Source organism: Streptomyces sp. AM 4-1-1, from assembly GCF_029167625.1.
GTDB lineage: Bacteria > Actinomycetota > Actinomycetes > Streptomycetales > Streptomycetaceae > Streptomyces.
The window spans coordinates 6778932-6836602 of the sequence record NZ_CP119145.1 but is presented as its reverse complement, the minus strand read 5'-3'; the positions used below and the strand labels follow the sequence as shown (position 1 = coordinate 6836602).

Annotated in this window: 46 protein-coding genes (2 of these 46 cut by a window edge); 25 read left to right on the top strand and 21 right to left on the bottom strand. The window is 71.7% G+C overall.

Going from position 1 to position 57671, the window contains the following annotated elements:
- Both PZB75_RS29040 and PZB75_RS29035 read right to left on the bottom strand, forming a co-directional pair.
- Window positions 1-618, bottom strand: the 5' portion of a protein-coding gene (locus tag PZB75_RS29040; RefSeq protein ID WP_275538265.1) for an SDR family NAD(P)-dependent oxidoreductase. Its footprint begins 123 nt before the window's first position; 618 of the gene's 741 nt are visible here — the first part of the coding sequence; the start codon lies at window positions 616-618; the stop codon falls past the left edge of the window.
- Window positions 615-1616 carry a methyltransferase gene (locus PZB75_RS29035; RefSeq protein ID WP_275538264.1) on the bottom strand — a complete coding sequence of 334 codons (1002 nt, stop codon included), beginning with the start codon at window positions 1614-1616 and terminating at the stop codon, window positions 615-617. Before PZB75_RS29035 ends, PZB75_RS29040 begins: the two co-directional genes overlap by 4 nt.
- 35 nt (window positions 1617-1651) lie before the next feature.
- Here PZB75_RS29035 and PZB75_RS29030 point away from each other — a divergent pair, with 35 nt between their 5' ends.
- Window positions 1652-2704: an aldo/keto reductase gene (locus PZB75_RS29030; RefSeq protein ID WP_275538263.1), complete on the top strand. Its 1053-nt coding sequence runs from the start codon at window positions 1652-1654 to the stop codon at window positions 2702-2704.
- 106 nt (window positions 2705-2810) lie between these two features.
- On the opposite strand, the gene PZB75_RS29025 is transcribed toward PZB75_RS29030, so the two are convergent.
- Window positions 2811-4247 (bottom strand): amidohydrolase family protein, encoded by a 1437-nt coding sequence (locus tag PZB75_RS29025; RefSeq protein ID WP_343286266.1) that lies wholly within the window; start codon window positions 4245-4247, stop codon window positions 2811-2813.
- Between the two features lie 98 nt (window positions 4248-4345).
- On the opposite strand from PZB75_RS29025, the gene PZB75_RS29020 reads away from it, so the two are divergent.
- From PZB75_RS29020 to PZB75_RS28960, 13 genes are all read left to right on the top strand, one after another.
- A complete protein-coding gene (locus tag PZB75_RS29020; protein ID WP_275538262.1) occupies window positions 4346-4552 on the top strand; it encodes a hypothetical protein in 207 nt (68 codons plus the stop codon).
- Complete coding sequence (locus PZB75_RS29015; protein WP_275538261.1) at window positions 4549-5307, top strand: ABC transporter ATP-binding protein; 759 nt, start codon at window positions 4549-4551, stop codon at window positions 5305-5307. Before PZB75_RS29020 ends, PZB75_RS29015 begins: the two co-directional genes overlap by 4 nt.
- Before the next feature lie 2 nt (window positions 5308-5309).
- A complete protein-coding gene (locus PZB75_RS29010) occupies window positions 5310-7064 on the top strand; it encodes an ATP-binding cassette domain-containing protein (RefSeq protein ID WP_275538260.1) in 1755 nt (584 codons plus the stop codon).
- 245 nt (window positions 7065-7309) lie between these two features.
- A complete protein-coding gene (locus PZB75_RS29005) occupies window positions 7310-8476 on the top strand; it encodes an ABC transporter substrate-binding protein (RefSeq protein WP_275538259.1) in 1167 nt (388 codons plus the stop codon).
- Between the two features lie 66 nt (window positions 8477-8542).
- Window positions 8543-9415, top strand: coding sequence for a branched-chain amino acid ABC transporter permease (locus tag PZB75_RS29000; RefSeq protein WP_275538258.1), 873 nt, complete (start codon window positions 8543-8545; stop codon window positions 9413-9415).
- A 17-nt stretch (window positions 9416-9432) separates the two neighbouring features.
- Window positions 9433-10542, top strand: coding sequence for a zinc-binding dehydrogenase (locus PZB75_RS28995; protein ID WP_275538257.1), 1110 nt, complete (start codon window positions 9433-9435; stop codon window positions 10540-10542).
- A gap of 130 nt (window positions 10543-10672) precedes the next feature.
- Window positions 10673-11638: an aldo/keto reductase gene (locus PZB75_RS28990; protein ID WP_275538256.1), complete on the top strand. Its 966-nt coding sequence runs from the start codon at window positions 10673-10675 to the stop codon at window positions 11636-11638.
- Between the two features lie 89 nt (window positions 11639-11727).
- Window positions 11728-12534, top strand: a complete 807-nt coding sequence (locus PZB75_RS28985; protein ID WP_275538255.1) for an acetoacetate decarboxylase family protein — start codon at window positions 11728-11730, stop codon at window positions 12532-12534.
- Between the two features lie 32 nt (window positions 12535-12566).
- Window positions 12567-14039 (top strand): aldehyde dehydrogenase, encoded by a 1473-nt coding sequence (locus tag PZB75_RS28980; protein WP_275538254.1) that lies wholly within the window; start codon window positions 12567-12569, stop codon window positions 14037-14039.
- Window positions 14032-14985, top strand: a complete 954-nt coding sequence (locus PZB75_RS28975; protein ID WP_275538253.1) for a 3,4-dihydroxyphenylacetate 2,3-dioxygenase — start codon at window positions 14032-14034, stop codon at window positions 14983-14985. The genes PZB75_RS28980 and PZB75_RS28975 overlap by 8 nt, the downstream gene beginning before the upstream one ends.
- Before the next feature lies 1 nt (window position 14986).
- Complete coding sequence (locus PZB75_RS28970; RefSeq protein WP_275538252.1) at window positions 14987-15832, top strand: fumarylacetoacetate hydrolase family protein; 846 nt, start codon at window positions 14987-14989, stop codon at window positions 15830-15832.
- A 104-nt stretch (window positions 15833-15936) separates the two neighbouring features.
- On the top strand, window positions 15937-17427 hold the full coding sequence (locus PZB75_RS28965; RefSeq protein WP_275538251.1) for an aldehyde dehydrogenase: 1491 nt from the start codon (window positions 15937-15939) through the stop codon (window positions 17425-17427).
- Window positions 17424-18158, top strand: coding sequence for a gamma-glutamyl-gamma-aminobutyrate hydrolase family protein (locus PZB75_RS28960; protein WP_275538250.1), 735 nt, complete (start codon window positions 17424-17426; stop codon window positions 18156-18158). The genes PZB75_RS28965 and PZB75_RS28960 overlap by 4 nt, the downstream gene beginning before the upstream one ends.
- Before the next feature lie 203 nt (window positions 18159-18361).
- Here the strand turns inward: PZB75_RS28960 and PZB75_RS28955 are convergent, their stop codons facing one another.
- Window positions 18362-21562, bottom strand: a complete 3201-nt coding sequence (locus PZB75_RS28955) for a M20/M25/M40 family metallo-hydrolase (RefSeq protein ID WP_275538249.1) — start codon at window positions 21560-21562, stop codon at window positions 18362-18364.
- 230 nt (window positions 21563-21792) lie between these two features.
- Window positions 21793-23202 (bottom strand): helix-turn-helix transcriptional regulator, encoded by a 1410-nt coding sequence (locus tag PZB75_RS28950; RefSeq protein ID WP_275538248.1) that lies wholly within the window; start codon window positions 23200-23202, stop codon window positions 21793-21795.
- 404 nt (window positions 23203-23606) lie between these two features.
- Here PZB75_RS28950 and PZB75_RS28945 point away from each other — a divergent pair, with 404 nt between their 5' ends.
- Window positions 23607-24440 carry a pentapeptide repeat-containing protein gene (locus tag PZB75_RS28945; RefSeq protein ID WP_275538247.1) on the top strand — a complete coding sequence of 278 codons (834 nt, stop codon included), beginning with the start codon at window positions 23607-23609 and terminating at the stop codon, window positions 24438-24440.
- Window positions 24441-24685: 245 nt separating this feature from the next.
- Here the strand turns inward: PZB75_RS28945 and PZB75_RS28940 are convergent, their stop codons facing one another.
- Entirely contained in the window at window positions 24686-25096 is a 411-nt protein-coding gene (locus PZB75_RS28940; RefSeq protein WP_275538246.1) for a hypothetical protein, read from the bottom strand.
- Between the two features lie 485 nt (window positions 25097-25581).
- Here PZB75_RS28940 and PZB75_RS28935 point away from each other — a divergent pair, with 485 nt between their 5' ends.
- On the top strand, window positions 25582-27243 hold the full coding sequence (locus PZB75_RS28935; RefSeq protein ID WP_275538245.1) for an amidase: 1662 nt from the start codon (window positions 25582-25584) through the stop codon (window positions 27241-27243).
- A 130-nt stretch (window positions 27244-27373) separates the two neighbouring features.
- Here the strand turns inward: PZB75_RS28935 and PZB75_RS28930 are convergent, their stop codons facing one another.
- The 4 genes from PZB75_RS28930 to PZB75_RS28915 all read right to left on the bottom strand — a co-directional run bounded on the left by PZB75_RS28930 (window position 27374) and on the right by PZB75_RS28915 (window position 31951).
- Window positions 27374-28591 carry an MFS transporter gene (locus PZB75_RS28930; protein WP_275538244.1) on the bottom strand — a complete coding sequence of 406 codons (1218 nt, stop codon included), beginning with the start codon at window positions 28589-28591 and terminating at the stop codon, window positions 27374-27376.
- 76 nt (window positions 28592-28667) lie between these two features.
- Entirely contained in the window at window positions 28668-29561 is an 894-nt protein-coding gene (locus tag PZB75_RS28925; protein WP_275538243.1) for an alpha/beta hydrolase, read from the bottom strand.
- 10 nt (window positions 29562-29571) lie between these two features.
- Window positions 29572-30408 carry an alpha/beta hydrolase gene (locus tag PZB75_RS28920; RefSeq protein ID WP_275538242.1) on the bottom strand — a complete coding sequence of 279 codons (837 nt, stop codon included), beginning with the start codon at window positions 30406-30408 and terminating at the stop codon, window positions 29572-29574.
- Window positions 30409-30766: 358 nt separating this feature from the next.
- Window positions 30767-31951: an NAD(P)/FAD-dependent oxidoreductase gene (locus PZB75_RS28915; RefSeq protein WP_275538241.1), complete on the bottom strand. Its 1185-nt coding sequence runs from the start codon at window positions 31949-31951 to the stop codon at window positions 30767-30769.
- Window positions 31952-33228: 1277 nt separating this feature from the next.
- On the opposite strand from PZB75_RS28915, the gene PZB75_RS28910 reads away from it, so the two are divergent.
- Entirely contained in the window at window positions 33229-33567 is a 339-nt protein-coding gene (locus PZB75_RS28910; protein WP_275538240.1) for a MerR family transcriptional regulator, read from the top strand.
- 333 nt (window positions 33568-33900) lie between these two features.
- Here PZB75_RS28910 and PZB75_RS28905 read toward each other — a convergent pair whose 3' ends face one another.
- From PZB75_RS28905 to PZB75_RS28885, 5 genes are all read right to left on the bottom strand, one after another.
- On the bottom strand, window positions 33901-35061 hold the full coding sequence (locus PZB75_RS28905; RefSeq protein ID WP_275538239.1) for an oxygenase MpaB family protein: 1161 nt from the start codon (window positions 35059-35061) through the stop codon (window positions 33901-33903).
- 84 nt (window positions 35062-35145) lie between these two features.
- Entirely contained in the window at window positions 35146-36198 is a 1053-nt protein-coding gene (locus PZB75_RS28900; protein WP_275538238.1) for a polyprenyl synthetase family protein, read from the bottom strand.
- Window positions 36191-36469, bottom strand: a complete 279-nt coding sequence (locus tag PZB75_RS28895; protein ID WP_275538237.1) for a polyprenyl synthetase — start codon at window positions 36467-36469, stop codon at window positions 36191-36193. The genes PZB75_RS28900 and PZB75_RS28895 overlap by 8 nt, the downstream gene beginning before the upstream one ends.
- A gap of 407 nt (window positions 36470-36876) precedes the next feature.
- A complete protein-coding gene (locus PZB75_RS28890) occupies window positions 36877-37257 on the bottom strand; it encodes a peptidase inhibitor family I36 protein (RefSeq protein ID WP_275538236.1) in 381 nt (126 codons plus the stop codon).
- A 902-nt stretch (window positions 37258-38159) separates the two neighbouring features.
- Window positions 38160-38351, bottom strand: a complete 192-nt coding sequence (locus PZB75_RS28885; RefSeq protein WP_275538235.1) for a thiomuracin/GE37468 family thiazolyl RiPP peptide — start codon at window positions 38349-38351, stop codon at window positions 38160-38162.
- Window positions 38352-38568: 217 nt separating this feature from the next.
- Between PZB75_RS28885 and PZB75_RS28880 the strand changes: the two genes are divergently transcribed.
- From PZB75_RS28880 to PZB75_RS28845, 8 genes are read left to right on the top strand one after another with little or no spacing between them, the layout of a single operon-like run.
- Window positions 38569-39588, top strand: a complete 1020-nt coding sequence (locus tag PZB75_RS28880; protein WP_275538234.1) for a hypothetical protein — start codon at window positions 38569-38571, stop codon at window positions 39586-39588.
- A complete protein-coding gene (locus tag PZB75_RS28875) occupies window positions 39585-40925 on the top strand; it encodes a nitroreductase family protein (protein ID WP_275538233.1) in 1341 nt (446 codons plus the stop codon). Before PZB75_RS28880 ends, PZB75_RS28875 begins: the two co-directional genes overlap by 4 nt.
- Window positions 40925-43639: a lantibiotic dehydratase gene (locus PZB75_RS28870; RefSeq protein ID WP_275538232.1), complete on the top strand. Its 2715-nt coding sequence runs from the start codon at window positions 40925-40927 to the stop codon at window positions 43637-43639. Before PZB75_RS28875 ends, PZB75_RS28870 begins: the two co-directional genes overlap by 1 nt.
- Window positions 43633-44580: a lantibiotic dehydratase C-terminal domain-containing protein gene (locus PZB75_RS28865; protein ID WP_275538231.1), complete on the top strand. Its 948-nt coding sequence runs from the start codon at window positions 43633-43635 to the stop codon at window positions 44578-44580. Before PZB75_RS28870 ends, PZB75_RS28865 begins: the two co-directional genes overlap by 7 nt.
- Window positions 44581-44636: 56 nt before the next feature.
- Window positions 44637-45842: a thiopeptide maturation pyridine synthase gene (locus tag PZB75_RS28860; protein WP_275538230.1), complete on the top strand. Its 1206-nt coding sequence runs from the start codon at window positions 44637-44639 to the stop codon at window positions 45840-45842.
- Complete coding sequence (locus PZB75_RS28855) at window positions 45839-47152, top strand: hypothetical protein (protein ID WP_275538229.1); 1314 nt, start codon at window positions 45839-45841, stop codon at window positions 47150-47152. The genes PZB75_RS28860 and PZB75_RS28855 overlap by 4 nt, the downstream gene beginning before the upstream one ends.
- A gap of 49 nt (window positions 47153-47201) precedes the next feature.
- Complete coding sequence (locus PZB75_RS28850; RefSeq protein WP_275538228.1) at window positions 47202-48623, top strand: hypothetical protein; 1422 nt, start codon at window positions 47202-47204, stop codon at window positions 48621-48623.
- A complete protein-coding gene (locus tag PZB75_RS28845; RefSeq protein ID WP_275538227.1) occupies window positions 48616-50595 on the top strand; it encodes a TOMM precursor leader peptide-binding protein in 1980 nt (659 codons plus the stop codon). Before PZB75_RS28850 ends, PZB75_RS28845 begins: the two co-directional genes overlap by 8 nt.
- A 157-nt stretch (window positions 50596-50752) precedes the next feature.
- Here PZB75_RS28845 and PZB75_RS28840 read toward each other — a convergent pair whose 3' ends face one another.
- From PZB75_RS28840 to PZB75_RS28815, 6 genes are all read right to left on the bottom strand, one after another.
- A complete protein-coding gene (locus tag PZB75_RS28840; RefSeq protein WP_275538226.1) occupies window positions 50753-51751 on the bottom strand; it encodes a zinc-dependent alcohol dehydrogenase family protein in 999 nt (332 codons plus the stop codon).
- 9 nt (window positions 51752-51760) lie between these two features.
- Window positions 51761-52561: a HisA/HisF-related TIM barrel protein gene (locus tag PZB75_RS28835; protein WP_275538225.1), complete on the bottom strand. Its 801-nt coding sequence runs from the start codon at window positions 52559-52561 to the stop codon at window positions 51761-51763.
- Between the two features lie 12 nt (window positions 52562-52573).
- Window positions 52574-53833, bottom strand: a complete 1260-nt coding sequence (locus PZB75_RS28830) for an FAD-dependent oxidoreductase (RefSeq protein ID WP_275538224.1) — start codon at window positions 53831-53833, stop codon at window positions 52574-52576.
- A 266-nt stretch (window positions 53834-54099) separates the two neighbouring features.
- Entirely contained in the window at window positions 54100-55017 is a 918-nt protein-coding gene (locus PZB75_RS28825) for a class I SAM-dependent methyltransferase (protein WP_275538223.1), read from the bottom strand.
- A gap of 70 nt (window positions 55018-55087) precedes the next feature.
- A complete protein-coding gene (locus PZB75_RS28820) occupies window positions 55088-55756 on the bottom strand; it encodes a hypothetical protein (RefSeq protein ID WP_275538222.1) in 669 nt (222 codons plus the stop codon).
- A gap of 58 nt (window positions 55757-55814) precedes the next feature.
- A protein-coding gene (locus tag PZB75_RS28815) for an amino acid adenylation domain-containing protein (protein WP_275538221.1) crosses the window boundary here: on the bottom strand, window positions 55815-57671 show its 3' portion. 1257 nt of this gene lie beyond the right edge of the window; 1857 of the gene's 3114 nt are visible here — the last part of the coding sequence; the start codon falls outside the window, past its right edge; its stop codon occupies window positions 55815-55817.

The following is a 57671-nucleotide window of genomic DNA, read 5'->3' as shown; positions in this document are numbered from 1 at the left end:
GATGCGGGCCTCCCACGCCCCGCGCGCGTCCGGATCGTCCATCAGCCCGGCCGTCATCGGTGTGTGCACCGGCCCGGGGGCCACCCCGTTGACCCTGATCCCGTGCCCGGCCAGCTCCAGGGCGGCGGTGCGGGTGAGGGCGTCCACGGCGGCCTTGGTGGCCTCGTAGTGCCCGAGACCCGGGGTGGGCTGCCGGGCGCCGATCGAGCTGATGTTGACGATGCAGCCCTTGCGCCCGGCTTCGATCATCCCGGCCGCGACGGTACGGGTGACGGTGAACGTGCCGCGCAGGTTCACCGCGACGACCTTGTCGAAGATGTCCAGGTCCAGGTCGACCAGGAGTCCTCCGCCGGCGACGATGCCCGCGTTGTTCACCAGGACATCGATCGGGCCGAGGAGTTCGGCCACCCGCTCGACCCCGGCGGTGACCGACGCCGGATCGGTGACGTCCACGGTGACGGCCGTGGCACCGATCTCCTTCGCGGTCCGGGCCGCCGCCTCCGCGTCGACGTCCGCGACGGCCACGCGGTCGCCGCCCTCGGCGAACGCCTGGGCCACGGCCCGGCCGATGCCGCTCGCGCCGCCGGTGACCAGGACGGTGCGGGCCGGGGCGGTCATCGGGCCTCCGCGATGATGATGCGCGGGCTGCCCGGCAGCGCACGGGTCTCGACGGGCTCCCAGCCGCCGGCCCGGAGCCAGCCGCGGACCTCGTCCTCGGGGTAGACGGTGGTGCCGTCGATCACCAGGTACTCACCGGCGTGAAGGGCGTCGATGGCACGCTGCTCCTCGTCCGAGTCGAGGAAGAAGTCGAGCAGCAGCAGCGTGGCGCCGGGCTCGGCCGCGGCACGGGCCCGCTCGATGATGCGCTGGTTCTGCTCGGCGTCGAAGCGGTGCGCGACGTGTTCGAGCAGGACCAGGTCGAAGCCGGAGGGGATGTCGCCGGTGAGGATGTCGCCCTCGACGATCTCCACCCGGTCCCCGGCGCCCGCGTCGGCCAGGGTTCCGCGCGCGGGCTCGACCAGTTCGCCCGCGGAGAAGAAGGTGCCGCGCAGCTCGGGTGCCGAGCGCAGCGCCTCGCCGAGGAAGGAGCCGGAGAGTCCGCCGAAGTCCAGCACCCGCCGGTGGCCGGCGAAGTCGTAGTTCTCCGCGAGCATCCTGGCGTGCAGGGCGTTGTACGTCATGACGCCGGCCATGAAGGTGCCGATCCGGTCGCCGCCGAGATCCAGCTCGGCCGGCTTCGCCGTCCGGGTGGTCTCGCCGAAGCCGAGCCAGTGGCCGTAGCTGATGGAGTCGAGGAAGCCGAGGAACGGCCGCAGGTCGACGTCGTCCCCCGCCCCGGCGAGGTAGCGCAGGGTGCTGGGGGTGTTGGCGTAACTGCCCTCCGTACGGGTGAGCAGTCCGAGGCCCGCCATGGAGTCGGCGAGGATACGGGCGGTGCGCTCGGGTATGCCGACGCGGGCGGCGAGGTCCGCGGCGGTCGCGGGGCCTTCCGAGAGGGCCGCGAACAGCCCGGCCTCACTGGCGGCGAAGAGCTGTTTGGCGGCCATGTAACCGACGGCCACGTTCACGATGTCGGCGGGACCCGAGGGGTCGGCGCTGTCCGGACGAAGCGGCATGGATGCACTCCTAGGGGACTCGAAGAATATGCTGGATGCTATACGATAAGTATTCCGGCGGCCAGAGGTCGCACACCGTCATCGGGAGGTTCGCGATGGAGTTCTCAGGGCAGGTGCCCCGGCGCCGACTCGGCGCGGAAGGTCCTGAGGTCCCGGTTCTGGGCCTCGGCTCGTGGAACACCTGGGACCGCATGGACAAGGAAGCGTCCGTCGAGCTGGTGCGCGAGGCGGTCGGCCGGGGGGTCAACCTCTTCGACGTGGCCCACTACAACTTCGGTCCGCACGCGGAGAACGCCGTGACCGACGTGCTGTTCGGAGAGACGGTACGCGCGGCGGGGGTCGCGCGCGAAGACTATCTGCTGTGCGGAAAGCTCTGGCTGTGGGAGTACCCGGCGGCCTCCTTCGCCGGCCAGCTGGACGTCTCCCTGGACCGGGTCGGCACGGACCGGGCGGACTTCGTGGTCGCCGGGGACTTCCTCGGTGACCTGGACATCCCCCGGGTGGTCACCGACATCGCCGAGCTGGTCCGGGCCGGCCGGTTCGACTCCTGGGGGGTCAACAACTGGTCCGCGGACGATGTGTGGGCCGCTCGCCGGTTCGCCCTCGCCGAAGGCATGGTGCCGCCCGCCTTCGCCCAGCTCAAGTACAGTCTGGCCCGCCGCTCGGTGGCGGACGGCGAGCCCTACGGACGGCTGTTCACCGAGGCCGGGATGGGGCTCCAGGCGTCGGACGTGTTCGAGGGCGGCATCCTCGTCGGCAAGCTGCGGCCGCAGCGCAAGATCGGCGCCGATCCGGGTGACATCCGGGACCGCATCCGGGAGTCCTTCCCGCGGGTCCAGGAGGTGGCCGAGCGGTTCGGAGCGACGCCCGCACAGCTCGCCGTCGCCTTCTGCCTGGCCCACCCCGCCGCCGGTTCGGTGCTGTTCGGGGCCAGCAGCCTGCGCCAGTTCCAGGACAACCTCGGCGCCCTCGACCTGCTGGAACGCCACGGTGACGAGTTGCGCGGGGCGGTCGACGGGCTCTGGGCCGACCGCGACGTGGTGGACCCCGGGGCGTCCTGGGGGACGGACGTGCCCGAGCGCGGGTGATGCGTCGTGGTCCACGGGGGTCCTGGCCCCCGTGGACCACGCACACCGAAGAAGGGGACGGCACCGTGCGGGTGTCCGTCCCCTTCTTCCTCGGCCCACGGGCCGTTCAGCCCTCGTGGACCACGCGCCCGTCCAGCACGGTCAGGGACACCGGGACCGAGGGGAGCGCCGCCGCCTCGGTCTCCAGCGGATCGGCGTCCAGTACGCACAGGTCCGCGACCTTGCCCGGCTCGACGGTGCCCTTCCAGTCCTCGGCACCGTCCTGCCGGGCGGGCGTGACGGTGTAGGCCCGGAGCGCCTGCGAGACCGCCAGCCGCTGATCCGGACCGCGCCCGGCGGGGTCCAGACCCCGGTGCGCCACCGCCGCCGCGAGGCCGGCGCGCCAGTCCGGGGTGAGCACGGGCGCGTCGGAGCTGAGGCAGAGCGGGACGCCCGCCGCCAGGGCGTCACGGACGGGCCAGGCGTACGGCAGGACGTCCTCGCCCATCGCCGCGGTGAGCATGGCCCCCGTGGCGACCGCGATCCCCGCCTGGGTGTTGAGCCCGATCCCGGCCGAGGCCATCACGGCCAGCGTGGCCGGGTGGAGGAGGTCGCCGTGGATGACGTAGTGCCGGGCGTCGCGGCCGTCGCGCGCGATGGCCGCGGCGAAGGCGTCGGCGACCACCCGGGTGGTGCGGCTGCCGGTGGCGTGGACCCCGATCTGGTGCCCCGCGGCGTGCGCCGCGTCGATCATCGAGCGCAGTGCGCGCTCGCGCTCGGCCTCGGACCCGCCTTCGACCAGCAGTTCTCCATGGCTGCCGTCGGTGTACGGCTCGTCCGTCCAGGCGTTGCGCATGGGCGGGATGCCGTCCGCGAAGATCTTCACCCCGGCGACCTTGAACCAGCCGGGCACGTCGCCGGGTGCGCGGAACTCCATCAGCCCCCGCCGCAGTCCGGCGGCCGTGCTCGCGCCGTCGAGCTCCCCGAAGAGCGTGAGGGCGGTGACCCGGGCGCTCAGCCGCCCCTCCGCCGCCAGGTCCGCGTAGTCGCGCAGGGCCGCCGATCCGAAGCAGCCCGTGGGCCCGTCGTCCTCCCCGGGACCGAGTCCCGGCTCGGTGTAGCTGGTGATGCCCAGGGAGGACAGCAGCTCCCCGGTGCGCAGGATCGCCCGCCGCCGGTCGGCGCTGTCCTCAAGCCGGACGGCGGGGCCGCCCCCGTGGTGCCCGTCCGCCCCGCCGCCCTCCCCGGCCGTGGGCTCCGGAGCCGTCATCTGGTCCATCAGCAGGGCGGGCCACATCGCGCCGAGCCAGACGCCGTGCAGATGGCTGTCGTTGATGCCCGGCAGGACCGCGCGTCCGCGCAGCGCCACGACCCGCGTGCCCGGTCCGATGAGCGGCGCGACCTCGTCCGCGGCACCGACCCTGGTGATCCGGCCGCCGGACACCGCCACCGCCTCGGCCACCCGGCCGACCGCATCCATGGTGTGCACCCGTCCCCCGGTGAGCACCAGGTCGGCCGTCCCGGTCTCGTTGCAGTAATCGTTGTGCATCTTCTTGCTCCCCACTATGGACACCGTCGATAGGGCTGTTTACCGTACACGGAATCAGATACGATTTGCGAGTGCCCAACCTTTGGTGGCACCCGGGCAAGCGGAGGTTGACAATGCCCCTGCATTCCGAGGCGCAGCGGATCTTTGACCGCAGCAGCGCTGACATACCGGACGAGGCCATGCCTCTCGATGCCCAGGCCATGCGTGACGAGTTCCGCCGGACCTGGCAGACAACCGACCGCCTTCGGGCCGTCGGCAGCACGACCCGCGCCGCCGTCGTACGGACGCCGGCCGGGACATGCGGTGGAGGCCGGGAATGACGGCCCCCGCGCTCGCCCTGCGCAACGTCAGCATCAACCGGGCCGAGGTCCCCGTCGTGCACGACGTCTCCCTCGTGGCCGCCCAGGCCGAGGCCACCGTGCTGCTGGGCGCCAACGGCGCCGGCAAGACGACCCTGATGGACGGCATAGCCGGCCTGGCCAAGGTGACCGCCGGCACGATCGAACTCGACGGACGGCCGATCGGGAAGCTGGCCACGTACCGGCGGGCACAGGCGGGACTGGCCTATGTGGAACAGGCGCGCACGGTGTTCCGGACGCTCACCGTCGAACAGAACCTGCTGGTCTCCCAGGCCGGCGCCGGTGATCCCGCCACGGTCTACCGGCTCTTCCCCGAGCTGGAGAAGCGCCGCAAGCTCCAGGCCGGGCACCTCTCCGGCGGCGAGCAGCAGATGCTCGTGCTCGGCCGGGCGCTGATATCCGATCCGAGGACGATCGTCATCGACGAGATGTCCTCGGGCCTGGCGCCCGTGGTCGTCCAGCGCCTCATGCGGGCGGTGACCGACCTGGTCGGCCTCGGCATCGCGGTCCTGCTGATCGAGCAGTTCGCCAACCTCGCCCTGGAGATCGGCAGCCACGCCTTCGTCCTGCGCAAGGGCCGCGTCGTCTTCGACGGCCCCTGCGCGGAACTGCGGGGGGACGCCGACCGACTGCACGAGTGCTACTTCGGCCGGGTCTCCGAGCACGACGGCTCCCCGCTTGCCACCGCCGGTCCCGGCGCGGCAGAGAGCGAGTGAACATGATGTCCTTCGACAAACGACCGCTGGGCCTGGGGCTCGCCGCCGCGGTGCTGGCCGTCGTGCTGGTGCCGATGGTGCTGCCGCCGTACTGGGTGTACCTCGCCATCACGGCGGTGGTCAGCGCGGTGATCATGCAGAGCTACGGCGTCATCGTCGGCCGGGTCGGTGTGATGTCGCTCTGCCAGATGTCCTTCGCCTCCATCGGCGCCTGGGTGGTGCTGCGGCTGAACATGGCCGACGCGCCCGGCGGCTTCGTCCTCTGGCTGCTGATCGGCGGCCTGGCGGCCGTACCGGTCGGCGTGGCCATCGGGCTGCCCGCGCTGCGCATCCGCGGGGTCAACCTCGCGGTCGTCACCTTCGGCTTCGCGGTGTCCGCGGACATCGTCCTCAACGCCAACCAGTTCCCCGGCACCTCCGAGCTCAAGACGCTGGAACGGCCGGAGCTCTTCTACGACGACGGGCAGTACTTCGGGCTCGCGGTCATCGTCTTCACCGTGCTGGCCGTCGGGCTGGCCCTGCTGAACCGGACCCGGCTCGGCATGTCCTGGATGGAGCTGCGCCACTCGGAGCGCGCCGCCGCCGCGCACGGCATCTCGGTCGCCCGCAGCAAGCTCGCCGGGTTCGCGATCAGCGCGTTCATCGCGGGCGTCGGCGGCGGGCTGATGGCCGGGCAGCTCGGGCTCGTGGTGCCCAACAACTTCGCCATGATGCAGTCCCTGACCCTCTTCGCGGTGGCGATCCTGATCGGTCCGCACAACCCCGAGGGCGCGGTCATCGGCGGTGTGTTCGGTGCCGTGATGTCGACGATCCTGGAGAAGCTGCGGCTGCCCCAGGACCTCGGCGGGATACTGTTCGGCTTCGGCGCGGTGCTCGCCCTGCGCAGTGGGGTGAACCAGACGGACTTCACCCGTGGCCGCAAACGGGAGCGCGCGGCCCGCAAGCTGCTCGAAGAGCTGGAGTCCGCCCCGGGCGGGTCCGGACCCTCACCGGAGGAAGCCGGTGCTCCGGCTCCGGTCGCACCGGCCGTGGTCACGAGCGGCGGGCCGTGTCTGGCGGTGACTGGCCTGACGGTGCGCTACGGAGAGGTGGTCGCGCTCGACTCGGTGGACCTCGTCGTCCCCGCCGGCAAGGTCGTCGGGCTCATCGGGCCCAACGGCGCGGGCAAGTCGACCTTCATCTCCGCCGTCACCGGCTTCGTCGGTGGCTACGAGGGCGGCGTCGAACTGGAGGGCAAGTCCCTCGACCGGCTCAGCCCCAGCTCCCGGGCCCGGCAGGGAATGCGCCGCACCTTCCAGACCACGGCCATCGCCCCCGAACTCACCCAGTACGAGTACCTGGCGATCGGCGCGGGCCGCGCGCTGCCCCGGGAGGAGGCCGACGAACTCCTGAAGTTCTTCGGGTGCCCTCCGGGCCAGGTGCCCGTCTCGATCGTCGACGTCGGCAGCCGGCGCCTGCTGGACGTGGCCGCCGCCATCGCCGCCCGTCCCAAGGTGGCGCTGCTCGACGAGCCGGCGGCCGGGCAGTCGGCCGCCGAGTCCCTGGTGCTCGGCAGGCGTCTCGCCGAGGTGCCGGCCCGCTTCGGGGTGTCGGTCCTGCTGGTCGAGCACGACATGGACCTCGTCCGGGCGGCCTGCGAGCAGGTGACGGTGCTCGACTTCGGCCATGTGCTCGCCTCCGGCCCGACCCGGGAGGTCCTGGAGGACCCGGTGGTGATGGCGGCCTACCTCGGCACCGCCGAGGTACCGGCCGGCTGACCGGCGGCGCCGGCACCACCCGTACCCCTTCTGCCGCCCGCATCACCTGATCCCAAGCCCCGAGCCCCCACGCGTCTTGCGGCACCCGACCGTCTCCCGCCCCTCCGGCAGGCGGCCCCGGCACCTCGCCGGACAGAGCACCGGACGTGTCCGACCGGCGAACCACCGGAACGGACGGTCCCCCAGTCGGCTTCGAAGAGTCCTGGCAGGTACTGCCGGACCGACAAGAAAGCGCAGCAGCGACGATGAAGCGTACGAGTATGACGGCGGCCCTGGCCACCACTGCCCTGGTCCTGGTGAGCTCGGCCTGTTCCTCGGGATCGAGCGGTGAATCGTCCGACGGACCGATCAAGGTCGGCGCGATCAACGGCGTCACCGGTCTGTTCCAGACGCCCGAGGTCCCCCAGGCGGTCAAGGCCGTCTTCGACGAGGTCAACGCGGCCGGCGGGGTCAACGGCCGCAAGCTCGAACTGATCAGCATCGACGACACGATGAACCCGCAGCGGTCCACCGAGGCGGCCATCGACCTGATCCGGTCCAAGGGGGTCGTGGCCCTCGTGGGCTCCTCCAGCGCGGTGGACTGCGGGCTCAACCGGGCGACGTACCAGAAGAACAACGTCGTCTCCATCCCGGCCGTCGGCGTCGACGCCGCCTGCTTCACCAGCCCGAACATCGCCCCGGTCAACCCGGGTCCGTTCACGCTGCTGACGGCGATGCTCTACTACGCGTCGGAGACCCTGGGCCACGACAAGGTCTGCATGGACTACACCGTGCTGCCCGGCAGTGGCGACGGCGTCGACAAGGCGGTCAAGGAATGGTCCGAACTCACCGGCAAGAAGCTGGCCCACAAGGAGTTCGCGGTCGGCGAGGGTGACCCCACCAAGTACCTGGTCGCCGACAAGGCCGCCGGGTGCCAGGCGGTCCTCTACAACGGCCCGGTCGGCCCGTACATGTCGCAGGCCAAGACCCAGGGCATGGGGGGCGTGGACTTCATCTTCGGCGCCAACAGCTACACCGACGCCAACGCCAAGGCCATCCCCGCCGGGATGTCCGTCTACGCGGGCACCGAGTGGCAGCCGTACACGGACGAGACCCTGCCCGGCAACAAGCGGTGGGCGGACATCGTCAGCAAGAACAAGATCCAGAAGACCGCCTTCAGCCAGGGCGCGGTGATGTCGGCGGACGTCTTCGTCCAGGTGCTCAAGGGCATGAAGGACCCGGTCAACCGCTCCTCGGTGACCAAGGCGCTCAAGAACATGCAGCCCATCACCTACCCGATGGTGGGAACACCGTGGGTCTTCGGCCCCGGCGACGTGCACAACCCGGTCAAGGGCAGCCGCTTCGTCAAGGCCGAGAACGGCAAGTGGAAGGTGCTCCCGGAGGGCTTCGTCGTCCCCGGCCAGAAGAGCTGACGGCAGCTTCAGACCACGCACGCACGCGCACGGCGTGCGTGCCCGGAACCCATCAGGAGGTGTCCGATGGTGAATTCTGTGATCGCCGGCCTGACCAGCGGCGGGGTGTACGCCCTGCTCGGGCTGTGTGTTGTACTGACCTACCGGCTCGCCGCCGTGGTCAACTTCGCGATGGCCGCCGTGGGCGCGATGGGCGCCTTCGTGATGGTGTCGCTGACGGACGCCGGGCTGAACGTGTGGCTCGCGCTCCCGGCGGGCGTTCTCGCGGGCGCCGTCCTGTCCGGCCTGCTCGGATCGGTGCTGGTGCGCTGGTTCGGCGGGCACAGCCAGAACACGAAGGCGGCCGTGACCGTCGCCCTGTACGTCGCCGTCATGGCGGTCGGAGTACGGTTCTTCGGCTCCACGACCACCGGGGCGCACCGCTTCCCGCAGCCCTTCGACGCCCCCGTCTTCACCATGGGCAGTGTCGTGGTGCCGCAGTCGGTGCTGGTCTCGCTGGCCTTCGCGGTGGTGATCACCGCCGGAGTCGGACTGCTGCTGAGCAGGACGCGGGTCGGTCTCCAGCTCCAGGCGCTGTCCGAGCAGCCGTCCACCGCCCAGGTGGTGGGCATTCCGGCGCCCCGGCTCGCCCTGGGTGTCTGGGTCGCCATCGGCGCCATCACCACCCTGGTCGTCCTGCTCGTGGCGCCACGTCTGGGCGGTGACTTCTCGACCCTCGGCAAACTCATCAACACCGCGCTGGCGGTCGCGATGCTGGGCGCCTTCCGGAGCCTGCCGCTGACCCTGGTCGGCGGACTGGTCCTGGGCTGCCTCGAAGGGCTCTCCGCGTCCGTGGAGTCGGTCCAGAGCTACCAGGGTGTCGTTCCCTTCCTGGTGATCCTGGTGGCGCTGTGGTGGCGCAGCCGGCACGAGGTCTGGGACACGGCGCACAGCCGATAGTGAACGGAGAACATCGAATGTCGATTCCGACGTCCACCCGGGCCGCCGTCCTGCGGGCCCATGGAGAACCGTTGGTCCTGGAGGAGCTGCCGCTCCCGGGAGAGTGCGAACCCGGCGCGGCGCTGGTGCGCGTGAACTGCGCGACCCTGTGCGCCACGGACGTCCACCTGTGGAGCGGCGCCATGGCCATGCCGGACATGCTGCCCATGGTCCTCGGACACGAGATGACCGGCACCGTGGTGGCCGTGGGTCCCGGGACCGTCGACGCGCTCGGCCGTCCGGTGCGCGAGGGGGACCGGATCGGCTGGTCCGAGTCCACCTGCGGTCACTGTCACGGCTGTACGGTGCTGCGCTCCCCCGTGGCCTGCTCGGACCGGGGATACGGGTTCCGTCAGCGCTCGGACCGCCACCCGTACGCCACGGCGGGACTGGCCGAGTACAACTACGTCACCCCGGGCGCCCAGAAGGTCATCCTGGCCGACGACGTCAAGGACACCTGGGCGGCGGGCGCGGGCTGCGCCGTCAAGACCGTGCTGCACGCCTTCGACCGGGCCGGCGGGGTGCGCCCGGGGTCGTCCGTGGTCGTCCAGGGCGCGGGAGCCCTCGGGATCTTCGCGACCGCGGTGGCCCGGGTGTCCGGCGCGGGCACGATCGTCACGGTGGGCGCGCCGGACGCGCGGCTGGAGCTGGCGAAGTCCTTCGGCGCCGACGTCACCGTCGGTCTGGACGGTGACCCGGCGAGCCGTGTCGCCGCCGTCATGGAGGCCACGGGCGGCCGGGGGGCCGAGCTGGTGCTCGATCTCGCCGGCGCCCCTGGGGTGGCCGCCGAGGCGGTGGACATGGCGGCGCAGGGCGGCCGGTTCGTCGTCGTCGGAAGCACCGGTCCCCGGCCCGACCCGGTACCGCTGGGCACGGTCATGGGCAAGGAGCTGAACATCCTGGGCTCCCTCAACGGGGACGTGGCCGACTACTACCGCGCGGTCGAGTTCCTGCGGACCTTCCAGTCCCGGTTCGCCTGGGACGACCTGTTCAGCGAGCCCGTCGGGCTCGGCGGGGCCTCGGCGGCCGTCGAGGCGATGTCCCGGCTCGAACAGGTCAAGGCCGTCGTCCACCCCTGGCAGGCGTGACGGCGGTGGCGGCCCGGTGTCCGGTACGGGCCCGTACCGGACACCGGGCCGCCACCACACACCCCCGAAGAAGCCGAAGAAGTCCGATCAGCCGAGTGGTCCGAGCAGTCGAAGAAGTCGAAGGAGTCAGATGTCCATGCCGACGAAGTCCGTACCGCACCGCCGTCTCGGGACCGCGGGTCCCGAGGTCTCCGTCCTGTCCCTGGGGTCGTGGCACATCTACGACCGGATGGACTTCCACGACGCGGTGGCCATGGTCCGCCGCGCCGTCGACCTCGGGATCAATCTGTTCGATGTCGGTGTCTACGGCATCCCCGGCGAGCCGCCCGTCTTCACCGACGTGCTGTTCTCGGCGATCGTGCGCGCAGCGGGGATCGAACGTGACGAGTACCTGCTCTCGACGAAGCTGTGGCTGGAGCCGTACCCCGAGCAGTCCCTGCGCGAGCAGCTGGAGCGGGCCATGTTCCGGGCCGGCACCGACCACGCGGACGTCGCGGTGCTCGGCGACATCCGCCGCGACGACCTGGACCTGCGCGCTCTCGCCGGGGACCTGGCAGAGCTGGAGCGGGACGGGCTCATCGGGTGCTGGGGGGTGAACAACTGGTCGGCCACCGCGGTGCGTACCGTCCGTGAGCACGCCGTCGAGGCGGGCTCCCCCGGTCCCCAGCTCGCGCAGCTCAAGTACAGCCCCTGCCGGCGGTCCATCCCGGACGGCGAGCCGTTCGCCCGGGTCTTCGCCGAGGGCGTCTCCATGCAGGCCTCCGACGTGATGGAGGGCGGCATCCTCGCGCGCGGCAAGGTCTCCCGGCAGATCGGCCGCGACCCGGGCGGGGTGCGTGACCGCATCGTGCAGGCGGCGCCGGTGCTCGCGGGCATCGCCGAGGAGCTGGAGGCGACGCCCGCCCAGCTCTGCATCGCGTACACCCTGACGCACCCGTCGGTCGCCACCGTGCTGTTCGGGGCCAGCAGCCTGCGGCAGCTGGAGGACAACGTCGCCGCCCTGGAGGTGCTGGAGAAGACCGGCGCCGAGCGGCTGAGGTCGCTGATCGAACCGCTCTGGGCGGACCGCGACGCGGTGGACCCGGAAGGGCCCTGAACCGCGAGACCCGTACGACCTCCGAGGGCACCCGCCCGGCAGATCAGGCAGACCACCCTCACCGTCCGACCCGCAAGGAGCGTAACGACATGGCCGGCATCCGCGGCTACTTCCACCCCAAGACAGGGACCGGTGCCTCCTCGCTGATCCCTTCGCCCCCCTGGCTGTACTCGGGCGACCTGCTCACCGTCGAGTACCGCACCGATCCCGCCCGGGTGCGCGAGCTGCTGCCGGAGCCGCTGGAGCTCGCCGAGGAGGACCCGGGGGCCGTCGCCCTGATCTGGGCCGACTGGCAGTCCTGCTCGTCCGGCGGGCCGGAACTGCTGGACCCGGTGCTCTCCCAGTACAAGGAGGCGTTCGCGGTCGTCCGGTGCTCGTACCAGGGGCGGACGTACTCGCGCTGCGTGTACATCTGGGTCGACAAGGACTTCGCGATCGCCCGGGGCCTGCACCAGGGCTACCCGAAGAAGCTGGGCTCCATCCACCAGACCCGTCCCCACCCCTACGGTCCCGCGCCGCGGATCGAGGCCGGTGCCCGGTTCGGCGCCACGCTCGCCGCGGCCGACCGCAGGCTCGCCCAGGCGGTGGTGACCCTCCGCGAGCCGTCGGAGACGGGCGGGTTCGTCAACGGCCATCCGATGGCCCATCACCGCTGGCTGCCCTCCGTGGAGAAGGGCAAGGGGCTCGCGCTCGACGAACTGGTCGAGTCCGGCGCCGCCTCCGTCGAGGCCGGTCCGGCCTGGGCCGGTGACGCGGAGCTGGAGCTGTTCGAGGCCCCCACCGAGGAACTGGCCCGTCTGGAGATCCACGAACCGATCGGCGCGTACTACCGCCAGGTCGGGGTCGTCTGGGACGGCGGACGCCTGCTGGAGTCCGGCACCTCCCACGCCCAGTGACCGATGACGAACGACACCCCCGGAGACCGGACATGACCTCTCTCATCACCACCGTGGCCGGTGTGGCCGTCGACACCCGGCACTGGATCGGCGGCGAACGCGTGGCGTCCGCCGAGACGTTCCCCGACCACTCGCCGATCGACGGCCGCGCCCTCGGCGAGATCGCCCGTGGCGGGGCGGCGGAGGCCGATGCGGCCGTCGCCGCCGCCAAGGACGCCTTCCCCGCCTGGGCGGCCACCCCGCGCGCCGAACGCGCCCGGCTCCTGCACGCGATCGCCGACGGTGTGGAGAAGCGCCTGGAGGACCTTTCGATCGTCGAGACCAACGACAACGGCGCGCTGCTGCGCTCCCACCGCCGCGGCGTGATGCCACGCGTCGCCCACAACTTCCGCTTCTTCGCGGACTGGCTGCTGGAGCTGGGGCACGAGGACTTCGACACCCGCGGCCACACCAACCACGTCTCCTGGGACCCGGCGGGCCCCTGTGTGCTCGTCACGCCGTGGAACGCGCCGCTGATGCTCGCCACCTGGAAGGTCGCCCCGGCGCTCGCCGCCGGCAACAGCGTCGTCCTCAAGCCCGCCGAGTGGTCACCGCTCACCGCGTCGCTGCTCGCGGACATCGCGGCCGAGGCCGGGCTGCCGGCCGGGGTGCTGAACGTCGTGCAGGGTTACGGGGCCGAGGTGGGCGCCGCGCTCGTCTCGCACCCGGACGTCCGCCGCATCAGCTTCACCGGCTCGGTGCCCACCGCGAAGACCATCGCGGCGGCCGCCGCCGCCAACCTGGTGCCGGCGAGCTTCGAGCTGGGCGGCAAGTCGCCCCTGCTCGTCTTCGCCGACGCCGACCTCGATCTCGCCGTCGACCTGGCGGTGGAGCAGTACGACAACTCCGGGCAGGTCTGCCTCGCGGCCACCCGTCTCCTCGTCGAGGAGACGGTCGCGGAGGAGTTCACCCGGCGCTTCGTGGAGAAGGCGGGCCGGCTCACCCAGGGCGACCCGCGTGACGCGGCCACCGACCTCGGCCCCAACATCCACCCCCGTCAGCTGGAGAAGATCGACGGCTTCGTCCGGCGGGCCCTGGACGCCGGGGCCCGCGCCGTCGTCGGAGGCGCGGCCAACACCGAACTCGGCGGGCTGTACTACCGTCCGACGCTGCTGACCGACGTCGCGCAGGACAGCGAGGTCGTCCAGGAGGAGGTCTTCGGGCCCGTTCTGACACTCCAGACGTTCGCCGACGAGGAGGAGGCGGTACGGCTGGCCAACGGCACCCGGTTCGGCCTGGCGGCCACCGTCGCCACCGGCAGCCGTGAGCGGTCCGAGCGTGTCACCGCGCGACTGGTCGCGGGCACCGTCTGGGTCAACTGCTTCTTCGTCCGCGATCTCCAGGCACCGTTCGGGGGCTCGCGCCACTCCGGTGTCGGGCGCGAGGGCGGCACGTGGAGCTTCGACTTCTACTGCGACGTCAAGAACACCGTCACCGCTCCCGAAGGACGGCCGGACCATGGGTGAGATCGTCGGGGCGGGCCTGCTGGCCCACGTGCCCACCATCGTGCTGCCGCGGAAGACCCGGCTGGAACTCAACGACGGCAAGGAGGTCACCCTCGTCACCGGGCTGAACCAGCTCCGCGAGGACGTCTTCGAGACCGCGGACTACGACACCGTCGTGGTCCTCGACTCCCACTGGGCCACCACCGTCGAGTTCGTCGTCACCGCGCAGTCCCGGCGCGCGGGGCTCTTCACCTCGGAGGAGCTGCCGCGCGGCATGTGCCGGATGCCGTACGACTTCCCCGGTGATCCCGAACTCGCCCACAACATCGCCTCGTTCGCCGACAAACACGGCACCTGGATCACCGCGATCGACGACACGTATCTGCCGATCTACTACGCCACCCTCAATCTGTGGCAGTTCCTCGGCAAGGGGCTGCCGGACAAGCGGTGGGTGTCGATCGGCGTGTGCCAGACCGGCGACACGGAGGACCATCTGCGGCTGGGGCGCGCGCTCGCCGACGGCATCGCGGCCACTCCCGGCCGCAAGGTGCTGCTCATCGCCTCGGGCGCGCTGTCGCACACCTTCTGGCCGCTGCGCCAGTTGCGCGACCGTGAGTCCAGCGACCCGGCCAACATCTTCACCCCCGAGGCGCGCGCGGCCGACGCCGAGCGCATCGCCTGGTTCAAGGAGGGCCGCCACGACAAGGTCCTGCGCACCATGGACGAGTTCTCGGTGTACCGGCCCGAGGCGAAGTTCTTCCACTATCTGATGGCCGCGGGCGCCCTGGGCGGTGAGGCGTGCGTCGCGAAGGGCCGCCAGTACGGCGAGTACGAGAACTCGATCGGCACCGGTCAGGTCCACCTCTGGTTCGACCGGCCCGCCGGAGGATGGGCCGGAACCCCCGGGCCCCGTCCCGGCGATGATCCGCACCAGCACGCCGCCCCGCACGCAGAGCAGGAGTCCTGACATGCCCGAGTACCGTCGCATCCTCCTCGACGGGGCCGCCGTCGAGACCGTCCGTGACGGCGACGAGCTGGTCGCGGGCGACGGCCGCCGCGTCAAGGCGGACGACGCCCGGCACCTGCCCCCGGTCGTACCCTCGAAGATCATCGCGGTCCACCTCAACCACCGCAGCCGGGTGGAGGAGTTCCAAACCCGGCTGACCCCGGCGCCGACGTACTTCCACAAGCCCACCTCTTCCCTCAACTCCCACGGCGGCGCGATCGTCCGCCCGGAGGGCTGCACCTGGCTCAACTACGAGGGAGAGGTGGCCATCGTCATCGGCAGGACCTGCCGCAACATCTCCCCGGACGAGGCGGGGGCGTACATCGCCGGGTACACCGTCGCCAACGACTACGGTCTGCACGACTTCCGGGACACCGACGCCGGTTCCATGCTGCGCGTCAAGGGTTCCGACACCCTCTGCCCGCTCGGCCCCGGCCTGGTCACCGACTGGGACTTCCACGGCAAGTACCTGCGCACCTACGTCAACGGCGAGGTGGTGCAGGACGGTTCGACCGACGAGATGGAGTGGGACATGCACTATCTCGTCGCGGACATCGCCCGCACCATCACCCTGTACCCGGGCGACGTGCTGCTGTCCGGCACACCGGCCAACTCGCGCCCCGTGCGGCCCGGCGACCTCGTCGAGGTGGAGGTCGAGGGTCTGGGCCGGCTGACCAACCGGATCGTCACCGGACCCACCGCGATCCGTACGGACGTCGGGGCGCAGCCCACCGAGTCCGAGGAGGTCCTGTCCACCGCGCTGGGCGGCGACTGGGAGTTCCGCGGTGTCAGAGCGCCCAGGCGCTGACGTGTCCCGGGGCCGCCGGTCCGGTCGGGCCGAGACCGGCGCGGCGGCCCCGGGCGCGCGCGGGGCCTGCCGGCACACCGCGCTCACAGAAACGGAGGAGGCGCATGCTGGACGCCACCCACGAGGAACTGCTGTCCCGGGCGAAGTCGCTGGACCTGCCCTCGTACCACCACATCGACGGGAAGGACGAGGCGGGCGGCGGCGCCGCCTTCCCGGTCGTCTCACCCCGTGACGGGCGGGTCCTGACCCGGGTCGCCGACGCGCGGGAGGCGGAGGTCGGCCTTGCCGTCGCCGCGGCCCGTGCCGCGTTCGACTCGGGCCCCTGGCCGCGCATGGCCCCCGTGGAGCGCGGGCGGGTCCTGCTGCGCGTCGCGGATTCGCTGGAGCGGCACCGCGAGCGGCTGGCGCTGACCGTCAGTCTGGAGATGGGCAAGCCCGTCACCGACGCGTACGACATCGAACTGCGCGCCGCCGTCAACACGTTCCGCTGGTACGGGCAGTTGGCGGACAAGCTCACCGACGAGGCCCCGCACACCGCGCCGGACGCGCTCGCGCTCGTCACCCGGGAGCCGGCGGGTGTCGTCGGCGCCGTCGTGCCCTGGAACTTCCCCCTGACGCTGGCCTCCTGGAAGGTCGCCCCGGCGCTCGCCGCGGGATGCACCGTCGTCCTGAAGCCCTCGGAGTCCTCACCGCTGTCCGCGCTGCTGCTCGGACGGCTGGCGACCGAGGCGGGGCTGCCGCCGGGGGTGCTCAACGTCGTCACCGGCGACGGTCCGACGGCGGGACGCGCCATCGGACTGCACCCGGGCGTCGACGTCCTGGCGTTCACCGGCTCCACCGCCGTCGGGCGGCACTTCCTGCGGTACGCGGCCGACTCCAATCTCAAGCGGGTCTGGCTGGAGCTCGGAGGCAAGTCGCCCAACATCATCCTCCCGGACGCCCCCGATCTGGCGAAGGCCGCCGCCACCGCGGCCTGGGGCATCTTCTTCAACCAGGGTGAGATGTGCACCGCCCCCTCGCGGCTGCTGGTGCACTCCTCGGTCGCCGAGCAGGTGACCGAGGCCGTCGTGGACCACGCCCGTGCGCTGCGGGTCGGAGATCCCCTCGATCCCGCGACGGAGATGGGCGCGCTCGTCGGCGAGGACCATCTGCGGCGGGTGCTGGCCCATGTCGGGGACGGCCGGGAGGAGGGCGCGCGGCTGCGCTGCGGCGGCGCGCGGACCCTGACCGGTTCGGGCGGCAGCTTCATGGAGCCGACCGTCTTCGACCGGGTCGCGCCGGGGTCCCGGCTGGCCCGCGAGGAGATCTTCGGGCCGGTGCTGTCCGTCCTCACCTTCGACGGACTCGACGAGGCCGTGGCCCTGGCCAACGCCACCGAGTACGGTCTGGCGGCCGGGGTGTGGACGTCGGACCTGTCCACGGCCCACAAGGTCTCCCGCGCCCTCAGGGCGGGGACGGTGTGGGTGAACTGCTACGAGGAGGGCGACCTCACCGTTCCGTTCGGCGGGATGAAGCAGTCCGGCAACGGCCGGGACAAGTCCGCGCACGCCCTGGAGAAGTACACCGAACTCAAGACGACCTGGATCCAGCTGTGAGCCGTCCCGTACGGCCGCTGATCGCGATCCCGGCCCGCTTCGCCGCCGGGACGTCCGCCCTTCGGTACGCCGCCGAGGTCAACGCCCGCGCACTGGTCGAGGCGGTCTGGCGGGCGGGCGGCGAGCCCGCGACGATCCATCCGCACGCGCCCGACGGCAGCGCCGATCCCGGCGAGGTGGCCGACCGGCTCGGGCGCTTCGACGGGGTGCTGCTGCCCGGGGGCGGGGACATCGCCCCCGGCCGGTACGGCGCCGGACCGGCCCATGAGAGCGTCTACGACGTCGACGACCAGCAGGACGGTTTCGATCTGGAGGCCGCCCGGCAGGCACTGCGACTGGGGATGCCGCTGCTGGCGGTCTGCCGCGGCCTCCAGGTCGTGAACACCGTGCTGGGCGGCACCCTGGCCCAGGACATGGGGGGCCCGGAACGCGAGCACCGTCATGTCGTGCACCCGGTCGAGCTGGCGCCGGGCTCGGTCGTCGCACGGGCGGCGGGTGTCGGGAAGGTGGACGTCTCCTGCTACCACCACCAGCGCGTCGAGCGCCTGGGCCGGGGCCTGAGGGTCTGCGCCACCGCTGCCGACGGGACCGTCGAAGCGCTCGAACTCCCGTCGAACGAGGGCTGGTTCACCGGAGTTCAGTGGCATCCGGAGGACACCGCGCACCACGATCGCGCCCAGCATGGCCTTTTCGACGCTCTCGTACGGGAGGCCGGGTCGCGCGCCCGGTGACGCGGTGGACGTGACGCGCCCGCCGGCGCGGTGAACGTCGCGCGTGCGATGACGCGGTGGACACGGACACCGCCCCGGCCGGCCCGTTCCTCGGGGCCCGCCGGGGCGGTGCGGTGCTTCCACGGGGTGGTGGGGTGCGGTCACCCCACCACCTCATGGGGCTGCCGGGCGCCCCGTGTCAGGGCCGTCGGCAGCGGATCTCCTCAGATGGCCTGCCACAGGGCGGGAACGTTCGGCGGCTCCCAGCCCTGGTAGGCGGTGTGGCCCTGGAGGCACCGGTAGCTGACGCCGTTGTACGTCACGACGTCACCCGCCTTGTAGGTGCCGCCCAGCTGCCAGCTGGTCTCCCCGCCGCCACCGCCGGGCACCGTCAGGGTGTAGGTGGTGGTGTGGCTGACCGCACCCGTACCGGTGAAGGTCAGGGTGTAGGTCCCGCCGACCGTGCCCGCCGCGACCTGGACGGTGGCGGAGGAGGACTGGCCCGAGGTCACCGAGGACGGGCTGAACGACACGCTCACACCGTTCGGCGCACCCGACGCCGACAGGCTCACGTTCTGCGCGTTGCCACTGGTGGTGGCGGTGGAGACGGTGACCGTGGCGGAGGAACCGGCCTGGACCGTGCCCGAGGACGGGTTGGCGGAGATCGAGAAGTCGTTCGTCGGCGCGGGCGTGTCCCCGACGGAGGTCTTCCAGATCGTGTAGGCGATGCCGTCGACGCTGCGGTTCAGCGCGGTGGCGTTGATGTTGCTGGTGGTGTCACAGGAGGAGTGGTAGCACGGGTCGTAGCCGCGGCCCGCGGTGCCGCCCCACTTGGCGGCCTCGGCAGCGGACTTCACGGCCGAAGCACCGGTGGCGTAGCCCGAGGTCGGGACACCGACCTTCTGGAAGGAGTAGTCGTCCGAACGGCCCTGGCCCTCGACGTTCTCCTGCGGGGCGAGGTTGAGCGAGGTCCAGTACTCCTTCATCGGGACCGAGGCCGCCGAGTTCACGTTGTTGATGAAGTAACCGGCGTTGGTCGAGGCGACCATGTCGAAGTTGTAGTACGCCTTGATCTTGGCGCGCTCGGTGGTGGCGAGCGTCCGGGCGTAGAAGTCGGAGCCCTTCATGCCCGCTTCCTCGTCGGTCCACCACGCGAACCGGACCCGGTTGGTCATCGTCGGGTTGTTCTGCGCCAGGGTCAGCGCCGCCTCCAGGAGCGCGGCGGAACCGGAGCCGTTGTCGTTGATGCCCGGACCGGCCGACACGCTGTCGAGGTGCGCGCCGAACATGTAGACGCTGTTGGCGTTGCCCTGCGGCCATTCGGCGATCAGGTTGTTGCCCGAGCCGGCGGTGCAGCCGGAGGTGCAGGTCTGCTCGGTGACGGTGTAACCGGCGGCCTGGAGCTTGCCCTTGACGTACGCGAGCGAGGCGGTGTAACCGGCGCCGGTGGAGCGGCGGTTACCACCGTTCTGCGTGGCGATGGTGTTGAGCTGCGTCAGGTGCGCCTGCACCTTGGCCACGTCGACGTCCGGCGGGGTGGTCGGGGTGTTGCCGCCACCGACCTTCAGCGTGTACTGGGCGGTGTGGGTCTTGGTGCCCGCGGTGCCCGTGACGGTGATCGAGTAGGTCCCGGCGGCCGCGGAGGCCGAGGTGGAGACCGTCATCGTGGAGTTGCCGCCGGAGGTGACCGTCGCCGGGCTGAAGGAGACGTTCACACCCGCGGGGGTGCCCGACGCGGTCAGCGAGACCTGCTGGGCGCTGCCGGAGACGGTGCTGGTGTTGACCGTGGCGCTCGCCGACGATCCCGCCTCGACGTTGCCCGAGGACGGGCTGAGCGCCAGCGAGAAGTCGGTCTGCTGCGAGGTGCAGGTCGGGTCACCGGCCTGGGCCGGAAGGCTGACCGCGTCCCAGGCCGCCTTGGTCGCGTTGAACAGACCACAGCTGGCGTCCAGGCTCTTCGCCGAACTCAGCGTGGCGGTGCGGTAGCGCTTGTACGTCATGCCGCTGGTCTTGAGCAGCATGCCGCCGTAGAAGACCTTGCCGGCGTTCTGGATGCCCACGCCGGTCACCTGCTGGTTGTTGCAGGTGGGGCTGGAGGGCTTGCCGCCGCCGGGGTTGGACCCCTCGGCCAGCAGGTAGAACCAGTGGTTCAGCGGTCCGGCCGCCTTGTGCTCCTCGGTCGAGGGGATCGACGCGGAGTAGCAGTTGGGGTCGTTGCTGACCAGGCTCGGGTTGTACATGTTGCGGATCGGACCGCGGCCCTGGAGGTTGATCATCTCGCCGACGGTGTAGTCGGGGGTGTCGTACGGGGCCGGCTCGTTGGCGTACGCCTCGGTCAGGGCGCCCATGATGTCGCCGGTACCCTCGCCCAGGCCGCGCTCGTTGTTCGCGCCGCCGGGGGTGTACTGGTCGAGGCCGTGGCCGAACTCGTGGCCCACCACGTCGATTCCGGCGATCCACTCGTTGGCGCTGTTGTGGCCGATGGTGATCGTGGAGCCGTCCCAGTACGCGTTCAGGTCGTTGAGGCCCACGCGCACCGGCCAGCTGCCGCCGTTGCCGTTGTGGCCGTTGCGGCCGAGCCAGTCCCTGAGCATGTCCCATTCTTTTTGCGCCGCGAACATCACGTCGACGCAACCGGTTTCCCTGCTCGTGGGGTTACCGGTGCCCCAGCTGTCGGTGGCCTTGGTGAACACGCCGCCGTTGTAGTCGGAGCACTGGAGCCCGGGGCGGGTGGTGTCCTTCAGCACGTAGTTGCTGCCCGACCGGGAGGTGTCGATGGTCAGGGGGTTCGGGCCGTTCCACTTGCTGTTGCCGGTGCCCGCCCGCACGTCGTCGTAGCTGTCGACGACCTTGCCGGTGCGCGCGTCCACGAAGACGTGCAGTGTGCTGGGCACGTTCGCCTTGGTGCGTCCGGTCAGCACGGTCTCCCACGCGAGCGTGGAGACGTTGTCCTTGACCCGGACCACGAGGCGCTTGGAGTCGACCTTGTCAACCGACGGGAGCTGGGCGCGGCTGGTCGCGACCGCCTGGTCCGCCGTGATCCCGGCCTTGGTGGAGACCGAGATCCGGGCCTTGGTGGCGGAGTGGACCGAGCGGACCTTTCCGTTGCCGTCGGCGAGGACGACCGCGTCGCCGCCCACGACGGGCAGACCGCGGTAGGTGCGCTCGTACGCGACGGAGTACAGGCCCTTCACCCAGGGCGTGACCTGGGCGCGGTCGTACTGCTCCTCGGGCCCCTTGGCGAGTGCGTCGACACCGCTGCGCGCGGCCTGGTCGGCGGCGGAGACGGCCATCGCGACGGGGGTCGGCTTGCTCGCGGGGGATGCGGCGGCCGGAGCCGAGGCCGAGGCGAAGGAGGCCGGCACCACCACCCCCCCGAGCGTCACGGCCAGGGATATCCCGGCCACCGCCATCTTTCTAAGCATCGTGGCTCCTTGTGAGAGGTGTTGAGGCTCTGTTCGGTCGCCCAGGCCGGCCACACGTCGAGGGTCCGCTTTCACGGACGCAGCGGTGTCTCCGCCCGACCCGCTGACGGTGGCATGTCATGGCTTGGGCTGGCCGAACACTCACACCGACCCGCGCCCGGGTCAACGGATTGCGGGCCGCCGTCACGGCCTGTCAAAATCTGGCAAGCGGAACCGGGACGGTCCGGACCTCAAACCCCCGCGTCCAGCAGCTGTTCGCGGTACTCCCTGACCTCCGGAAGGTCGCCCCATTTCCCGGTGAGTCTGCCGTGCAGCCCGCGCAGCTCGGCGGTGATCATCAACTCCTGTGAGCGCACGGCCTCCTTGAGCACCGGGGCCGCCAGGGCGACCGCCGCGCCGGGGTCGCCCGCACACGCCCAGCAGTCGGCGAGGCGCAGGGTGAGCAGCAGCCGGGTCGCGCGCATCAGGGGCGGCAGCCGGGCGCGCGACAGCTCGGTGGCGTCGACGGCCCGCCGGGCCGTCCCGCGGTCGCCGGTCGTCGCGGCGAGGTCGCGCAGGGCTCCGCCGATCGCCGACTCCACCCGCATCTCGCCCTCGGCGCCGGACAGCCAGGGCGCCTCCAGACGGTCCCGCTGGTCGAGCCGGGCGAACTTGCGCCGGGCCATGGTGATGTGTCTGCGGCACTCGGCGGCGTCGCGGTTGAGCGCGTGCCCGCGCGCCTGGTACAGGGACGAGAGGGTGGCGATCCACCGGCGCTGGGCGTCCACCGCGCCGATGGCCCGCGCGTACACGAGCGTCGATCCGGCGTCCTGGTCGAGCCGTACCAGGGTGCACATGTCGCTGAGCAGGGTCGCTCGCGCCGGGGCGTCGTGGACGGCGTCCGCCCACCGCAGACCGTGGCCGAACCAGGCCATGCCGATGCTGCTCTGGCCGCGCTGCATCCGCAGCCGTCCGGCGACCTGGGCGTACTGAGCGGCGAGCCGCAACTGCCCGTACGGCAGGCGCCCGTTGGAGTTGACCTCCTCGGCCCACCGCACCACGACGCGCAGCAGCCGTTCCACGGTGGCCACACCGTCGGCGGTGACGTGGTGCAGCGCCTCACGGATCAGGCAGGCCAGGACGGCGGTGAGCCCGTGCAGCAGCTCGGACTCCGTGCCCGCGTCATCGGTGAATCGGTCGTGCGGCGAGGCCAACCCGTTGACGAGGGCCGGTACCTCACGCCGGTCGGGCACCGCGCAGCCCGCGTTGCCGTGCAGCGGACACGCGAGCCCCTCGGCGGGCAGCCGCGACGGCCACAGGAGCGGGTCCAGCACGTCCTGGTCGCCGGGGGCGTCCACGCCGGGTATCGGGGCGAAGAGTGTCGGGTCAGCCAGAAGACGGCCGGGGCCGGGCGGCACTTCGCGTGGCGCGGCGACGATCGCGGCCAGCTCGCCGCCGGTCTCCAGAACGGAGTCGAGCCGGCGCACCAGACCGATCGGCGGCTCCCGGAGGCCGCCTTCGAGTTTGCTGATGAGGGTGTGGTGGTACCCCACTCTCCGGCCGAGCTGCAGTTGGGTGAACCCGGCCCGTCGGCGCCTGGACCTCAAGTGCCGGCCGAACTCCGCCCACGACTCCACTGCCTGCGCTGTTTCGACGGACATGGCCCCTCCCGGTCGAGGCTTCCGCCTCCAGCAGTGTGACATCCGGACTTCGCGCCTATCTGCTACCGGACAGCACAGGGGAGGGACCGCGCCACGTCAATCGAGTTGGCCAAAGGGCAGTCGAATCGATCTCTATCGGAGTCGGCACCGAGCCTTGACAAACGAACGGGGACGGGACGAGGCCGTGCGACGGATGCCCCTCGCGGGCGTGTCATGGGCAGGGTGCCGCATCCGGCCCCGGACGGCGGGGACAACGGCCGACGACCGGCCTGGCCGAAGGGCCCGTCCGGCCCGGGTGGCGGTGGACCGGCGCACCGCAACCCGCGTGAGCACCCCCGAGCGGCGCTGAGGAATCATGGGAGGCGCACGTCCGCCACCCGCGCCGCACCAGGAGAGCAACCGCCTTGTCACAGCGAACGCCCCACGCCGCCCGCCCAGACCTTCAGGCCGATTGCGGGAACTGTTTCGGCCTGTGCTGCGTGGCACTGCCGTTCGCCCGCTCGGCGGACTTCGCCGCGAACAAGGCGGCGGGCACTCCGTGCGGCAATCTCCAGGAGGACTACCGCTGCGGCATCCACGAGCGGCTGCGCGACAGCGGCTATCCGGGCTGCACGGTCTTCGACTGCTTCGGGGCCGGCCAGAAGGTCTCCCAGGTCACGTTCGCAGGCCGCGGCTGGCGTGAGGAACCCGGTACGGCCCGCACGATGTACGAGGTCTTCCCGGTCATGCGGCAGCTGCACGAGCTGCTGCGGTACGCCACCGAAGCCCTGGACCTCGCGGCGGCCGGGCCCGTCCACCGGGACCTGCGCCGGGCCGTTGAACGCCTCGACGCACTGACCCGGGACACGGCCGGGACCCTCCTCGCGACGGACGTGGCGGCGCTGCGCGCGGAGGTGAACACACTTCTGCTGCGAGCCAGTGAGCTCGTCCGCGCCGGCGTGCCCGGCCGCAAGAAGGATCACCGCGGCGCCGACCTCATGGGAGCCCGTCTGCGTGGAGCCGGGCTGCGCGGGGCGAGCCTGCGCGGTTCCTGTCTGATCGCCGCCGACCTCTCGGGCGCCGATCTGCGTGACGCCGACCTGATCGGGGCCGACCTGCGCGACGCCGATCTGGCCGGCGCCGATCTGACCGGAGCGCTCTTCCTCACCCAGGCCCAGCTCAACGCCGCCCGCGGTGATCGGGCGACCAGGCTCCCGGCGGGCCTGGAGCGTCCACGGCACTGGACCGCCTCCGCCTGACGCCCGGACACGAACGGGCAACGGGGGCCGCACCGGGGCCCCTTGGCGTCACACGCCGCTCCGGCACGGACGGTCCGCCGGTACGGACCGACGGGGCCGGCGGCGCCGAGGTTCGGCCGGTCGAACCGGTCCCGCGACGGGAAGCCGCCCCACCTCGCGGACGATCGGCCGCCTCCGCCTGCACGACCCGACACCCCGTCACCGCACGCCTTCCACGGGGTGACACGCCGGGAGAGCGCGACCCCTCAATACCAGCTCAGGATGCAGAAGGTGGGTCCGCCCCCCGCGTCCCCGCACACCCGGACCTTATGAGGCGAGCCGTCGTAATACAGGGTGTTACCGGTGGACACCGCGTCATATCCCTCGGCATACAAGTGGAATCCCGTCCAGGTCACCCCGCCATTGGTGGAGTCGTCGATCCAGACGCGTGCCCACGCGTTGTCGGGCGTTTTGATCAGCCCAGAAACGTACTCATGGCCATCCGGGCACAGGTAGATCTGCATGGTGATCACATTGCCGTGTCCATCGCCATTTCCGTCGCCCGCGCCGTAATGACACTGGCCTGCGGTGTAGGCCGAGGCTTCGGCGGGGAAGGCTACGAACGCCGCCGTCAGGGCAATCAGTACCGTGCCGACCCGGGCGATCTTGCGAGGCATCGGGAGACGTGGGAGTCGTGAGAGTAGAGCCTTCATGGTTGCCCCCTCGGATTCTTTTGTCGTGCTCACGCTATGGGCCCGTCTCGCGAAGGGGAAGCGAAACAGCTCCAGTGGCCGAATTCGAACCATGGCGGTTTTACCGAGGTGAAGGGACCCGCATTCCCTTTCAGGTTGCGACCCACACGTTGATGTCACCTTCCGGAGCCTTTACGGAAGTGTGGACGGCGCGGCGGCCGAGTCGGCGTCGCGGGAGCCGCGCCACCTCCTGACGGCCGCGCCGTCCACAGGGGGCAGAGCGGGGACGTGGCAGGGGTGTAGCAGGCACCACCGCAGGTCGGGGAGCTGACACCGTCGTGGTGACGCGGCGCCGTACCTAGGGTTTCCGGCATAGGTACGAGGCATGCGGCGGGTGTCTCCGACAGTGCGCGCCGGGACGACGGGGTGCCTGTGGACGTCCCCGCCGCCTCCCTGATCCGGAGGAACCGATGAGCCCGTTCGTCACCGAACCGCTGCGCCGTGCGGTGGTCGCCGTCACTTCCGTCTGTCTGCTCGCCTCCCTGGCGGCGTGCGCGGACCAGGCCCCGTCCAGCTCGGACGCCGCGCCGGGCCGGAGTTCACGCCCGGGCGCGGGAGCGCCGCCCCTGGCCGTGGACCTGGACCGCGTCACGATCGTTGATCTGCAACGAGCCATGAACGGCGAGGAGTTGACGTCCGAACAGCTGACGAGGGCCTACCTGGAGCGGATTCGCCGGCTGAACCCCCGCCTCGGGGCGGTGGTCGACACCAATCCGGACGCGATCGCCCTCGCGCGCCGCAGCGACACGGTACGAGGCTCCAAGGGGTCACGCGGACCGTTGGAGGGCATCCCGGTCCTGTTGAAGGAGAACATCGACACCGCGGACCGGCAGCCGACCACTGCCGGGTCCGAGGCTCTTTCGAAGGCCGAGCCCACCAAGGACGCGTTCCTGGTCCAGCGGCTGCGCGACGCCGGAGCCGTGATCCTCGGGAAGACGAACATGTCGGAGTGGGCCAACTTCCGGTCGCCCCGTGCGATCGCGGGATGGAGCGGCGTCGGCGGGCAGACCCACAATCCGTATGTGCTGGACCGCAGTCCCAGCGGGTCGTCCAGCGGTTCGGCGGTCGCCGCGGCGGCCGGCCTGGCGGCCGTGACGATCGGCACCGAGACCGACGGTTCGATCGTCTCCCCGGCGAGCATGACGTCGACCGTGGGCTTCAAACCCACCTTGGGCATGGTGAGCAGAAGCGGCATCGTGCCCATCACCGAACGCCACGACTCGGCCGGGCCCATCGCCCGCAACGCGACCGACGCGGCGCTGACGCTGTGGGCGATCCACGGCTCCGACCCGGCCGACGCGGAGACCGCGCGCGCCGATGCCGAACTGCCCGCCGACTACCGGACGATGCTCGACCGCGACGCGCTGCGCGGAAAGCGCGTCGGAGTGTGGCGCAAGGGGCACACCGGCATCGATCCCGATGTGGACCGGGTCTTCGCGGCCACCGTCAAGAGGCTCAAGGACCTGGGCGCCACCGTGGTCGAGGGCGCTGACGTGCCCAGCTCCCCCACGATGGCGCAGGAACACCTGGTACCCGCTGTGCTGACCGAGTTCAAGCACGACATCAACGCCTATCTCGCCGCCACGCCGGGCTCCCATCCGAAGGACCTGGCCGGGCTGATCGCGTACAACAAGCAGCACGCCCGGACCGAGATGGCGCTCTTCGGCCAGGAGCTGTTCGAGATGGCGGAAAAGACCGACGGCGACCTGAGCGACCCGGTCCACCGGCAGCACCGGGAGACCGCGACCCGGACGGCCCGGCAGGCCATCGACGGGACGCTGGCGAAGTACCGGCTCGACGCGATCATCACCCCCACCGAGCTTCCGGCGCCCGCGGTCGACTACCAGGGCGGCGCCACCCCCTTCACCAGCTCCAGCCAGAACTCCGCGGTGGCCGGGTACCCCCACGTCACCGTGCCCGGCGGATACGCCGAGGGAGCGTTGCCGCTGGGCGTCTCGTTCCTGGGGACGCGCTTCAGCGACGCGCGTCTGCTCAGCTACGCGTACGCCCTCGAACAGGTCACCCCGGCCCGTACGTCGCCGCGCTACCTCTCCACCCTCCCCTCCCGGTAGAGGGCCGGGGCAGATGTCCGGACCGGGGGTGTTCGCCCCCGGAGGCGGGGCCGGGGACCGGATCGGGCGACCCGGCTACCGGGCCCGGCCCCGGCCCCCGCCGTACGAGGGCCGGGGCCGGGGCGCCGGATCAGCCGGACTTGGCGGCCGGGGCCAGTTCCTGGGCCGGGGCGTGCGCGGCGCCGGTCTGGTCGGCCGGTTTCCGCACGGCGAGGGCGACCAGCGCGGTGGCGATGCCGGTCACGCCCATCACCGTCCAGGCGACCGGATAGCCGGGCCCGTCGACCAGCAGGCCGAACACCCACGGCAGGACGAACCCGCCGACCGCGGATACCGTCAGCATCAGACCGACGGCGGTGCCGAGGTGTTCGGGCGCGATCCGCGTGCTGTCGCCGGGAGCGGTCTGCCAGACGGCGAAGGTGAAGTTGAACATGAAGCCGATGCCGAGTGCGGCGATCCAGAAGGTCGCCGGACCGGTCAGCGGCAGCGCGAGCAGGAACAGGCTCTCCAGCACGGCTCCCGCCACGAACAGGGCGCGAGTGTTGCGGACCTTCTCGGCGAGCCAGCCCGCCGTGATGCTTCCCGGAACCCCGGCGATGCCGATGAGGAGAGCGGCCGCGCCGACGGTCGCCCCGGACAGGCCCCGGTCCTCGCCGTATCCGGCGATGAGCTGGGAACCGGTGAGGTAGGCGCCGTACGCGCCGAAGAACGCGATGCCGTACAGCCAGATCTCACGGTCGGCGAGGGTCCGGCGCAGTCCCGCCCGGCTGAGCCGCACACCCTCCAGGGCATCGATGCCGGCCGGGACGCGGAAGAACAGGCCGCAGGCGAGGGCGGCGGCCAGCGCGAGCGCGCCCCCCGTGATCAGGGACATGCGCCAGGACGTGGCGCTGCCGATGTCCGCCCACACGTACAGACCCAGGGCCGTACCGACGCTGAAGGCCGCCGAGGAGACCCCGAGGGCCAGCGTGTGGTGGCGCTTCCTGAACCAGACGCTGACGGCGGCGATCCCGACCGCCGCGAACACGGAGGCGCCCGCACCGCACAGTGCCCGCCAGACGATCATCTGGGGCAGACTCTGCGCCGTCGCCGACAGGAGCGCGCCGGCCCCCTCCACGGCGAGTCCGAGAGCGAGGACCCGGCGCAGTCCCCAGCGGGTGGCGAGGAAGCCACCGGGGATGTGCAGCAGCCCGTAGGCCGCCACGAAGACGGAGATGAGCAGCGCCACCGACGGGACGGAGAGACCGAACTCATCGGCGATGGGCCCGAATACGGCGGCGATGTTGAACCAGTTCACCGTCATCGCGATGAATCCGAACGAGATCAGTGCGAGCATGCGCCATTTCATGTGACGCTCCTTAGCCTTGGGCCGGTTGTGTGATGCACCGCATGGGGGGAGGGTGTGCCGGATGTCCGCCGCGCTCTCAGGGCCCTTCGTGCGCCGCTCGGCCGGCGGCCCCGGTCCGGGCGACGAGCCCCAGCAACCGCTCGAAGAGCGGGGACCGGGGATCGGCGAGGTCGAGGAAGACGTCGTAGTGGTGGCGTCCGGGGACCACCAGAAGCTCGGCGGCGCCGTGCGCCGCGCAGGCGGTATGGAAGCGTTCGCTCTGTTCGAGGAAGCCGGTACCGTCGTGCTCGGCCACGGCGATCACGGCCTCGGGGACGTAGGAGCCGGCCGGGCCGAGGGCGAGCAGGGGGCTGAGCGCGGCGGCCCGCGTGGTGTCGAGGCTCAGCCATTCGTTGGCGAAGGAGGTCACCAGGGGGCGCAGGTCGAACAGGCCGCTGATGGGCAGGGCGGCCTTCACCACGTCCGCCGGCAGCCCCAGTTCCCGTTGCCAGTCACCGGTCATGGTGGCCGCGGCGAGATGCCCGCCCGCGGAGCTGCCGCCGACCACGACACGGTCGGGATCGAGGCCGTGCGCCGCGCCGTGCCGGTGGATCCAGGCGACGGCCGCCCTGACCTGGCGGACCATTTCCTCCAGGGGCGCTCCCGGTGCCAGGGAGTAGTCGACGGCGACGGTGGCGATGCCCGCCGCGTCGAGGGCTGCGGCCATGAAGGCGGTGTCGTGCCGGGACAGCATCCGCCAGTAGCCGCCGTGCACGACGAGGAACACCGGCCGTGGCCCGTCCTCCCCCACCCCCCACACGTCGAGGCGTTCGTCGCTGTGCTCGTCGTAGGAGATCGCACGGTGCCCGGACAGGTGGCGGGTGGCTCGCAGGGACTCGTCGCGGTAGGCGTCGATGGTCCGCCGGAACTCGCTCTCCTCGACGCTGAGCCGGACGTTGTAGGCGGCGTCGACGCGCGGGTCGGAGGTCATGGCGGCGCGCTCAGCCGGCCGCGGCGTCGTCGCCGGAACCGAAGCCGCGGATCTGCTCGGCCACGGACCCCGGGGAGTCAAGCGTCGGGAAGTGGGTCTCACCACCGATCTGGCGGTACGAGAACCAGGGGTGCTCGGCCCCGAAGTCGCGCTGCGCCCGTACGTACCCGGCGTCGGTCGGCTGCGAGAACAGGTGGCGGACGGGACGCTTGTCGGCGAGGGCGTTCATGCGCAGCAGCGGTGTTCCCCAGCGTTCGTACCCGGCGGCGATGACACGGCACGAGCGGGCCCACATCTCGAAGTCGAAGTCAGCCATCTCCTTGTCGAGGTGGTGCCTGACGACCGGGTTCGAGCTGCCGTTGAGCCAGGTGTCGAAGAGGCCCTGGCGGCCCTCGGTCCAGCGCTCGGGGTCCTGGATGGCCGCGAGACCGTCGGCGAAGTCCTCGGGCGGCGGTGTCATGATCCAGTCGATGACGATGCTGCGGGGCACCCGGCGGGCTCCGAGGCGGTCGGTCAGCTCGATGTTGGCCCAGCCGCCGTGCGAGGTCGAGACGGGCAGGAAGGTGTCGACGCCCAGGTGGTCGAGGACGGCGATGGTGTCGTCGGCCTGTTCCGGGTAGCCGAAGTCGGCGACGGGCGTGCGGTCCGTGCCGTGGCCGCGCCAGTCGATCCGGATCACCCGGTGGGTGTCGGTGAGGTGGGGCAGGAGTGGGTCGAAGAGCCGGTGGTCCTGACACCATCCGCTCAGCAGCACCACGGCCGGGCCCGTGGCGGGGCCGTGGTCGTCGTAACTGATCGAGTGGCCGTTGACCTCGACGCTCTTCAGGTCGGAGGGGGCTGTGCTCACCGGTCGTCCTTTCGTCTTCACGTACAGCTGTCGCCGTCGACGCTCATGGGCGCGTCCTGGGCCGCTGGGGGCTGTCCCGACATTCCTGGTGGATCAGCGCGTGGCGCCGGATGCGGGGTACCGCGAGGCGGCGGAACAGCTTTGTTTCGGGTCTTGTGCGGGTGTACCGACATCGAATGCTGTGACCGGCGATGTTCGCCCCGGAGGAGCGTCGCCCGGTGCGTGCGGCCACAAGGCGGCCGGAAGTTCTGGAGGGGCCCCTGGTCCTCCGTGCTGGGCGGCGGGACGGGCGACGCTTGCCCGGAGCGGCACGAACACGGTGTCGTGGCCGCGGGCCCGCCAGGGCGACGAACGGCCCTCAGGCCGATGCGCCCAGGAAATGGTCCGCGCCCGTCGGCGTGGCGAGGGCGGCCCGCATACGGGAGGCGCCCAGGGACTTCCAGCGGCCGCTGAGGCTGAGGAGGGGGGCGCGGGGGGCGTCGGGGATGAGGTTGAGCAGCCGCAGCCGGTAGGACCAGAGCTGGGTGTGCTCGATGAGGGGCCGCTCCGTCGCCTCCCAGCCGGCGAGACGCTGTTCGAGCGTGGCGTCGCCGGGGGCGGAGAGGGCGTCGGCGAGGCCCAGCGCGTTCATCATGGCGCAGCCACCGCCCTGGCCGAGATAGGGCGGCTGGGCGTGCGCAGCGTCGCCGATCAGGGCGATCCGGCCCTGGGACCACGAGCGCAGCCGGAGGAACTCGAAGGTGTCCCAGCGGGCCGGGACGCCGTCCAGGGTGCGGAGCAGTTTCTCCAGGTGCGGGAAGGAGCGCACCCAGCTGTCGATGTCGACGGGCACCTGCCCCACGGCGCCGTCGTGCGCGTCGGCGACGAGCGCCACATAGAGGCTGGTGGCGCTGGAGGGCGTGTAGAGGACGCGGCGGCGACCGCTGAAGTACTCGATGTACTTGTCGCGGTCGGGGGCGGCGACGAAGTCGTCGGACCGCTCCACCGTGAGCCGGACGGCGCCCTGGCTCATCCGCTCCCGGCGGGCTCCCATGCCGATGCCGTCGCGGATGCGGGAATTGACGCCGTCCGCGGCGATCACGACATCCGCGGCGTCGGTGTCCAGACGCTCGCCGGAGGCACGGACGAGTGTTCCGTCGGGCCGGGCGGAGGCGATCTCGGAGCCGGTGACGATCTCGACGCCGGCCGCCTCCGCGCCCTTGACCAGGGTGCCGATCAGCCGGTCGCGCATGATGGTGCGGACCTCGGGCCGGCCGGGAGCGTTGATCGGGATGCTCTCGACGACCCGGTCACGGTGGTCACGGCTCTCCATCACCGGGCCGATGTGCGCGCCGACCACCGCCTCGTCGTGGAGACCGAGCGCCTTCAGGGCGCGCAAGCCGTTGCCCCATACGTAGATCCCGGCGCCGATGGCACGGATCGAGCTGTCCCGTTCGTGGAGCCGGACGGACCATCCACGCTGGGCCAGCGCCGTCGCCGCCGTCAGGCCGCTGATCCCCGCACCGACGATCTCAGCGTGCTTCCTTCTCGACCTACCGGACATATGTGCCTCCCTCGTCTGATGCGGATCATCATGAGAGCCGCGACACATGCATGTCGAATGCCGACTTGGGGGCAGGACATGCCCGAATGGCTATATGAGGAGCGAGGTATTCCGCGTGCGCGCGCAATACCGGAGCCGCCTCCGTCGGGGCGGAGCCCGGTGCACGGGTGCCGCTCCACCGCGTGCGTCTCGGGGAGTGCGACGGGCGGGACTGTTCCGGGACCGCTCAGACCTCGACCGACGGCTCGTACAAGTAAATCGCGTCGTGCCGCAGAGCGCACATGCCTGGCACAGCGACACGCGCCACGGCCCGGTGACGGGCGGGGCGGGGCGGGGCCCAGTTCCTCACCGCGGCCCGCCCCTCCGGGCGCGTCGGCCACAAGGGATGCGACGCCTGCCCGACAGGCCACCCCTGCCGGCCATCCGAGCGGCTGCCCCAGGACAGCCCGGCCGACGTCAGTCACCTGGACCAGGCCCGGCCACTGCCTCACCGCCGGACACGCGGAAATCTATGCTGACTGGAGTAGACATTGGGTGGTGACGTAGTTATGGTTTCTCTCGTAGCCCAGAGAGACAGTAGGGCCTGGCAGAGACGAACTGCCGGGCAGCAGTACATGCAGTCGCAGTTCGGAGAACGGTGCGGTGGTGGAGTTCCGAAGCCAGGGTTGTTGCTGGACGGCGACGGGACTGACGGCCGGACCGGGTGGCCCGCAGTGATCAGGGGCCGCCGTGAGCAGTGCCGCAGTTGACGCGGTTGCACTACCGGCAAACGCGATTCGCGGTCCCAGCAGTGAAGTCAGTGAGCAGCACCTCGGTGAAGGCGTCGGCTGCGGACGCGCGCACCGGGAAGTTCGGCAGTGGGGTTCCAAGCCAGAGCGGACGCAGGACAGGCGACGGGGCCGGCTGCCGAGGGGTGGCGCTTTCACAGGCCACCAGCAGTTCGCATCAACAGCGGTGCGGCGTCGTCGGCGACATGCAGTGCCGACAACGCGGTTCCCGTTGGTAACCAGTTGATCAAGAGGGAAGGACGGAGGAGTTCCGCGCCATCAGGATCGCCCGGGGCGAAAACAGCGAGCCCGGGTACCGCAGGACATCGACAGTGAGGTGGTCTCCGGTCAAGCAACCGCGATCCCCGCATCCCCGACAGTGTTCCGGTCGGGTCTGCGGAAACAGAAGGCCGGCCCAGTACCGGAGCCGGCAGATGGTGTAGCAGTTCCTTCGGGGTCCTGGTGCCATATGGCACCAGGACCCCTCTACGCGTTCCACAGAGAGGTGCAATGACAGCGGACGACTCGTTCGACCGTCTCGACGACGATGACTACCCCGCCTACACGATGGGCCGGGCCGCCGAGATGCTCGGCACCACCCAGGGCTTCCTCCGTGCCATCGGCGAAGCCCGCCTCATCACCCCGCTGCGCTCCGCGGGCGGACATCGCCGCTACTCCCGCTACCAGCTGCGCATCGCCGCCCGCGCCCGGGAACTCGTCGACCAGGGCACCCCCATCGAGGCGGCCTGCCGCATCGTCATCCTCGAAGACCAGCTGGAAGAAGCCCAGCGCATCAACGCCGAATACCGCCGCGCCGCCGGATCGACCGGTCCGACGGCCTCGGTCTGAGATGGCCGAGTCCCGCGATTCCCCCAAAGGCTTCGCGCTGCGCTCATGCGTGCTGCCCGGGATGCGGAGCGTGCCGGGCGGTTTCATGAGAATCGTCCGGTCCGACCGCCGAGCCGAAGCGCCGGCCAACAGGCGCGGTGCCGCTCCCGCCCCAGCCGCTTCACCTCTGGGCGGCCTCACCCCTGAAACGCGGGCCTGCCCAACCAGCCCTGCGGCACGTTGTAACCAGCTCGTGAGGCAATAGCCTTCGAGATCCGCGGACCTGGACGGTGGCTCAGGGGCCCACGTCGCTCAGCCCCTGAGTGCGTGACACCGCGTCGGAGCGTGTGCTGATCAAGAAACCGTGGCGGCCGGCGGGGTCCACCGGCGGCCGCGGGGCACCGCGCTGGAGATGCCGTAGTCCTTCTTGAGCTGTTCGGGAATGGCGTAGTGCATGACGCGTCCGCGGGTGAGGGAGGACAGTTCGAAGACGGTGGCGAGGTGGCCGAGGCGGTCCAAGGCCCAGGCGCCGAACGGGGAGCGGTCCTCGATGGTCTCCATGACGCCGAGGAGGTGGGGCAGTGTCTTGACGACCGTGTCCCAACGGGTGTGCGGCACATGAAGCCAGTCGGCGCAGGTGTCGCCGATGAGGTGGCGGATCAGGGACGAGACGATCGGGTCGAAGAAGGAGCCGGGCACGACTTCCTCATAGAGGTCGATGAGCTGCCGGGTCAGGTGCGTGCCCTCCTCGGAGGGACCCATGTGCCGGATCATGTACAGGTCCAGGAACCGGCGGGCGTCGTCGAGGGACTTGGGCACGGCGTCCTGGTCGACGCCGAGCATGGCACCGACCACACGCCAGGCGTAGTAGTAAGCTTCCGCACCCTCTGTGGACATGTGGATGCCGAGGCGGTGCAGGCTGTCCAACACCAGCAGGGAGAAGAACATCTGCCCGCCGATCATGTCCTCCTGGCAGATCGGCGTTCCGAGCACCTCGGTGTCCCATCGGTTCTCGCGCCTGAGGTGGTGGCGGATGGAAGCATGCAGAAGGCGGACCTTCTGGGCGGCGGGGATGAAGCGGCTGCCGGCTTCAAAGGCGTCGGGTTGCATCAGGTGGACGGTGAACTGGCCCGTCTCCGCCATTCGTTTGGAGGGGTACTCCAGTCCGTGGGTGGTCGACAGCAGCTTTGCCACGTGAGGGACGACGTAGCAGGCGGGCATGGAGGCGAAGGACAGCGCGGTGGAGATGTGCACGTTGTTGTCGATGAAGAACAACCGGGCCTTCTCCATCTCCGACCAGTCCACCCAGGCCGGCGGGACTCGGGTGGCCTCCAGGTACTCCCGCGCGACGTCGGGCAGACCGTCCGGCAGGGGAGCGCCTGCGGTGGAGACGTAGCGCATCAGGGTGTTGAACTCGCCCACCTGACCGCGTTCGAAGAGTGCGGCGACAGTGGCGTCGGCGAGTGCGTCACCGGTCTGCCGCAGGGCGTCCATCGATGCCTCGGTGCAGGTCATGACAGGGGGCTCCTTGTCTTCGACGGATCTTCCATGGCGGCGGGAGGGACAGTCGGCACGGGGTTGTACCTGCCGGTGGGAGGCTCAGGACAAGCGGTGCGCCGCCGATCGGGCCAGCGAGGTCAGAGCGGCAGCGGCGTGTGGTGGTACGTCCAGTTCGTGGAGGACGCCGAGCGCCTTCTCGACCCGCACGCTGATCATGTCCTCGATGCGGTCGGGCGCTTTGAGGCGGCGCATCACCTCGCGGACCGCGCCCAGATCGTCCGCGTCCGGGTGACGCCGGCCCAGCGCAGCGCGCAGCCGATCGCGGTCGTCGCCGCCGGCGAGGCGCCAGGTCTCTGCCAGCAGGGCCGTGGGCCGCCGGCCCCGCACATCGTCGGCGTTGGCCTTGCCGGTCCGTTCCGGGTCGGCGAACAAGCCGAGCAGGTCGTCCCGCAGCTGGAACGCCTCGCCCAGCGGCAGCCCGTACGCGGTGTATCCCTCACGCAGCCGTCCGTCGGCTCCGGCCAGGACGCCGCCGATCAACAGGGGCTGCTCGACGGTGTACTTGGCCGTCTTGTAGCGGATCACCTTCAACGACACGGCGATGTCCGGACCGTCTCCGGTACGCAGGATCTCCAGGCACTCACCCGCGATCAGCTCCCGGGCCATCACCGACCACAGGGGGCGGGCCCGGGCGAGGTACGCGGCGGGCAGACCGCTGGTGGTGAACAGCTGCCCGGCGAGCGCCATCAGCAGGTCTCCCACCAGCATCGCCAGCGACCTCGACGCGGCGTCGGCGCGCGGGCGGCGCCGGACGGCGCCGCGCAGGGCGATGCGCGCGGTGGGCCGGCCATGTCGTAGCGGGCTGTCGTCGATGAGGTCGTCGTGCACGGTGGCGGCGGCGTGCACCAGCTCCATCGACGCCGCTGCCCGCACCAGCGCGTCGCTGTCCGGCTGTCCCACCGCGCGCCAGCCCCAGTAGCAGAACGCGGCCCGCAGCCGTTTGCCGTCCGCCACCGCGGCCTCCAGTTGCTCGGCCACTGGGCTCAGGATCGGATCGATCGCGGTGAAGTGGTCGGCCTCCTGGGCCACGAACCGGTGCAGTAGCTCATCGACACGGGTCCTGAACAAGGCCGGCTCCCACTGGTCAGACATCGTCAGTGCTCTTCCGATCCAGCACATGCCGGGCAAGGGTCTCCAGGTGGGCCGGGGGCACGGCGGCGTATCGGTCGAGCACGAGCCGGCCACGCGCCATCAGCTCGTGCTCGACCTCCGACGCCAGTTCCGCGGTGTCGGAGCGGCGCAGCAGCCCCCGTACCGTCCCCACGGCAGTCCCCAGCGTGCTCACCGCCAGGTCGGCCAGCCCGGCCACCAGCAGTACCGCCTGCTTCTCCACGCCGCCGCGTCGTCCCGCTTCCGGTGTCACGTTCTCTCCCCTCACCCACAGCACACCCGGGCAGCGCCGGTCACGCGCCGTTCTTGCGAGCATCACGTCACACCGGGCACGAGAACGGACAAACTCACGATCGAGTGATCACATCGTTCAACCGTGCGGATTATCGGCTCCCGGATACCGGCCGTCGGCCGCTTTGATCACAGTGGTGGGGTGAGGCAGCCCGGTCCTCCGGGCAGCCCCGCGAGGCGGCCTCCCTGGTCTTCGCCGGGCCGGGGGCGCGGCCGGGCCGGCCGGGGCAGTGCTGTCGGCCACGGTGCGACGGAGCGATCGCGCTGATGGGCAGGATGCGGACGGTGCTTCTCACACGCCACCCGGAACAGCGAAACGGCCCGCCGGAGGAACGACGGGCCGTCGGGCGTGTTCGGGCTTTGTGCGGGTCAGTGCTTGAAGGAGCGGATCTGGTAGTTCCCTTGCAGGTTGCCGCCCTGCCCGGCCGGGGTGGAGCCGACCTTCTTCTTGTAGTTGGTCTGCGTGTAGTACGTGACCTTGCCGCCGGTCCCGTTCCAGACCGAGCGGACGTTCCCGCCCCGCTTGATGAAGGAGCAGCCGTCCGCGGTGTTCGCCTTGTCGCCCGACCACTGACAGCTGCTTCCGCTGCCGTCCCAGCCGTTGTAGATGCAGAATTTTCCGGTGCAGCTGTAGGAGGCGCTCGGGCTGCCGGCAGATGGGAAGCGGACAGCGGCGGTCGCGGTCGAGCCGGCGCCGAGGGCACCTGTCAAGAGGATCGAGGCAGCGGCGAGCGCGGTGATGCGGTTCATCGGAGAATTCCCTTTGCCTGGTGCGGGAGCGGGCGCCACGAGACGAATCCCGGGGCCCGCGATGCGCTGATCACCACAGCCTGGCAGGACGACGGCCCGTACGAGCAGAGGTGAAAGAGGGGCGCCCGAAGCTCACCCCAGCCCTTTCAACGCCCCTCTGCCCCCAAGGGCTCAACCCCGAACCGTGGTGGAACGGCGTGCGGCGTCGGACGCGGTGCGCCGCGAGGCGGAGGGACGTCCGCCTACTGGATGCATGAGGATGTTCCGACAACGCGGCGAGGTGCCGCAGCTGTCGTCGGGCGCCCGCCGGGGATCGCGGGACAGCCATGAGTGCGATCCGCGCGCCGACACTCCTCCGGGCCCACCTCGGCGACGACCCGCCTCGGACCGACGTGCCCGGGCGGCGCAGCGGGGTCACGGCCCCCGGAGAGGACCGGAAGGGTGGGCGTTCTCCCCACCGAGGACCTATACCCGGTGTCGGAGGTGGTGGTCCGTTTCGCGGCCGAGCGGCTCGGTGTGGATGCGGGCGAGTTCACTGTGCACGGGGCACGGTGGCAAGACCGGTACGAGCACGTGCGGGAGGTCCGGGAGGTGTGCGCCCACCGGGAGTTCCCCGTGGCCGAGGTGGCGGCGCGGGGTCGTGGCGGCGCGGGTGTGGGTGTCGTTGGAGGGGCCGCGGGCGTTTCCCGACCGGGCGACCGCGCCGTGCTGGAGTGCAGCCGGCGGACCCGCCGCCAACCCGCGCGGGCGATCACGACGCGTCATCCCGGAGAGGGCGGGCCAGGCAGTCGACCGCCGCAGGCGCGGTGGCTCCGGCGGGTTCGGAGTGCCGGCGTCGGTCAGGACACCGACGGGCCGACGCGCGTGCCGGGCCGACTGTCCGCCCGGCACGCGCTACCTGGTCAGGAACAGCTGCAGTTACAGCAGTTCGGCGGCGGAGCGCAGCAGAATGACGCACTCGCCTCCGTCATGCCGTGACCCGCCGTGAGCGACTGGCTGTGCTCGTCCCCGGCCAGTGAATCCAGGTCGAGGTCCAGTGCGAGGTCGGCGACCGCGGCAGCGAGCGAGGGTGAGCTGTTGCTGTTCTCGTTCATCAGAGCCCTCCTTCCGTACCTAGTGGGGCATCAACAGGCATGTTGGTGCGCCAAGTTGGGACACTAGCGTGACGGTTGGGAGCCTGTGAAGGGGGTGGACTAGACCATTTGCCTCCGCTAGTGTCGGCCGCCCGGAGGCCCCGGGCGCAGCTTCGCCGGGCGCCTTCACGCCTGTGGGAGAGCGCCTTCCCGCTGAGGAATTCCGATGGAGGTGGTGATGAGGCCGAGGCTGCTTCCCGACACACATCTGCTGCCGTCCGACCGGGGCGTGGTGATCAGTGGGCCTCAGCACACGGCGGCCTTCGCGCTGCCGGGGATGCACCCGTGGCTGGAGCGGCTGCGGCCGTTCCTGGACGGCCACAGCAGCCTGGACCAGCTCACCGCCGGCCTTCCGCCGCAGGCCGCGCGGCATGTCCGCACGCTGGTGGAACTGCTGACCCGGGAAGGTTTCGTACGTGACGCCACGGCGGATCTGCCGCACGGACTGAGCCCACGGGTCCGGGCGCGCCACGCCGCGCTGATCGACTTCATCGCGGCGCGCGCGGACTCGCCCGAGCACCGCTTCGAGCGATACCGCGATTGCGCTCCCCTCGTCGTCGGTACCGGGCGGATGGCGAGTGCGCTGGTCCTGGCCCTGCTCGCCTCGGGTGTGGCACATGTCCGCCTCCGGCTCGATGAGGCCGAAGAGGGGCCCGGGAACGCGACGGATGTGGCCCGGCTGCGCGAATGTGCCGCGTTGCTCCAGCGGGAGGGCGGGTGCTTTTGCTACGAACAGCTGAGCGGAGAGCTTTCCGAACCGCCCACCGACGCCGGCGTGGTGCTTCTCGGCTCGGACGTGTTCGACCCCGAGCCGGCGGACCGGGCCCGCGCGCTGGCGATACGTGGCGGGGTTCGGTACGGGCAGGCGGTGGGACGGGGCGATCACATCGTGATCAGTTCGGTGGGTGATCCCGAGGGCGCGTCGGAACCTCCGGCCCCCTGCGGGTCGCCGGGCAGTGGGCTCGGTCACCACGCGACAGGCGCCACGGGTGCGGGGAATCCGGCTCGCGTGCGGGAGCCGAGTCCGTACCTCGGTGGTCCGATCGCCGCGCTCGCCGCCAACCAGCTCTGCTTGCACCTGTTACGCCGGGTGGCGGGTCTCGACGCCGCCGACGGGGGCGCCGATCCGTCACCAGTGACGGATGCCGCGGTCCTGGATCTGCCCAGCGGCCGCTTCCTCGGCGCGGAGCCGGGGTGACCGACGGGGCCGGCAGGACCGGTGAGACCGGCGGGACCGATGGGCCTCCCGGGAGCTTCGCGGGCGAGAACCCGTTTCCGTCGGCACTCTGGGCGGAGGCGGTCTATTCCCGCAGGGCCATCCCGGCCACCCTCGCGACGGGCTCCCCGGCTCCGGGAACGGCCGGCGCGGAGCGCGACCCGCTCCCCCAGGGGCCGCGCCTCGCGCTCGCGTCGCCGCCGCTCGACCTGATGCCCTCCCCCGGTTCCCCGGCCACCCTCGCCGACCCGTCCGTCCTCGCCGCGCTGCTGCACTATTCCTACGGCCTGCTCCAGCACGACCTGACCCCGGGCGGCCGGCCGCTCCACCGGGCGGTGGCCTCCGCGCGGTGCCGCTACCCGAGCGAGCTCACCCTGGTCACACCCACCGCGGCGTTCCGATTCGATCCGCTCCACCACCAACTCGTAGCCCTGGAAGGGGCGGTGACCGGCGACCAGGCGAGCGGTCCCGGAACGTCCCGGTTCATCGTGATCACCAGCCGGTTCGCCCGGACGGCGCGGCTCTACGGCGACTACGCCCCGCGGCTCTGCGCCCAGGAGGCGGGGATGCTGCTGGGCGCGGTGCACCTGGTGGCCACCGCACTCGGACTGCGCACCCGGCCCGGCCAGGACCAGGAGACGCTGAACGGCCTCTGCGCGAACGGGCTGTCGGCCCCGGCGGAACACCCCATGGGCTACCTGGAGATCCTGGGACCGGTGCGGCACCCGGCCGACCGGGCCTGGCCGCCACCCGACCTGGCCCCGGTGCTCCGTGCCCGTCACTCCGGCGCCGCGATCTTCGACCCCGGACCGGCGCCCTCCCCTCGTGCGCTGCTCACCGATCTCGGCGCCGCCCTGGCCGCGGCGCCGTTCACCGACTTCTCCTGCCATCTGCTGGTCCGGCGCGTCACCGGCTTTTCCCCGGGCCACTACGTCCACAGCGGTGGCCGTCTGCGGCAGGTCCGCGACGGTGACCCGCTCGAACTGCTCGAACAGATCGGGCAGACCGAGGGCCGGGTGTCGGTGAACTTCCGCTCGACCGCCTGTACCGCCTACATCGCCGTCCGGCGCGGCGCCGCCGTCGCGCGGTACGGCGCGGACGCCTTCCGCAGACTGCACCTGACCGCGGGGGCGGCCGCACACCTGCTCTGCGTGGTCGCGGCTCGTCATGGCCTGTCCGCCCGGGTCCACAACGGCTACGACGCCGCCGCCGGCGAACGCCTGCTCGGGCTGGCCCCGGACGAGGAGACGGTGCTCTTCCAGGTGGCCGTCGGCACGGCGCGGCCGGCCGCCGCCTTCCGCGTACCGGTGGTGTTCTGATGAGCCGGAACGCTCCGCTTCCTACCGCTTCCCCCGCGGTCACCGCCCCCTCCCCCGGTGCGCCCTCCTGCCCCGTGGGGGTACGGATCGCCGGGCTGCCCACCACCGCGCTCGACGCCTCCCGCATCCCGCACAGCACCGAACTCGCCATGAGTGTCGCGTCGTTGGACCAGCGGCTGACCGTCGACGCGGCGCGGCTCAGCGACGCGTTGTACGCCCTGATCGGCACCGGGCCGGCACGCCCCTTCAAGGCCCGGCTGGTGGGCCTGCGCCGAGCCGTGCACCAAGGTGCCCGCATCGGCGCACTGCTGGACGCGGCGGCCCCGCCGGACGTGCTCGGCGCCGCGCTCACCGACCGCCTCCACGGCCATGCCGCTCTCCGCCGGACCCGGACCGAACTGTTCGCCGAACTGGGGCGTGTCCTGCCGGTCGAGATCCGGTCGGCGGCGGCGGCCCTCGGCACGCTCGTCCAGGACCCGGCGTTCGCCGCCGGTCTCGACTACGCCAGTCCGGACCTGTACGAGGACCTGCTGCGCTGGAGCGAGCACGACACGTCCGGGCGGCGGCCACTGGACGGCGCAGCCGTCCGGCTGGCCAAGTACGCGGGCCGCGCGATGGCCAAGCCCAGCCCGTTGACCACCTTCGCCGCCAGCGGCTTCGGCGACTGGGTGGCGGACGCCGGTGTCGACGTACGCCTGGAGGGCTCCGTCCGGGCCGAGGTGGCCGAGGCGGGTCTGCTGCCGCTGTCCCGGATCGCCGCCGCTCTCGCCCACGTGCCCGAGCTGGGCGCGGCCGTCCGACTGCGCGTCAACCCGTCGGCCACACCGGTGTCCTCCCCCGAGGGGAAACAGTGGCTGTTCACCGCGCCGGGCCCGTCCGGCGAAGTGCGCGCCCTGCCCGCCACGCCGGCGCTGGCCGCGGTCCTGGCGGCGGTCCACGAGGGAGGCACCCCCGCGCGGCTGCGTGCCCTGCTCGGCGCGCCCGGCCCGGGGAGCACCACGACCGCCGCCGACGCCGTCGTCGCCCGGCTCGTCCGGCTCGGCCTGCTGGAGGTCCGCCTCGGACCGCCCGACCAGGTGCTCGACGCCGCCACGCTGTGCGACTGGCTCGGCCGGCACCTGCCCGAGCCGCACCGCGGCGACCGCCTCACTCTCCTGCTCGACGACCTGCGCGCCATCCGCGACCGGATCGACGCCGCCCGGACCGCCCCGCCCGGCGCCCACCGGGGCATCGCCGCCACCCTGCGCCGGCACACCACGGACGCCGCCCGACGGCTCGGACTGCTCGGCCCGGACGAACAGCTGGACCGCGGTCCGCTGTACTTCCACCACACCGTCATCACCGGCAGGGCCGCCGCGCTCGACCCGGCCGCCTGGCGGCCCGCGCTGGCCGACCTCGCTCTCGTACCCGCGCTGCTCGCCCCGTTCGACACTCTCGCACCGCCGCGCGAAGCACTCCGGCAGCGCGCCCTGACCGCCTACGGCCAGGGTTTCAGGCGGCCCTTCACCCACTTCCTCCAGGACTTCGGCGCCTGGTGGGCCGCACCCGGGTCGCACGCTCCCACCGAGCGCGACGCGCGGCGCCAGGACGAGCTGCGCCATCTGATCGCCGGTACCGCGCCGGCGCACGACGGCACCGTCCGTCTCGATCCCCGGACCGTCCGTGACCTCTGCGGCGCCTGGCCCGGCCCGGACACCTCCGGGGACCTCCACGCGTGCTACGTCCAGACGCTGCCCGACCCGGCCACCGGGCTCGGCCTGGTGCTCAACACGGTCACCTGCGGCCATGGGACCGGCCGCACCCGGATCGCCCGCCTGCTCGACCCACCGGCCTGCCCCGGGGCTGCCGCCGAAGAGGCTCCCGGCGACGGTCCCAAGGGCGCACCCCTCCGCGCCGAGTTCGACGCCGTCTTCGGCAGTGCCCTCAACCAGCGTGCTGCCGCAACCCGTTACGCGATCGACCTGGACGGCGCCACCTCGCACCGGCCCCCCGAACAGTTGATCCGCCCCGCCGACCTGGACGTCGTGCACGACCGGCACACCCAGCGCCTTCACCTGGCCCACCGCACCACCGGCCGTGTCGTACGGCCGCTCCACCTGGGTCTGCTCGCCACACCGCTGCTCCCGCTGCCGGCCCGGTTGCTGGCGGAGGCATTCGGTCAGACCTCCTACGCCTTCTGGTCGGACTGGCCGCAGCTGTGGCGGCTGCTCCCGCCGGAGCGGACCACCCCACCCCTCGAAGGCCCGGGGGCAGCGCCCGGCGCGGGCTGGACGAAGACGCCCCGTCTCGCCCTCGGGGCCCTGGTGCTGCGCCGTGCGACCTGGTTCATCGACCACGGGCGGGCGCCCGCCCGCGCCGCCGGGGAGCCGGACGCCGCCTACCTGGTCCGCGTGCACACCTGGCGTGCGGCGCTGGGCCTGCCGCAGCGCTGCTTCCTGCGCGCCCTCACCCCGCGTCCCGCCGACGGCTTCGCCGGCCCCGCGCTGCACGACAAGGACCGCAAGCCGGTGTACCTGGATTTCGCCCACGCCCATCTGTTACGCGTCTTCGAGCGGGTGGCGGCCACGGGACGGCCGCTGCTGCTCACCGAGGCCCTGCCCGACCTCCACGACGCACCGGCCGACCGGAACGGACGCCACTACGCGACCGAGTTTCTGATCGAGCTGCCCACCGCCCCGCTCCCGGCGGCGGGCCGGCGGGAGCGGACGTGCTGACCCGTCCGCCCGGAGGCGCGCCGGGCCCGGAACCGGAGGACCGCTGGGTCAGCGCCCACGTGTTCACCGGGCACCCGCTCGACCTGGTGCTGAGCGCGCTGGTCCCCGAGGCCGTCGCGGAACTGCGGCAACGCGGCCTGGCCGACCGCTTCTTCTTCCTCCGCCACTGGCAGGGCGGCCCGCACCTGCGCCTGCGGGTGCGTCTCACCACACCGGCGGCCGAGCCCTCGGTACGCGCCGCGCTGGACGCACACGCCACGGCGCTCTTCCGCGCGCTGCCGCCCTCACAGCCCATGTCGGCACATCAATACCGTTCCCTGGCACGGCGGTTGTCCGCCCAGGAGCCGGAGAGCGAGCCCGGGGCCCTGGCCCCCAACGACAGCCTCGCCTTCCACGCCTACCGGCCGGAACACGGCAAGTACGGCCGTGGCGCCGCGCTGCGGGCCGTCGAGGACGCGTTCGCCACCTGCAGTGAACTGGCCCTCGCCGCCGTGCTGGCCGAGTGGGGCCCGGCGCGGCGGACGGCGCACTGTTTCGCCCTGCTGACCGGCAGCCTGGACGCGAGTGCTCCGCCGGGCCGGCCGACGCCGGAGGTGCTGGCCCAGTACGGCAACCGGCGTGCCGCCCTGCTCACCGTCGCCCGTGCGGCACGCGCGGCGGGAGCGGTCGACCAGGCCGGCGCCGACCCGGTGAGCCGGTGGCTCGCGGCCTGCCGGAGTGCCCAGCGGCAGGCCGCCCTCCCCGCCCGGCTGGCCGGTCATCTGACCCACCTGGCATGCAACCGCCTCGGCGTGCGGCTGGGCCAGGAGGCGACCCTGCGCGCTCTGGCCCTGCTGGCCGTGGCGGAGTCGACGGGCGATGACCGACCGCGCCGGCACAGCACCCGGCCCGACCGGAGCGACCACGGCCACGCACCGCACGACGGCGCCGAACCACCGTGAGACCGGCCCCCGCACCGAGGAGCCCGGACAGCAGAGAACCACGAAGGAGGATTCCCGTGGCAGCCATCCCGCCGACGGACGAGCCACAGTGGCGCGCGGCCCACATCGCGTACTTCGGTGACGACACCGACCAGTTGATCCTCCGCGCCGTACGGCCGGTGATCGAGCGCTGCACCGGTCACGTCGAGTCGATCTACGTGTTGCGGCACTGGCGCCGCGGTCCTCATCTGCGCCTGGTGGTCCGGGCCACGCCCGCCGTCTTCGCCGAGCTGGTGGTGCCCGCCGTCACCGAGCTGATCGGCGGAGATCTGAGGACGCGGCCGCTCGCCGCCGCTCCCCTCGACGAGGCCGCCCTGCTGCCGCTGCACCGCCGTCTCGCCGCGGCCGAACGGGAACCCGGCCCGCTGACCCCCTTCCACCCGGACCACTCGATCACCTGGGAGGAGCACGATCGCCGGGTCGACGTGCTCGGCTGTCCGGTCGGCGCCGACGAGCTGGCCCTCTTCTACCAGCAGACCAACGACCTGATGTTCGAGCACCTGGAGTCCGTCGCCGCGGGACTGCCGCGCGAGACGCTGGCCCTGCGCCTGATGCTCGCCACCGCGCACACGCTCTGCCGGCACCCGCAGGACCCTTCGATCCGTCGCGGATTCGTGTCCTTCCGTTCGCACGCCGACGGCTACTTGAGCACGGTCGGCCCCCAGGTGCGGGACGCCTTCGAGCAGCGGTACGCGGCCAACCGCGCGGTCCTCACCGACCAGGTGCGCGCCGTGGTCGCGGCCTTCGACACCGCCGCGGCCGAGCCCGGGGCCTCGGACACCGGAGCGACGGCCGGGCCGGGCCAGGCGGCGGCGCTGCGGCGCTGGGTGGCCGCGATCGACCCGCTGGGCAGCCGCTGGACCGCTCTGTACGAGGCCGGCGAGATCCCCGAGGCGGAGATCCCGACCGACGAGGAGAACGGCATCGGCGAACTGCTCACGTCCAGCCCGCTGCACCGGGTGATCAGCGGCAGCGCCACGTACAAGCAGATGATGTACCGGGAGCCGCGCTTCCTGCGCTACCGCCTGATGCTCAACTACACCTATCTCCACCTCTCCCGTCTCGGGTTGCCCGGACTGACCCGTTACCTGCTCTGCCACCTCGCGGCCAACGCGGTGGAGGAGGTCTACGGGGTCAGCGCGCTCGAACTGGTCCTGGCCACCGCGACGGACACACCGGGTGCGCCGGAGAACGTCACCGCACCCGCGCGGACACACCGATGAGGACCGCCCCACCGGCTCCCCCGCCGGATGCCTACCCTCCGCCCGCCGAGACCGGAGGGGCCGCGGCGCGCCGCTACCACGCACGGCACGGCAGTGTGCTGCCCGCCATCGACCCGGCGGCGGGCAGCACCGCGCCCAAGCACCATCCGGGTGTGCCCGTCCTCCCGCTGCCGTTCCCGCCCGTCTTCCCGTCGCCCCCGGCCGACCGCGGTCCGGCCGCCTTCCTGGAGTCTCTGGGCGCGCTCCTCGCGCTGCTCAACGGCGTCACCCGGGTCGACTGGACCGACGCGGGCGTGGGCGCCGGCCGTCCGGTGCCGTCCGGCGGCGGCACCTATCCGGGCGAGGTGTACGCGGCCACCGCCTCCGGACTCTGCCACTACCTGCCGTCGGCCCACGCACTCGAACTCCTCTCCCACGCCGACCTGCGCGCCGGCCTCACCCGCTCACTGGACCGGCCGCCGCTCGAACAACCGGAAACGGTCCTGTTGATCACCAGTCGGCTGGACGCGAACCTGGCCCGCTACGGCCCCTTCGGCCACCGTCTGCAGGCACTCGACACCGGCGTCCTGACCGGGCAGGCGCTCACCCTGCTGGAGTCGGCCGGCGCCGCGCCGATGGCGCACGCCCGCTTCGCGGACGACGAACCGGGCCGCCTGCTCGGCCTCGACCCCGGAGCGGAGCGCGTCCACGCGGTCGTCACCGCCCGGACGCCCGGCATGATCGCGCCCGACGCCCCGTTGCTGCGCCGCCGTTCGGCCCGCTCCGGCTTCGAGCCGGTCGCCGTTCCGTCGGCCGCCCTGCTCCCGGTCCTGGAGGAGGCCGCCCGCCCGATCCCCCTGGACCACCCCGCCCCCGCCGACTGCGACCTGTACGTGGTCGCCCACCGCGTCACCGGACTGGAAGCCGGCTGCCACCGGTACGACCCGCGCACAGGCCGGCTCGTACCGGTCGCCGGGGACGTCACGCCCCGGAGCCTGTTCCCACCCGGCGGGCCGGGAGAACTGGCCGGTTTCGAGGCTGCCTGCGCCGTGCTCGTGACCGGCGACTACGAGTCGGGCTATCCCGAGCACGGCGACCGCTGGTACCGGATGCTGAACCTGCGGGCGGGTGTCGTCGGCCAGCGGATCGGCCTGGCCGCCGCGCGCGCCGGACTCGGCGCCGGGCTCCGCTGCGACGTCGACACCGCGGCCGCCGACGCCGTACTGCGCGCGCACCCCGACCGCACCACGCTGCTCGCCGCCCTGCTCGGCCAGGAACGCGGCAGCGGCGCACCGGCCTGCCACCTGTTCCGTCCGAAAGGCCCTTCGTGAGCCTCTCGGACCTCCCGACCGTGCCGCCCCCTCCCCGGCCGAGGACACAGTGATCACCTACGACTCCGTCCCCCTCCTGCGCCCCGACGTCTTCCTGACCCCGAGCGGCAGCGGCACCGTCTACGTGCGCTCCAGCCGTGGCACCGACCTGATCGCCGCCCCCGGGATCGCCGACTGGCTGGACCGGCTCGCTCCGTTCCTGGACGGCACCCGCACGGTGGAACAGCTGCTCGGCGGCCTCGACGCACCCCGTCGCACCGTGGTGCTCCGCATCCTCCGGCTCATCGACGGTCACGGCCTGTTGGCGGACCAGGCGGCGCCAGGCCCGGACCCGCGCGCCGCCTCCTACCCACGGTCGCGGGTGCTGGTCCTCGGGGCGCCGGCCGCGGCCGACGCGCTGACGAACGCGCTGCGGCTGACCGGTCTGCCGGCCGTCACGCCGGTGGCCGACCACGCGGCGGCCAGGACCGCGGTCGCGGCCGGCGGCCACGACGCGCTGCTGCTGCTCGCGGCGGGCGACGATCCGCGGTCCCTCGCCCGGCTCGACGAGGACTGCCGCGCACGCGGCCTGTGGTTCGCCGCCGCTGTCCGTGACGCGGAGTCCTGGTGGCTGGGTCCGGCGCTCTCCCCCGGTCCGGGCCGCGCGGTCGGCGGCTGGCTCGGCGCCTGGCTTCGCGTGCACGGTACGCAGGCCGTCCCTCGTACCCCGCAATGCCCCTCCGAGGCGGCCGAGTTCGCCGCGACCCTGCTGGCGCACTGCTTTCAGCGGGCCTTCCTCGGCTCCTCCACCGCAGCGGCGGCCGAGCCGGAACCGCTCGTCCGGCTGGACACCGCGACCCTGACCACCACCCGCCACCCCTACCGGCCCCACCCGGCCGCGCTGCCGGCGGCGCCGGAGTCCGCAGCGCGGTTCCTCGCCAGGATCGCTTCCCTGCGCGACGGACCGGCCGTCGGCCCCGAGGAGTTCTCCCGGCGCGCCGCGGGCTGCATCGACCAGTACGGCGGACTGCTGGCGGACCTGGACGAGGGGGCGCTGCCCCAGTTCCCCCGGCATGCCTCCAGGGCCCTGGTGCGCGACCCGCGCACCGGCCGGGCCGAGCATCAGGTCCACGCCACCGGTCCCGACTTCACCACAGCGCGCCTGCGCACCGCGCGACGCGCGCTGGCGCTGTACGCGCTGCTCGCCCTCGACCCGAGACGGTTCGTCCCGACACCTGATGGACCCGCTCTGTGGGCCTGGTCCCCCGAGCACGGCACGGCCCACCTGGTTCCGGCCGCCTCCGTACGCGCGCGGGGCCCACGCGCGCCCCGGGGTCTCGGCGCGGGCGCCACGTTCGACGAGGCGGTGGCGGCGGCGCTCCGCGACCGGCGCGGCCCCGCGCACGGCGCACTGATCGTGCCGCTCGATCATGATCCGGCCGCCACCGGGATACTGCCCTACCTGCTGAGAACGGTGCGTTGTGATGACTGATGGCCTCCTGTCCGCTTCCGCCAGGACGCACCATGACGGCGGTCTGCTCGGCCAGGCCCTCGTCCGCCGGTCGGACGCCATGCCGTGGCCCCGGACCGAGGTCCGGCTGCTGGCGGCCGACACACCCGACGCGGCGTCGGAACGTGCGCGTGACCTGGTCACCGACGGACACCCGTTCCTGCTCGTCGTCGCGGAACTGGACCGCGTGGTCATCGGCCCGCTGGTCCGCCCCGGCGCACCGGGCTGCCACCGGTGTCTCGCCGTCCGCCGCGCCGGAGCACGTGCCGACGCGGCCGAAGACGCGGCCCTGCGCGCCACCTACGGCGACCGCCTGACCGGCACGGTCTCGCCCCTGCTCACCCCGGTCGCCGCCGACCTCGCCGCGAACCTCGCCCTGAACCGGCTCACCACCGAGGCGACCACCGAGCACGCCGTCACCATGCTCCGGCTCGCCGACCTGGGGATCACCCGGCACCTCTTCCTGCCCGACCCCCTCTGTCCCGAGTGCGGCGGTCTGCCCGACGATTCTCCGGCCGGCGCCGCGATGCCACGCGTCGCCCGGCCCAAGCCGGACCCCGCGGTCCCGCGACTGCGGAACCTGCGCGCGGAGCGGGCAGTGCTGGAAGCCCGTTACGCCGACGACGAGACCGGCGTACTCAAGGGTTTGCGGTCCCGCGGACTGCACACCCTGCCGTTCGCCGAGGCCAAGGTCGGCCCGCCCGAGTCGGTCGACGGCGGTTACGGCCGTGCGCTCGACTTCCGCACCGCCAGGGTCACCGCGATCGCCGAAGCACTGGAGCGGCTCGGCGGAGGCCGCCCCGGAGGGCGGCGCACCGTGGTGCGCGGCAGCCACCGCGAACTCGCCACCCGGCACCCCGGCGGCGTACTGGACCCGGCGACCACCGGCAGTCACGAACCCCACCGCTACCGGGAACCCGGCTTCCCGTTCCAGCCCTACCACCCCGACCTCGTCCTGCCCTGGGTCTGGGGCTACTCCCTCACCCGCGAACGGCCGGTCCTGGTCCCCGAGAGCCTGGCGTACTACCGTCTCGGCCGGCACCACCCGCAGGCCGACCGGCCGTTCGTCTCCGAGATCTCCAACGGCTGCGCGCTCGGCGGCTGTATCGAGGAGGCCGCCCTGTACGGCCTTCTGGAACTCGCCGAACGCGACGCGTTCCTGCTCACCTGGTACGCCCGACTGCCGGCGCCCGCAGTCGACCTGCACACCGCGCGCGACCGTCGGATCGGCCTGCTCGCCGACCGGATCGAGGAGCGCGACGGCTGCCGGGTGGAAGTCTTCGATGTGACCGGCGCCGAGGGCATCCCCTGTTTCTGGGCCGCCGCCGTGGACACACGGCCCCACCCGGCTCCCGGCACCGGGCCCGCGGCGCCCCGCCCCGGAGTGCTGTGCGCCGGAGGCTCGGGGCTCGACCCCGAACGGGGGGTCTTCGGCGCACTGCACGAACTGGTCACCGCCATCGAGGCGTACCGGATGATCTACCCGCAGCGCGCGGAGGACGCCGCCCGTATGCGGGAGGACCCCGAGCAGGTCCGCCTGATGGACGACCACGCGCTGCTCCACTGCGACCCGATCGCTGCCCGCCGCCTCGACTTCCTGCTCACCCCCGGCGGCCGGCCGCCGCAGGAACGCCGGAACCTGCGCGAACTCGCCGACCGCTACGCCTGGCCGCACCACACCGATCTGCGCGCGGATCTCGACGAGTTGGTGGGCCGTTACGCCTCGACCGGCCTCGAAGCGATCGTCGTCGACCAGACCACCCCGGTGCACGCGGCATCCGGTCTCTCCTGCGTCAAGGTCCTCGTCCCCGGTCTGCTCCCGATGACCTTCGGACACCGTCTGCGCCGCATCACCGGACTCGACCGGGTACTGACCGCCCCCCACCGCCTCGGCCACGCCTCCCGGCCGCTCCGCCCCGAGGAGGTCAACCCGCATCCGCACCCGTTCCCCTGACCTTCTCCGAGGCCGCCGCAGAGGAGCATCCACGCGCCGGGTGACGGACGTGCCTGTCAGGGCGGGTTCGGGGAGGACACCGGGGAGGGCTCGGCCCTGGACACGGCGCTCCACGCGGCCGGCGCCGTGTTCCCGTCCGTCCGGGAGGTGGGTTTCGTCAACCGGTGAGCACGATCTTCCCGCTGCGGCCGGGGCGCAGGTGGTGGGCGATGGCGTGGTGGATGTCGGCGAGATCGTAGTGGGTCTCCACGGGGGCCGCCAGGGTGTGATCGGCGAGTTGTCGGGCGATGGTTGAGGTCACTTCCCGAAGTGCCGGGGGGCTCAGCCGTTCCATGTGCTGTGGCAGCCAGAAGCCTTCCACGCTCACCCCCCGGAAGACGAGGTCGAAGGGCGGCAGGGGGAGCGGGTGGCCGGGTCTGAAGCCGTAGACGATGTGGCGCCCGCCGTCGCGTAGGCAGCGCAGGGCCAGCGCTCCCTGCCGTCCGCCGACCGCGTCCAGGGCCGCGGCCACGCCTCCCGTTCCCGCTGCGTCCCGGACCCTGTGGACGACCACGTCGTCCGGGCCGTCGGTCGACACGACGTGTTCAGCCCCGAGATTCCGGAGCCGGGACGCTTGTTGGGCGTCGCGAGCCAGGCAGACACAGCGGACACCCCGGTCGAGTGCCAGGCGGATGAGCATCTGGCTCACTGACGACGTGCTCGCCGTCAGGAGGAGGGTGTCGCCCGGTTCTGTTCCGAGATCGGCCAGGAGCAGATGGGCGGTGAAGGGATTCACCGTGAACTGACAGGCGATGTCGAGCGGCAGACCGGCCGGGACCGGGATGACGGCGTCCTGGGGGACGGTGACGTACTCCTGCCAGGTGCCCGTGACGGCGACTGCCGCACGGGTGCCCTGCTCCAGCAGGACTCCCGGACCGGCCTGATCGACGATGCCTGCGCCCTCGAACCCGACGGGGCTGACGGCGCTGCCGCTGACGCGGGTGAAGGAGGCCGGCCGCCCGTAGTCCCCCTGGACGAACAGGACGTCGGAAGGGTTCACCGGCCGTGCTCGCAGGCGTAGCCGGACCGTTCCCGGTGGTGTGTCGGGCAGTGGCAGCTCCGTGAGGAACAGACGTTCGGCCGGATCGCCGTGGCGGTCGAAGACAACGGCGCGCATGAGTACCCCCTACGCGAAGGACGAACTGGCCAGGAGCGAATCGCGGATGTCGGCGATGGAGAACTTCCCGCCGTGCACCATCGAGTTCACCAGGACATAGGTGGCCCCGCCTTTGCTCAATGCCTCCGTGAGGTGCTCCAGTGCGCCGCACCCGCCGGAGGCGATGACGGGAAGCCCTGACGCTTCCGCGATGGTGCGGGTCAGTTCCAGGTCGAAGCCCTTGCCGACTCCCTCCCTGTCGACGGCGTTCGGCAGGACGGCGCCGACGTGGAGTTCTCCGAGCCTGCGGGCCAGTTCCACGGCGTCGATCGAGGAGTTCCTCGTACCGTTGTGTGTGTACACTTCCCACCCGCCGCTCCCGCGCGGGCGACTGTTGATGACGACGACGAAGCGTTCGGCCCCGTAGCGGTCGATGGCCTCCTTCACGTCGTCCGGGTTGTCGATCACGCTGGTGCTGACGGAGACGGCGTCGGCCCCGGCGTCCAGCAAGCGCCCGACGTGGTCGGCGGTGGGGACGACACCGTGCCCGACCGAGACCAGGGGAGACATGCCGGTGCCTTTGAGGCGACTCACCAGGGGACGGAGAAAGTCGTCGGCGCGCTCCCAGGGATCGGTCACGTCGACGAAGAGCTTGGTGGCGCCGTCGCGCGCATAGGTGGCGGCTACGCCGACGACGTCCCGGGGATCGGGCAGCCCCGGTATCCGCGAGGGCTTCTCGGTACGTCCTCCGGTCACGTCCACGCACGGGACGATCAGATCCGCGACGTAGGAGTTCCGGTCGTGGAAGACGGGAGTGTTCGGTTCGGTCATGGCGGGTTCTCCTTATCGGACGGTGAGTTGGCGCAGACGAGGGCCGGGGCGGGCGAGACGGCGGGCCACGTCGAGAGCGGAGGCCACTGCGGCTTCCTGGGAACCCAGGGCGCGGGTGTACGCGCCCACGAAGTACAGACCGCCCTCGCCCTGGCACTGCGTCAGGCGTCGGCGTGCCCGGTGCGCCGCCGGAGTGGGGAGGGGGGTGCGGAAGGACGTCCGGGCGACCTCGCGGCCGGGCTGCGGGCCGCGATGGGTGATCTGGCTGACGAACACGTCGGCACCGTGGCCCGGCCCGTACCAGGTAGTGGTCTCGCTCCATCCGTCGTGCACGGTCACGTTGGTGGTGGACCAGTGCCTGCGCTCCTGCGGCATGCCGAAGGGGTCCAGGTGCGCGGCGTAGACGAGTTCCTGATAGGTGAAGGAGTCGAGGATCGCGCGCAGACGGCTGCTGCCCCCGAGGGACCGGAGCGCCGCTGCCGCGGCATGAGCAGGCGTGGCGAAGACGACCGCGTCCACCGAATGAGTCCGCCCCGACGTCTCGGTCATCGTGAAGCGGTCGCCGTCCCGGTCCAGCCGGTGCAGCCGGGCCCGCAGGTGGACCTCTGTGGTTCTCAGCTGATCGATCAGCGCGAGGGCGAGCTTCTGGGTGCCGCCTCGCACGTTCTGCGTCGGGGCGGCTTCGGAAGTGGACGGTTCGGGACGGGCGAAGAATCCGCCGACGCCCCGGGCGGCGAGCCCCGGCACCTCGCGGATGCCGCAGCCGAACACGGAGGCCGGCAGGGCGTGGATCACGTCGTCCCGCAGAGCGCCGGGGAGAGTCGGCCAGTCGGCCGCCTCCTCGACAGTGATCTCGCCGTCGAGGTCTTCTTCCTCCCAACGAGATGCCTCAAGGAACAGACGGTTCAGTGCCTCCCATGCCGGGCCGAGGATCACCTCACGGTGCCTGTCCTCCCGCACGGTGTGAGGGCTGACCAGATAGGGACGGGCGTCGCCGCTGTGCCGCAGGGTGCGGGAGGCGGGAACCGACAGCAGGTCGTCCGGTCCGAGGCCGGCCGCTCTCATCAGGCGCGACCACAGTGGGAATTGGTCCGACACCTCATGGACCCCGAGGTCTGGACAGACTGTGCCGGCGCCGGTGCCAACGCTGACGGTGCGCGCGTCGCCTCCCGGAGTGCCGCGTTCCTCCAGCAACACGATCTCGTGGCTGCCGGACAGCAGCCACGCCGTGGTGAGGCCCGCTGTCCCCGCACCCGCAATGCCGATTCTCATCATGCCTCCTGTGGTGAGGAAGCACGGTCACGGCGCTTTCATGCCGTAACCGCACTCCCCCAGAAGCCCTCCTCCGGAAGTCGCGCCGTGAGAAGGGCTTCCCGTGGGTCATCGCCCTGGTCCGATCCGTCCCGCACCGCTCCCGCGGCGAGTTGCCGCCACTTCCGTCTTCGGACTGACCGGGGCAGCGGCAACTGCTTGTGGGAGGCGCCTGGGGACCGCGTACGACGACGTCGCTGTCGCCCCGACTGCCGCGGGCGCCCGATTCAGGCGGCCTCGCGCCTTTCGGCCACGATGCTGTGCACCGACGCCTCGTGCTGGAGCAGGACGACGGCGAGGGTCGCGGCCATGCTCCGGATCGCCTCAAGGGGCGGGCTCGCCTCCTCCGGGAAGTGGACATCGATGTTGCTCTTCAGCTCCAGGACCCATCGCGCGGCGTCTTCCGCGGAGGGAAGCACCCGCTGGTCCCGGACATCGAATCCCCTGTCCCGCAGGACGTCGGTGACGTACCGGAGTGACTTGCGGTGGCCCAGGGCGAGATGGTCCGTGTCCGAGGGCAGGGGCCGCTCGTCGGCCAGAAACTCTTCGCTGTAGAGCGTCTCGGAGATGACGAGCAGGGCCCCGGGCCGCATGCGCTGTGCCAGGGCCTCGGTCGCGGTCTCGTACACCTCCGGGGGGAAGTGTGTGATGGTGCCTCGGACGACCACCAGATCGTAGGGCTGTTCGGCGTCAGGCAGCGCGGCGATGTCGGCGGCGTCGCAGAGGTACAGGTGTACGCGGCGGTCCGCCCCGCGTACGTGTTCCGCGCAATGGGCGAGCTGCTCCGCGCTGATGTTGATGCCGTCCAGTCGCCGGCAGTCGGGGAAGACCCGCGCGAGGTGCCGCAGTGTTGCTCCCCAACCGCATCCCACATCCAGAACGCGCCCGGGCGTGGAGTGTTCGGGTCCGAGGCCGGTGGCTATGGCGAGTTGCCGCTCCAGGTGCCTGAGCCCGGCCTCGTCCAGTGACACGGGGCGGGGCGAGTCGGGGTGGTCGAAGACACCCCACTGGAAGTGCAGTTGATCGCCGAGGACTTTCTGCCAGTCGCTCGGGGCGTCCTCGTAGGCCCGCACGACGTGTTCACGGAACGAGTCGCCGCGGTGGGCCGGGAGCACCTCGTACGCCGGATCGTTGACGCTGTTCAATGGTTTCCTTCCCTTCCGACAGGTGGTGCGGCGCCGGGACTGCGATCCGACACCGCCACACCACATGGGCTCAGGCCGTTCCGGGCGCCGCGACCCTCCACACCTCACGCAGCGCGTCCGCGATGCGGTGGGCGTGGAACAGCGCTTCCTGGGGGTCGTCGCCGCGGTCAAGGCCGTCCTGCGCCACCGTCAGGGCGAGCTCGTTCAGCGCGTCGTCGCCGGGGTCGTCGTAGTAGTCGATGAATTCCTGCGGGACCTGGGCATCCGTCTCACGCAGGCGTCGCGCGACGGCGGTGGCGCCGGAGTAGTAGACCTTCATGTCGGTGTGGGCCGCCAGGGCTGCTGCCGCCTGGCTTCCTGATGCCGCGATCCAGGACATGGCACTGTGGAAGGAGTAGGCGCCGAAGTCCGCCGGCCAGCGCACCAGGTCGGTTTCCCTCATCCCCAGTGCGCGCGCCACCCGTAGCAGCTTGGGAGTCGCGCCGTGGACGATTCCTCCCACGGTCAGCCACAGCTCGGCGGCGGGCCTGTGGGGGAACCGGGCCAGCAGGGTTCCGTACGCGACGAGTTCCACAGCGTGCGACTGGTACTCGATCGCGACCAGGCGCCGTAACGGCTCGACGGCACCGGGACCGGTCACTGGGGCCAGTACGAGAGGACTGCCGGGAGCTGTCCCGGAGAGGGTCTGCCGGACATCGTCAGCCAGGGTCCTGGCGTCGCCGTGACCTTGAGTGCTCATGTGATTCCCTTCCAATGCGTCGATGACATGCGGGCCGGTGGCGCGGGTGACGGACAACTCAGGAGGAGGAACCGCGGGTCACCTCCGGCGGCGGTAGGTACCCGCTTTCCAGCAGGTGGCCGAGGTAGAGGTCGATCAGCCGGTCGTCTACCGGCGGGCACACCAGGCCGGCCTCGGCCGTCACCCGGTCAGCGTTGTCACGGCTGAGGTCGGGGAACGTGCCGGAGAGGTACATCTGCTCGATGGCGATGTCCGTGCCGGTCATGGGTTCGGCGAACATCTGGACGTACGGCGCCATCGGGTGCTGGGGGTCCTCGCTGGTCGCCTGGACGATCCCGTCCACCCATTCCTCGTATCCGACCGCCCGCACACGGTAGGAAGCGGCGCGCAGACGGTCGACCAGGAGGGGGAGCTGTGCCTCCTGGGGATTGGTGAGGTGGTAGACGCGGCCGTCGGGCTTCTCGTGGGTGATCACCCGGGTGATGACGTCGGCTGTGTAGTCCACCGGGACGAAGTTGAGCGGCAGCGGCACGTCGGGGGCCACACCGGACTCCGCGATCGTGCGGAACAGCGCGCACATCATGGTGTCGGTGTTCCATACGCCCCGGTCACGTGTGCCCGTGATCTCGTAGGGGCGGTGGATCGACAGAGGGAGCCCCTGGTGTGCGGCCTCCGTCATCATCTTCTCGGCGACCCATTTGGTCTCGATGTAGCCGAGCGACAGCCGGTCGGGGTGGGCGAGTGGCGTCTCCTCCGTCACGTGCCGGACGCCGGCGAGGCCGAATCCGGCGATGACACCGACGGTGGAGATGTGGTGTACGGGCTTGAGCCGGTGCGCGGCGGCCAGTTCGATGACCGTGCGGGTGCCGCCGACGTTGGTCGGAGCCAGTGCTTCGTAGGGGTAGGCGAAGTTGACCTGTGCGCCGCAGTGCACGATGAGGTCGCTTTCCCGTGCCAGCCGTTCCCAGGCGGTCCTGTCCAGGCCGAACCGTTCGGCGGACAACTCGCCCGGGACCGCCGTGACCCGGTCGTTCACGCGTCGCGGGTCCAATCCGTGGCGTCGGGTCCTGGCCGCGATGCGCGCGGCGCCGCGTGACGCGTCTCGCGTGCGGGTGAGGCAGTGGACGCGTTCCGCACCGGCCCGGAGGAGCCGGTCGATGAGGTGGACGCCGAGGAAGCCTGTGCCGCCGGTGATGAACACCGTGCCCGGGCGTCCTACGTCGGGCAGCGGGCCGGCGAAAGAGGGCGCCCGTTCCAGTCGCGCCTCGGCATGGAAGTCCGTGGTCTCGCGTGGCACCTGGGTCGCGCCTTGATCGGCGAGTTCCCGTGCCTGCCGGGCGAACGCGCCGAGTGTCGGATTGCTCAACAGAACACGGATGAGTTCCCTGCCGTGCTTCGGATCGATGCCGAAGCCGCGGCGAGTGGCCGTGGCGACCTGCGTCGCCATGAGCGAGGTACCGCCCAGCGCGAAGAAGTCGTCGCCTCGCACCGCGGCGTCCTTACCCAGGGCTTCGCACCAGATCCGCTCGACGGCGGTCTCGTCCGCGCCTTCCGGCGCCGTGCCACCACGGGGGCCTGCTTCCGGCCGGGAGAGCTGGGCCAGGAGACGGTCACGGTCCGCCTTGCCACTGGTCGTCAGAGGCAGATCGGAGACGCAGACGAGCCTGCTGGGCACCATGTGTGCCGGCAGACGGTCCCGGACATGCTCGTACAGGTGTGGGACGAGTGCGGCGGCATCCGCGTGGGGAGAGCAGACCACAGCTGCGCCGAGGTGTTCTCCCGGCCCTTCACCCAGTACGTCGACGGCGGCCTGCCGGACGTCGGGGTGGGTGGACAGCACGGCCTCGACCTCGTCCAACTCCACCCGGAAGCCCCGCAGTTTCACCTGCCTGTCCCTGCGCCCAAGAAACTCCAG

Bases quoted from the DNA above. Each gene is read 5' to 3' on its own strand.
- PZB75_RS29030 (WP_275538263.1), top strand. From the start codon at position 1,652: ATGCTATACGATAAGTATTCCGGCGGCCAGAGGTCGCACACCGTCATC.
- PZB75_RS28855 (WP_275538229.1), top strand. From the start codon at position 45,839: ATGAGGACCGCCCCACCGGCTCCCCCGCCGGATGCCTACCCTCCGCCC.
- PZB75_RS28885 (WP_275538235.1), bottom strand. From the start codon at position 38,351: ATGAACGAGAACAGCAACAGCTCACCCTCGCTCGCTGCCGCGGTCGCC.
- PZB75_RS28840 (WP_275538226.1), bottom strand. From the start codon at position 51,751: ATGCGCGCCGTTGTCTTCGACCGCCACGGCGATCCGGCCGAACGTCTG.
- PZB75_RS29035 (WP_275538264.1), bottom strand. From the start codon at position 1,616: ATGCCGCTTCGTCCGGACAGCGCCGACCCCTCGGGTCCCGCCGACATC.
- PZB75_RS28995 (WP_275538257.1), top strand. From the start codon at position 9,433: ATGTCGATTCCGACGTCCACCCGGGCCGCCGTCCTGCGGGCCCATGGA.
- PZB75_RS28955 (WP_275538249.1), bottom strand. From the start codon at position 21,562: ATGCTTAGAAAGATGGCGGTGGCCGGGATATCCCTGGCCGTGACGCTC.
- PZB75_RS28820 (WP_275538222.1), bottom strand. From the start codon at position 55,756: ATGAGCACTCAAGGTCACGGCGACGCCAGGACCCTGGCTGACGATGTC.
- PZB75_RS28930 (WP_275538244.1), bottom strand. From the start codon at position 28,591: ATGAAATGGCGCATGCTCGCACTGATCTCGTTCGGATTCATCGCGATG.
- PZB75_RS28970 (WP_275538252.1), top strand. From the start codon at position 14,987: ATGCCCGAGTACCGTCGCATCCTCCTCGACGGGGCCGCCGTCGAGACC.
- PZB75_RS28990 (WP_275538256.1), top strand. From the start codon at position 10,673: ATGTCCATGCCGACGAAGTCCGTACCGCACCGCCGTCTCGGGACCGCG.
- PZB75_RS28870 (WP_275538232.1), top strand. From the start codon at position 40,925: ATGAGCCGGAACGCTCCGCTTCCTACCGCTTCCCCCGCGGTCACCGCC.
- PZB75_RS28845 (WP_275538227.1), top strand. From the start codon at position 48,616: ATGACTGATGGCCTCCTGTCCGCTTCCGCCAGGACGCACCATGACGGC.
- PZB75_RS28980 (WP_275538254.1), top strand. From the start codon at position 12,567: ATGACCTCTCTCATCACCACCGTGGCCGGTGTGGCCGTCGACACCCGG.
- PZB75_RS28925 (WP_275538243.1), bottom strand. From the start codon at position 29,561: ATGACCTCCGACCCGCGCGTCGACGCCGCCTACAACGTCCGGCTCAGC.
- PZB75_RS28910 (WP_275538240.1), top strand. From the start codon at position 33,229: ATGACAGCGGACGACTCGTTCGACCGTCTCGACGACGATGACTACCCC.
- PZB75_RS29000 (WP_275538258.1), top strand. From the start codon at position 8,543: ATGGTGAATTCTGTGATCGCCGGCCTGACCAGCGGCGGGGTGTACGCC.
- PZB75_RS28830 (WP_275538224.1), bottom strand. From the start codon at position 53,833: ATGAGAATCGGCATTGCGGGTGCGGGGACAGCGGGCCTCACCACGGCG.
- PZB75_RS28935 (WP_275538245.1), top strand. From the start codon at position 25,582: ATGAGCCCGTTCGTCACCGAACCGCTGCGCCGTGCGGTGGTCGCCGTC.
- PZB75_RS28985 (WP_275538255.1), top strand. From the start codon at position 11,728: ATGGCCGGCATCCGCGGCTACTTCCACCCCAAGACAGGGACCGGTGCC.
- PZB75_RS29020 (WP_275538262.1), top strand. From the start codon at position 4,346: ATGCCCCTGCATTCCGAGGCGCAGCGGATCTTTGACCGCAGCAGCGCT.
- PZB75_RS29010 (WP_275538260.1), top strand. From the start codon at position 5,310: ATGATGTCCTTCGACAAACGACCGCTGGGCCTGGGGCTCGCCGCCGCG.
- PZB75_RS28965 (WP_275538251.1), top strand. From the start codon at position 15,937: ATGCTGGACGCCACCCACGAGGAACTGCTGTCCCGGGCGAAGTCGCTG.
- PZB75_RS28900 (WP_275538238.1), bottom strand. From the start codon at position 36,198: ATGTCTGACCAGTGGGAGCCGGCCTTGTTCAGGACCCGTGTCGATGAG.
- PZB75_RS28940 (WP_275538246.1), bottom strand. From the start codon at position 25,096: ATGCCTCGCAAGATCGCCCGGGTCGGCACGGTACTGATTGCCCTGACG.
- PZB75_RS29005 (WP_275538259.1), top strand. From the start codon at position 7,310: ATGAAGCGTACGAGTATGACGGCGGCCCTGGCCACCACTGCCCTGGTC.
- PZB75_RS28835 (WP_275538225.1), bottom strand. From the start codon at position 52,561: ATGACCGAACCGAACACTCCCGTCTTCCACGACCGGAACTCCTACGTC.
- PZB75_RS28890 (WP_275538236.1), bottom strand. From the start codon at position 37,257: ATGAACCGCATCACCGCGCTCGCCGCTGCCTCGATCCTCTTGACAGGT.
- PZB75_RS28975 (WP_275538253.1), top strand. From the start codon at position 14,032: ATGGGTGAGATCGTCGGGGCGGGCCTGCTGGCCCACGTGCCCACCATC.
- PZB75_RS28915 (WP_275538241.1), bottom strand. From the start codon at position 31,951: ATGTCCGGTAGGTCGAGAAGGAAGCACGCTGAGATCGTCGGTGCGGGG.
- PZB75_RS29015 (WP_275538261.1), top strand. From the start codon at position 4,549: ATGACGGCCCCCGCGCTCGCCCTGCGCAACGTCAGCATCAACCGGGCC.
- PZB75_RS28905 (WP_275538239.1), bottom strand. From the start codon at position 35,061: ATGACCTGCACCGAGGCATCGATGGACGCCCTGCGGCAGACCGGTGAC.
- PZB75_RS28880 (WP_275538234.1), top strand. From the start codon at position 38,569: ATGAGGCCGAGGCTGCTTCCCGACACACATCTGCTGCCGTCCGACCGG.
- PZB75_RS28950 (WP_275538248.1), bottom strand. From the start codon at position 23,202: ATGTCCGTCGAAACAGCGCAGGCAGTGGAGTCGTGGGCGGAGTTCGGC.